Source organism: Streptomyces sp. NPDC059897 (assembly GCF_042730865.1).
In the GTDB taxonomy this organism is placed as follows: Bacteria; Actinomycetota; Actinomycetes; order Streptomycetales; family Streptomycetaceae; genus Streptomyces.
In genome coordinates, this window is the sequence record NZ_JBHWKQ010000061.1 from 1 (window position 1) to 43,783 (window position 43,783).

Here is a 43,783-nt window from a genome sequence, read left to right on the forward strand (position 1 = left end):
CCCCAACCGTGTCACCACGGCGCCCGCCCCCGACGCCCTGTGCGTGTGGGGCCCCGGCCACGGCGGGCCCGCCGTGGCCGGGAACTCCTGGCTGGAGGGGACGTACTCGCAGACGTACCCGGACGTCTCGCGGGACGCCGCCGGAATGGGGCGGCTGTTCAAGCAGTTCTCGTTCCCCGGCGGTGTGCCGAGCCATGTCGCGCCCGAGACACCCGGCTCGATCCACGAGGGCGGCGAACTCGGCTACTCCCTCGCGCACGCCTACGGCGCCGCCCTCGACAACCCCGAGCTGCTCGTCGCGTGCGTCATCGGCGACGGCGAGGCGGAGACCGGTCCGCTCGCGACCTCCTGGCACGCGAACAAGTTCCTCGACCCCGTGCACGACGGGGCGGTCCTGCCGATCCTGCACCTCAACGGCTACAAGATCGCCAACCCGACCGTGCTCGCCCGCATCCCCGACGCCGAGCTCGACGAGCTCCTTCGCGGGTACGGGCACGAGCCGCTGCACGTGACGGGCGACGACCCGCTGCGCATGCACCGCGACCTGGCCCGCACCATGGACCAGGCCCTCGACCGCATCGGCCGGATCCAGCGCGAGGCGCGGGACGGGAGGACGACGGAGCGCGCCCGCTGGCCGATGATCGTGCTGCGCACACCGAAGGGCTGGACGGGCCCGGCGAGCGTGGACGACGAGCCCGTCGAGGGCACGTGGCGCTCCCACCAGGTGCCGCTGCCCGGCGTCCGCGAGAACCCGGACCACCTGCGGCAACTGGAGGCATGGCTGCGCTCCTACCGCCCCGAGGAACTCTTCGACGCCGAGGGCCGCCCCACCGAACAGGTCCTCTCGTACGTGCCCGAGGGCACCCGGCGCCTCGGCGCCACGCCGCACGCCAACGGCGGCCTTCTCACGCGCAAGCTCCCGATCGCCCCGCTGGAGCGCTTCGCCGTCCCCGTCGACAAGCCGGGCACCGCGCTGCACGAGCCGACCCGGGTCCTCGGCGATCTGCTGGCCCAGGTCATGAAGGACACCGCCGACCGCCGCGACTTCCGCATCGTCGGCCCCGACGAGACGGCGTCCAACCGCCTCCAGGCCGTCTACGACGCCACCGGCAAGGCCTGGCAGGCGGGGACGCTCCCCACGGACGAGAACCTGGCGCACGACGGCCGGGTGATGGAGGTGCTGTCGGAGCACCTCTGCCAGGGCTGGCTGGAGGGCTACAACCTCACCGGCAGGCACGGCCTGTTCTCCTGCTACGAGGCGTTCGTGCACATCGTCGACTCGATGGTGAACCAGCACATCAAGTGGCTGAAGACCTCGCGGGAGCTGTCGTGGCGGGCCCCGCTGCCCTCCCTGAACTACCTGCTGACCTCGCACGTCTGGCGCCAGGACCACAACGGCTTCTCGCATCAGGACCCCGGCTTCGTCGACCACGTTCTCAACAAGAGCCCCGACGTCGTACGGGTCTATCTGCCGCCGGACGCCAACACACTGCTCTCGGTGGCCGAGCACGTGCTGCACAGCCGCGACTACGTCAACGTCGTGGTGGCCGGGAAGCAGCCCTGCTTCGACTGGCTGTCCCTGGACGACGCCCGCGCCCACTGCGCGCGCGGCGCCGGGGTGTGGGAGTGGGCGGGCACCGAGGACGGCAGCCGCGAGCCGGACGTCGTCCTCGCGTGCGCCGGTGACGTGCCGACGCAGGAGGTCCTCGCCGCGGCGGGCCTGTTGCGCGAGCACCTGCCGGAGCTCGCGGTGCGCGTCGTCAACGTCGTCGACATGACACGGCTGCTGCCCAAGGGCGAACACCCGCACGGCATGCCGGACTTCGAGTACGACGCGCTGTTCACGGCCGACAAGCCGGTGATCTTCGCGTACCACGGCTACCCGTGGCTGATCCACCGCCTCGCGTACCGCCGCACCGGCCATGCCCACCTGCACGTACGCGGGTACAAGGAGTCGGGCACCACGACCACGCCGTTCGACATGGTCGTGCGCAACGACCTCGACCGGTACCGCCTCGTCATGGATGTCATCGACCGGGTGCCGGGGCTCGGTGTGCGGGCCACGGCGGTGCGCCAGACGATGGCCGACGCCCGCACGCGGCACCACGCGTGGATCCGCGAGCACGGCACCGATCTGCCCGAGGTCGCGAACTGGTCGTGGACGGGGTGAGAGGCCCCGGTCCGGTCAGCTCTGGCTGTTCGTGAACCAGTCGGCGAGTTCCGGTGCGACCCGCCGCACCGTCACCGGCCGCCCGTCCGCCCGCAGCGACTCGGTGGCCGCGACGCCCGCGGCCACCGCCTCGCGGGCGGCGACGGGGCTGGTGTCGGTGGCGCCGCCCTCGCGCACGAAGCGCAGGAACTCGGCGACGAGCAGCGGGTCGGAGCCGCCGTGTCCGCCCTCGCCGGGCGAGGGCATGGGGACGACGAGGTCGGCGTCGGGGCGGTAGCCGCTGCGGTGCTTCCAGACGCGGACCTCGGCGCTCTCGCCGTGGTCGCCGAAGTTCTCCAGGCGGCCCTCGGTGCCGATGACGGTGTAGTTGCGCCAGTAGTCGGGTGTGTAGTGGCACTGCTGGTAGCTGGCGTGGATGCCGCCCTCCAACCGCATCACCATCATCGACAGGTCCTCGACGTCGACGACCGGGTTGAGTCCGGTCAGGGACAGCGGCGGCCAGTTGTTCTCGGGGTCGTACCAGTCGGGCATGGTGGCGCCGGGCGCCTGGCCCGAGCGGTCGGCGATGTCGCCGTAGACGGTGAGCCCGCCGAGCGCGCTGACCCGCTCCGTGTACGCCCCGGCGAGCCAGTGGATGACATCGAGGTCGTGGGCGCCCTTCTGGAGGAGCAGCCCGGTGGTGTTGCGGCGGTCGGCGTGCCAGTCCTTGAAGTAGAAGTCGCCGCCGTGCCCGACGAAGTGGCGGCACCACACGGCCTTGACCTCGCCGATCTCGCCGCGCTCGATGAGGTCGCGCATGACGCGGACGACCGGCATGTGGCGCATGTTGTGGCCGACGTAGAGCCGGGAGCCCGAGGTGCGGGCGGCCTCCAGGACGCGGTCGCAGCCCTCCGTGGTGATGGCCAGCGGCTTCTCGACGAAGACGGCGACACCGGCTTCGAGGAGGTCGACGGCGAGTTCCTCGTGGGTGTGGTCCGGGGTGATGACGAAGACGGCGTCGAGGTCCTCGGCGTCCAGCATGGCCTGGTGGCCCTCGTAGGTGTGCACGTCGTCGCCGAACCACTCGCGGGCCCGGCCGAACATGCCGGGCGCGGTGTCGGCGACGGCCACCACCTCGGAGCCCTCACCGGGGTGGTGGGCCTCGCGGGCGACGGTGGCGCGCAGGCCGAGACCGATGACACCGAGGCGCAGGTCGCGGGTGTGCGTGGGGGTGTGGTCCGGTGCTTGCGCACGGATCTCGGTGGTCATGTCTGGTCAGCCCTTCATTCCGGAGAAAGCGATGCCCTGGATGAACTGGCGCTGCATCGCGACGAACACCACGATCACCGGGAGCGTGGCGAGCAGGGACCCCGCCATCAGCACCGGGTACTCGGTGAGGTGGGCGCCCTGGAGCGAGGCGAGGCCCGCCGACAGCGGCATCTTGGCCGGGTCGGTGTTGACGATCAGCGGCCACATCAGGTCGTTCCAGGACCACAGGAACGTGAGGATGCCGAGCGCGAGAAGGCCGGGGCGGGCCAGCGGCAGCGCGATGCGCCAGAAGACGGTGAAGGGGTTGGCGCCGTCGAGCCGGGCCGCCTCCTCCACCTCCTCGGGCAGCCCCATGAAGAACTGGCGCAGCAGGAAGGTGCCGAACGCGGAGAACATGCCGGGGACGACGAGGGCCTGCATGGAGTCGAGCCAGCCGAGGTTCTGCATGATCTGGTACTGCGGCAGCAGGAAGAGCTGCCCCGGCACCATCAGGACGGCGAGGAACCCGAGGAAGATCGGCCCGCGGCCGGGGAAGCGGATACGGGCGAAGGCGTACGCGGCCATCGAGCAGAGCAGGATCTGCGCCGCGGTCCGCAGCAGCGCCATGACGAGGGTGTTCACGAACTGCTGCCCGAACGGGACCCCGTCAAAGACCTTCGCGTAGTTCGAGAAGTCCCAGTGCGCGGGCAGGATCGTCGGCGGTACGCGCACGGACTCGCCGAAGCTCTTGAAGGAGGTGAGGAGCTCCCACAACAGCGGGAACACGGTGATCACGGCGCCGAGCACGAGCAGGACGTGGGCGGGCCAGATCCGCCCCTGGCGCATGTCCGTCTTACGCATAGTGGACCCACTTCTTCTGCAGCCGGAACTGGACGGCGGTCAGCGCCATGATGAGGACGAACAGCACGCTCACGATCGCCGCGCCGTAGCCGCGCTGGTTGTCGAAGAACGCCTTCTGGAAGAAGAGCATCACCACTGTCTGTCCCTCGCCGTAGGCGGGGTTCTGCAGCGCGTTCTGCGTGTTGGCGCCGAGGATCAGATAGACGAGGTCGAAGACCTGGAGCGACTGGATCACCGAGAGCACCGTCGTGAAGAACAGGGTGGGGCTCAGCAGCGGCAGCGTCACCGAGAAGAACTGCCGCAGGCGGCCCGCGCCGTCGAGGGCGGCGGCCTCGTAGTAGTCGCCGGGGATGGACTGCAACCCGGCGAGCAGCAGGATCATGTTGTACCCGACGGTCATCCACACGCCCACCACGGCGACCGCGAAGCGGATGGTGCCCGGGTCGGAGACCCAGTGGGTGCCGTCGATGCCGACCGTGGACAGTGCGTGGTTGAGGATGCCGGCGTCGCCGTTGTAGAGCCAGCGCCAGACGACGGCGACCGCGGCGGGCATCGTGACGACGGGCAGGAAGTACAGGGTGCGGTAGATGCCGGTGCCGCGCAGGCCCTTCAGGTTGAGCAGGACGGCGATGACCATCGAGAGCGGGATGCCGAGGAGGACGAGTCCGGTGTAGACGGCGGTGTTGCCGAGGGACTGCCAGAACTCCGGGTCGCCCACGAGCGTGCGGTAGTTGGCGGCGCCGATCCAGGTCGTCCCGCCGAAGGGGCCCCATTCGGTGAGGCTGTAGTACAGCGTCTGCACCACGGGCCACAGATAGAAGACGGCAAGGCCGAGCCCGGCAGGGGCGATGAGGGCGTAGCCCCACCACTTGTCGCGGTGCGCGAACTTCCGCTCGCGGCGCCTCAGTTCCTTCTGGTCCAGGGGCTTTCGGTGACTTCGCTGCGCGGGTACGGCGGCTTTCGGCTGCGTGTCGACGCTCATCGGGCCTGGCCCTTCCTCTCCTGCGCGAGCAGCTGGTTCATGGCGTCCGTGAGGGAGTCGGCGGCCGAGTCGAGACTCTCGACGCCGCTCCACGCCTTGGCGAGCCACATCTGTTCCTTGTGCTGCCAGGCGGCGCTGTTGGCCGAGCCGGGGAAGGGCACCGCGTCGTCGAGCGCGTCGAGGTGCGCCTGCAGGTTGAACTGCGGCATTGCGGCGGCCCACGGCTTCGCGGTGCCGTTGCGGGCGGGGATCGCGGTGCCGTACTTGCCCTGGAGGAGGGAGATGCGTTCGGTGCCGAGGAACCGGACGAAGTCGCGGGCGAGTTCGGGGTTCGGGGTGCGGGCGTAGACGACGTTGGCGAGGCCGTGCAGCACGGTGGCGCGGTGCCTGCCCTTGGGCATCGGCGCGACGTCGATCTTGGCCCGCAGCTCGCGGTCGGCGTGGAAGGTCGCGGCGTTGTAGGACGCCTCGTAGGTCATGGCGAGCGTGCCCGACTGGAACATCTGCGTGGGGTCGGTGTCGGCCATCTGCTGGAGGGTGGGCGAGGCGCGGTACCGGTGGATCAGGTCGATCCACAGCCGCAGCCCCTCGCGGGTCCGCTCGTCGGCGTATCCGGAGGTCCGCTTGTCCTCGGAGATGACCCGGCCGCCGGCCTGCGGGATCGAGTTGTAGTAGTTCTCCTGTGCGCGGACCGGTGCCCCCACCCCGTAGATCCCTCGCTTGCGGTCGGTGAGCCGCTGGGAGTGCTCGATGAGGTCCTGCCAGGTCCAACCGGCGTCCGGATAGGGAACCTTGGCCCGGTCGAAGAGTTCCTTGTTGTACCAGAGGGCGACGGTGTCGAAGTCCTTCGGGGCGCCGTACTGGGTGCCCTTCCAGCGGTACAGGGAGACGAGGTCGTCGGGGAAGTCGGCGGTCCGCAGCACGGCATCGGAGCCGTCGGTGTCCAGCGAGAGCAGCTGCCCGGCGTCGGCGTACATGCCGAAGTTGGGCCCGTTCATCCAGAACACGTCGGGCGCGGAGCCGCCGGTGCAGGCGGTCCGCAGCTTGGTCCAGTACGTGCCGTTCGGGGTCAGCTGGACGTCGACGCTCACGCCGGGCCGCGCGCGCTCGAAGGCCCGGGCCGCGCGCTGCATGGCGGGCAGTTGGTAGACGTCCCAGACGCCGTACGTGAGATGGCCGCGCCGTGAGCCGCCGCCCGCTGCCGAGGCGTTCGACGAGGAGGGGCCGCAGCCGGACGCGAGCGGCGCCGCCGCGAGTGTCGTGGCGGCCGCGGCGAGGAGAGAGCGCCTGCGCACAGGGAGCCTTCCTGGTGAAGGGTCGACCGGAATGCAAGGACGCTATTTGCTCGAAGTTGACGGGTCAAGGCTTGTTTCGATCACCTTTATGCAAACCCGGGAGCGAACAGGGGGAATCCGGGCACGCGCAGGGCGCAAGCGGGCGGGGTGTCACCCGGCGCGGGCGACGTGCGGACCGGCGGCCTGGCCGACAGTGTCCGGCGGGAGCGTGTGTCCCCCGCCCCGGGAGGACGTTGTCATGACGATCACGGGTGCCGCCCGGCCCCTGACGGGCCGGATCGTGCAGCAACTGGTGCGCGTCGGGATCCTGGACATGGCGACGCGGCTCGCCGCACAGGCGTTCCTGGCCGCGCTGCCGATGCTGATCGCCCTCGCCTCGTTCTGTCCGCCGGTGGTGCGGCGCGAACTCCTGCGCTCGCTGCGTACGTTGATCGGGACGTCCGGGCCGGTCGTGCGGCAGGCCGAGGACCTGGCCGGGGGCGGCGGCGCCGCGCTGCACAGCTGGGGCGCGGCGGGCGTGCTCGTCGCGCTGCTCTCGGCCACCGCGTTCACCCGGGCCCTGCAACGGCTGTGCGAGCGGGCCTGGGACCTGCCGCGCTCCGGGGTGCGGCTCGTGGCCTGGCGGTGGGCGGTGTGGCTGCTGGTGTGGGTGGCCATGCTGATCGTGCAGGGCGCGCTGCACCGGGCGTTCGGCGCGGGCGCCGTCATCGGCTACCCCTTGCAGTTCGCGGCGGCCGCGCTGATGTGGTGGTGGACCCAGCACCTGCTGCTCGCCGGGCGGGTGCCGTGGCTGCCGCTGCTGCCGGGGGCTCTGCTGACCGCGGCGGGCGTGGTGGCGTTCTGCGGGGTGTCGGGGTTCTGGCTGCCGCGGGCGCTACGGATGAGCGTGGAGCGCTACGGGGCCCTGGGGTCGGTGTTCACGGTGCTGTCCTGGCTGATCGTGTTCTTCACCATCGTGGTGTTCGGTGTGGTCGCGGGCCGGGTCCTGGCGCAGGAGGAGTTCCTGCGCCGCCGGCTCGGCGCCGCGACGGCCGCCACCTCACGCTGACTCCACCGTCACCCTGCCGTTCCGGGCGGCCGCGGCCAGCGCCTCGTGGTCGCGCTCGTTCTGGTCGGCGTAGGCCTCCGCGAAACGGGCGAGCGCCCGGTCGAAGGGGTCGGAGCGGCCCAGATAGGCGGCGATGGCGACGCGGTCTCCTGAGCGGGCGTGTGCGCGGGCCAGGGTCGCGCCGCAGGCCCGGCCGAACAGGCCCATGACGCGCGGCGACATCAGGTCGGCCTGCGGGATCACCTTCCAGTCCCGCAACTGCCGTACGTAGAAGTCGCGTTGCCGCCCGTCGAGCCCTTCCACCCGTTCCCAGCCGAGGAACATGTCGCCGGCCGCCTGCATGAGGCGCTGGCCGACGACGACGCGTTCGCCCTGGTTGGTGTGGGCGCCGGGCCCCGCGAACTCCGCGAGCACCGAGGGGCCCGCCTCCTTCGCCTGGAGCAGCAGCGGGTCGTGGTCGTCGCGGCCGAGCAGCAGCACGATCCAGCAGCGGGTGCCCACGCTGCCGACCCCGACCACTTTGCGTGCCATGTCGACGACCCGGTACTGGGTGAGCAGGGCCCTGCGTTCGGCGGTGAGCGTGCGCGCGTACCGCTCGATCAGGTCGATCAACTGCGCTTCCAGCTGCTTGCGTTCGACGCCGGGAAGGAGTTGGTCGAGCGGGGTGATCAGGGGCGGGTCGGCGGCGATGCGCAGCTCGCCGTCCACGACGTGGGCGAGCTTGCCCAGGGCCTGGAGGTGGTCGCGGCCGCGGGCCTTGCTGAGCGCCTGCGACATGCGCTTCCTGGTGCGGCCGTCCAGCTTCCCCGACACCGCGGCGTACAGCTCGTCCGCCTCGATCCGCGAGTACCAGACGTCGAGGGTGCGCATCGCGGCGAACCGTTCCATGGACTGCCGGTACGAGGCCGCCGTGGCCCGCACCACGCGCTCCCGCTCGGAGCGGTCGAAGCCGTTGCCGCGGCCCGCGATGACGAGGCTGGCGGCGAGCCGCTTGACGTCCCACTCCCACGGCCCGCGCAGCGTCTCGTCGAAGTCGTTGACGTCGAACATCAGGCGCCGCTCCGGGGAGGCGAGCAGCCGGAAGTTCAACAGGTGGGCGTCTCCGCACAGTTGGGCGCGCAGGCCGCTGACCGGGGTGTTCGACAGATCGGATGCCATGATCGCGGCGGCGCCCCGGAAGAACCGGAACGGCGACTCCAGCATGCGTCCGTAGCGGATCGGGACGAGCTCGGGCAGCCGGGCCGCCGACTGCTTCTCCAGGATGCCGACCGGGTCGGGGCGGTCGGCGGCGGGTGCGTAGGCGGCGTGCCCGGAGCGCGGGACGCGGGACCTCGCGGACCTGCCCGTGCTCGCCCGCTCCCGCGCGGTGCGGCGGCGGCTCGTCATCTCGGTCATGGCGGGCTCCTTCCTGGCTGTGCCCACCGTGCGCCGGGCGGGGCGCCGCGGCGTCACCCCGCCGGTGTGAGGTCGCCTTCCGGGGGTGAGCCCTCGGGGGCTGTCCAGGTCGCAGACTGGTGGTCATGGAACCGACGACGCGGGAACACGGGCGGGGGCAACGGTGGCTGGCGCGTGCGTCGCTGGCCGCCGCGGCGGGCGCCGTGCTGGTCCTGGCCGCCTTCGCGGGGTTGCGGACCTTCGCGCTGGTCGGCGCGGGGCTCCTGGGCACAGCGGTCACGGCCGCCGCCGTGTGGTGGGTGCTCAGCAGGCGGGGACCCGCCCGGTATCTGGCGCTGGCCCTGGCGGTGGCCGCGCCGGTCTGGGTGCTGGTCGAGTACGCCCGTGCGCACCTCGTGTGGGTGGTGCTGGTGTCGGGCGGCCTGTGGCTGCTCGCCGCGGGGGCGGGCCGGGCTTCGCTGGGGCCGCGCTCGGCCCCGGCCCCGATGCCCGAGGCGGCGGCGCCCGCGGTCCACCGGCCGGTGCTGATCATGAATCCGCGGTCGGGCGGCGGCAAGGTCGAGCGCTTCGGGCTGCGCGCGAAGGCCGAGCGGCTGGGGGCGGACGTCGTGCTGTTGGACGGCCCCGAGCCGGTCGACGTGGCGGCCCTCGCGCGGGAGCGCGCCGCCGCCGGGGCGGACCTCCTCGGTGTCGCGGGCGGCGACGGGACGCAGGCCCTCGTCGCGGACGTCGCCGCCGAGCTCGGCCTGCCGTTCCTGGTGATCCCCGCCGGGACCCGCAACCACTTCGCCCTCGACCTGGGCCTGGACCGCGAGGACCCGTCGAAGGCCCTGGACGCGCTGGCCGACGGCGTGGAGCTGCGGGTCGACCTCGGCCGGGCGGGCGGTCACCCGTTCGTCAACAACGTCTCGTTCGGGGCCTACGCCGAGGTGGTGCAGAGCCCCGCCTACCGGGACGGCAAGACCCGGACCACCCTCGACCTGCTGCCCGATCTGCTCGCCCGGCACAAGGGCCCGGAGCTGACCGCACGGGTCGGCGGGCACGAAGTCACGGACCCGCAGGCCCTGTTGGTGAGCAACAACCCGTACGGCGCCCACGACATCGCGGGCCTCGGCCGCCGCACCCGCCTCGACGGCGGCATCCTCGGCTGCGTCGCCGTGCGGGTCACGAGCGCCGCGCAGGCCGCCGGGCTGCTGCGGGGCGGCCGGTCCACCGGTGTGACGACACGGACCGCCGGCTCGGTGGTCGTCGACGCCGACCGGGACTCGATCCCCGTCGGCCTCGACGGCGAGGCGGTGCGCATGGACGTGCCCGTACGCATCGAGGTGCGCCCCGGCGCGCTGCGCGTGCTCGTGCCGAGGCAGCGCCCGGGCACGTACCGGGAGCGCCCGCCGCTGGACTGGCGCGGCGTCACACGCCTCGCCCTGACGGTGCGGCGCCCCTGAGCTTCTAGAGCGGCGCCCCGTAGACCTTGTGCGCCTCGCGGTGTCCGTACATGGCGAGGGCCCAGATCACGAGGACGTCGAGGGCGATGAGGATCGCCGACCACACGGGCTGGTACGGGGTGAAGAAGAAGTTCTCCAGGGCGCTCGCCGCGGCGATGGTCATGACGACGATCCGCGCCCAGGTCCGGCCGCTGAAGAGGCTGACCGCCGCGGCGAAGACGATGACACCGGTGATCATCTGCACCCAGCCCCGGGCATTGGTGTCAAAGTCGTACGCGTAGTCGTTCTGCGCTTGGTAGTAGTTGTCGTTGAGCACCGCGGCGAGGCCTGCGATCGCGTGAAAGGCGCCGATGATGCCCATCACGATCGCGGCGAAGACGACTCCGCCGACGACACCCACGTTGACGCGGGGCGGCGGTTGGGGCGCGCCGGAAGGGTCGGAGCGCGCCGGGCCCGGCGACATCTGCTCGGTCATCTCGAACCTCCTTCTCGACGGCCGCGGCTCGACGCCGCGGAGCCGATGCACCCGGAGCATGCGGCCCGCGCCGCCGCGGCCGGTTCACCCGCGGCGGATGAGCCCGCCCCGCGGGCGGCTGTCACCCGTGCGAGGTGATGCCCCCGGCGGCACGGGCGCCGGGAGAATGGCGCGCGGGGTGACGCTCGCACTGGAGGTGACGTCATGGGCGGGTCACACACGGGGCCGGGCCGCGTGCCGGCGGGCACGCCCTCCGGCGGCGGCGACTTCGAGATCCACATCAGGGGCAGGCTCGGCGAGGCCTTCCGGTCGGCGTTCGGCGAGCTGACGGTCGTGCTGCGCCCCGCCGAGACCGTGCTGGTCGGCGCGGGACTCGACCAGGCCGCCCTGTACGGCATCCTCGACCGCATCCAGGGCCTCGGCCTCGAACTCCTCGAGGTCCGCCGCATCCCCGGCCCGCGCGACACGCGCGGCTAGGGGCCGTGCGGCCCTGGTAACGAAGTCGTACCGCCCCGAAAACGGCGCGGAAGGACCCTTTCGCCGCGCCCCCGCGCGCCCCACCGTGGTGGGGTGATGCCCTCCACATGGGGAGGTGAGGGGCATGCTCACAGCACTGTGCCCACGCACGGTGGACGATCCGGGAGACCTGGGGAAGGTGTCGGCGCTGCGCCTTCAGCTGTGCTCGCTCACACAGGAAAGCAGGGCGGCCGACGCCGCCCTGACGACCTGCCTGATGTGGGTCGCGGGTGTCCTGGTGGAGATCGCGGGGGACGTGGCCGATCCACGGGCGGCCGGTGCGCTGGTGCACCGGGCGTCGGCCGCGCTCGCCGCGGTGCCCGTCCCGCCGGGGAACGGCACGCGGCCGTCGCCGCAGCGGCTGACCAGCCGCGAACTCGCCGTACTGCGGCAGTTGCGGGAGGAGATCCCGCTGCGGCAGATCGCCGATGACCTCTACGTCTCGTACAACACGGTCAAGAGCCATACGCGGGCCGTGTACCGCAAGCTGGGCGCCCGCTCGCGCGCCGAAGCACTGGTCCGCGCAAGGGAGTTGGGGCTCGTGTGAGACGCGTCCAGGAGCGGCGCCATTACAGGATCTGGAGCTCGCGGGCCCTGCGGACCGCCGCCGAGCGGCGGGACACGGCCAGCTTGCGGTAGACGCTCTTGAGGTGCGTCTTCACCGTGTTGACCGAGAGGTACAGCTCGTCGGCGATCTCCTCGGTGGTCATCATCTGCGCGAGCCGGTCGAGGACATCGCGCTCGCGGGCGCTGAGCCGCTCGGCGGGCACCTCCGCGAGCGGGTCCCGCTCGGGCGGCGCGGCGTCACCGCCCCGGCGCGGCCCTGCCGGGTTCAGCAGCCGCGCGCAGGTCGGCGCGACCGTCCGCTGCACCGTCTGCGGCAGCCGGGACACCGTCACCGCGCTCGCGACGGCCTCGGTGCCCCGGACGCCGCGCTCCACCGTGGCCGCGATCCGGGCGACGACGCCGCCGAGTTCGGCGAGGAAGGTGTCGGCGGCGTGCCTCAACACGCTGTCCCCGAGGGCGAGTTCGCGCCGCGCCCGGCCGGGCTCACCGCGCGCCAGGGCGCCCCAGGCGCGTACGAGGTGCAGGGTGGCGCGCGAGGGCTCGCCCGCGGTCCACGGCGGCATCGGCGGCTGCACGGCCTGGGCCGTGAGCTCGTCGGCGGCCCGGAAGCGGCCGCGCAGCGCCTCCAGGAGCGCGAGTTCGACGAGGCAGTCGCGGCGCAGTGTGCCGTTTCCCGCGGCGCCCGCCGCCTTGAGCCCCCGGGTGAGGGAGCCCTGGGCGGCCTTGAGGCTGCCGGCCCGCAGCTCTCCGCTGCCCCGCACGGCCAGGGTGAGGGCCGGGATCTCGGGGCGTTCGGCCAGCAGGGCGTGCGGCACCTGCGGTCCTGCCGCCTCGGCGTCGGCCGCGGCGTCCCCGGCGCGGCGCGGTTCGCGGCAGCGCAGCCGTTCCATCCGGATCACGGCGTGGGCGAGGCGGCACCGCGCGACGCGGTCCTCCTCCCCCGGCGGCAGGCGGTCGAGGAGTTCGGCGGACCGCTCCAGGTTCCTGACGCACGCCTGGTCGTCCCGGCGGGTCCTGGCGACGGCCGCCGCGAGCAGCAAGGACTCCGGTTCGTCGGCGGACGGTTTGTCGGCGGACGGTCCGTCGGCCGGCAGCCGGCCCGCGTCGACGGGCAGCCGGGTCCTGGCGAGGCCGAGCACCTGCCCGATCGCCAGGCGGTGCACGATGAGCCGGGCCGCCTCGTCCCAGTCGCCCGCGGCCAGGAGGTGCCGCACGGCGTCGGCGAGCAGTCCGTGCCCGTCGAGCCACGCGGCGGCCGTGCGGTGCAGCGGCGCCACGAGTCCGGGCGTCTCGTGCCGCAGGCAGGTCCGCAGCACGTCGGCGAACATCTGGTGGCAGCGGTACCAGCCCTGTCCGACGGGCCGCAGGAAGGAGTTCTCCCGGACGAGCCCCGCGAACAGGACGCCGTCCGCGTCGCCGGCGAGTTCGGCGGCCAGCTCGGCGTTCACCCGGTCCAGGATGCTCGTCGTCAGGAGCAGTCTGCGCATGCCGGGCGTCTGCTGGTCGAGCACCTCCTCGACCAGATAGCTGGAGATCGCCTCGTCGTCCCCGGCGAGCTGCGCGACGAAGCGTTCGGGGTCGCCGCGCCGTTCCATGGACATCGCGGCGAGCCGCAGGCCCGCGGCCCAGCCGTCCGCGCGCCGCCGCAGCGTGCTGACCGTCTGCTTCGTGACGTCGATGCCGTGCTGGGCCAGGAGCGCCGCCGCCTCCCGGTCGTCGAAGGCGAGGTCCGCGGTGCGTACTTCGGCGACCTCGCTGGTCAGCCGCCCCCGGTACAGGTGCAGGGGCGGGTCGCGGCGCGCGAGCACCACGAGGCGCAGTTTGTCGGGGGCGTGCCTGAGCAGGTGGGTGACACCGCGGGCGATCGGCGAGTCGAGGGCGGGCTGGAAGTCGTCGAGGACGAGGACCGACGGTTCCTCCCGCCCGTTGAGGCAGGCGGCGAGCGTCGCGACGAGCAGCGGTCCATCCTCGCTCGCGGCGGGTTCGGGGACCTCGACGCCCGCGGCACTCAGCGCTCCGGACACCCGTTGCCAGAACACGCCGGGGTGCTCGGCGGGCCCGTCGCAGGTGACCCAGGCGAGCGGCCAGGGCGGGCGCCGGGTGTGCGCCCATTCCAGGGCGAGGGCCGTCTTGCCGGCGCCCACGGGGCCGACGACCACGGTGAGCGGTCCGCGTATGCCCCTGGCCAGTTGGCCGGTGAGCCGGGGGCGCGGCACGATCCAGTCGGGCAGCGCGGGGACGGCGTCGGCCTGCTCCGGGCCGTGCCCGCCGTCCGGTGTGCGGTGTGACCGCTCGGCCATGGTGCCCCTCGCTTTCGCGGCGCTGTGGACCCACACCCCCGTATGGGAGGCAAGTGTGGGGCCGGGAGCGCCGCGTCCGGCACATGCCAGACGCCATCTCACCCGGGTGAAGTTCCCGGGTGGGACGGCGCGTCGGAAGAGGGGGTGACCGTGGGCCGACCGGCGCCTACTTGGTCTGGAGTGCCTCCACCAGTTCCTCCTCGCGGTCCTTGGTGAGGGAGGTGTGGATCACGGTGGGGTTGAAGGGGCGCAGCGCGTCCCGCACCCGGTCCGGTGTGGTGCGCCGGACGAGCGCGAACACGGCGGCACGGCCGGGTTCGAGGGCGTGCGCCGTCTCCTTGACGAAGGCGTCGTTGATGCCGATGTCGGTGAGCTTGCCCGCGGCGGCTCCGGTGGCCGCGCCCACGGCGGCGCCGAAGACCGGCATCAGGAAGAGCATTCCGAACAGCGCGCCCCACAGGGCGCCGCCGGCCGCGCCCGCCCCGGTGGTGCTGTGCGTCTGGTGGACGTGCATCTTTCCGTCCATGGTGCGCCATGCCACCACGGCGTCCTCGAGCTCCAGCAGTTCCTGCCGGGACAGCTCGCCGGCCAGGCGCAGCACCGATTCGGCCTTTTCCTTGTCCGAGAATCCGAGTACGACGAGTTCGGCCATCAGGTCCTCCTGGGACGGTTGCCGGGTTTGGGTACGGGTGTGGGTTTCGGCGCGACCGGATCGCCCAGGCGCTGGGCCGCGGCGGCGAGTTCGACGGCGACGGGCTCCAGGGCCTCCTCGGTGAGGAACCCCTCGGCGACGGGCACCCCGCCCGCGTCCCTGACCGCCTTGCGCAGGTGCTTCGCCCAGACGTGTTCGAGCAGGATGTACGCCGCCGACGTGCCCGGGTCCTGGGAGTCGGCCATCTCCCGGATGTCGCTGGTGCTCAGCCCGAACGCGTTGCCCTCGGCCAGGCTCGGATATGTGTCCTGCACGGCGCGGATCCGCTCCTTGGAGATGCCGAGCAGGGCGGCGACGGTCGCGCCCATCCCCTCCTGCTGGAAGTCGAGGGAGAACAGGCCGCCGCCGGGTTCCTTGGCGACGAAGAGCAGGTCGAGGACGCGGATCTGTTCGTTGGCCTCGAGGATCGCCAGTTCCTCGACGATCCGGCCCTCGAACTTGGCCTCGGGCCCGAACTCGATGGTGAGCAGCTGCACCGGTCCGACGACCGCCATGGCGTCTCCCTCCGACTGCCTACGGGAATCTCCACCGGCATCACAGCGGTGCCGCCCGCGCCGCGCGTCACCCGCCGCAGGTGAGCACCGCGCCCCCGGCCGCGGCGACGCTGACCGCGGGAGGTGCCACGCCATGAGCGATGACCAGGCCCCCGGCCCCGCGCAGTCCCCGTCGGGCCCGCCGTCCGCCACCGACGCGGAACTGGAACGGCTGCGCGCCGAGGTCGCGATGCTGCGCGACAAGGCCGGCACCGAACACAGGCGCCGCGCCCGGACGTTCGTGGTCCGCCGCACGCTCGCCGCGATCCTCATCGCGCTGGTCGCGGTGCTCGCGGTCACCTCCGTGGTCGGCGTGTGGGGGTCGCGGACGACTCTGAACACGGACCGCTGGATCGCCACCGTGGGCACGCTGCCCGAGGACCCGAAGGTGAACGCCGCGGTCTCCAGGTATCTGGCGGACGAGATCTTCGATCAGCTCGACGTGGAGCAACGGCTGTCCGAGGCGCTGCCGCCGCGCGCCTCGTTCCTCGCGGGCCCTGTGACGGGGGCGGTGCACGACTTCATGCGCGAGAAGGTCTCGCAGCTGATCGCGGACGAGCGGTTCCAGGAGCTGTGGCGGACCACGAACCGGTTCGCGCACGAACGCATCGTCGCCCTCCTGGAGAAGCGCAACGAGAACGTCCAGGTGAAGGGCGACACGGTCACGCTCAATCTGCTGCCCGTGGTCAACAATCTGCTGGGCGCCCTGGAGAGCGAACTCCCGTCCGTCTTCGGCAAGAAGATCGACCTTCCTGCGCTGTCCTCCGGGGAGCTGCCGCCCGGTCTGCACCAGCGGATCGAGAAGGCCATCGGCAAGGACCTGCCCGAGGACTTCGCGCAGATCCGCCTCTACAACCGGAACACGCTCGGCCAGCTCCAGGACGCGGTCGTGCTGTTCAAGCAGGCTCTCGTGGGCCTGCTGATCGGCGTCCCCGTCCTGCTCGCGCTCTCGCTGTGGGTGTCGCCGAACCGCCGCCGCACCCTGCTCCAGCTCGGACTGTGGCTGGTGGTGACGGTCACCGTGCTGGCCGCCGTCCTACGGGGCGTGCGCGACCAGTTGCTCGGCCAGTTGCCGGAGGGTGTCTACCGCGAAGGGGCACGCTCGGCGCTGTGGACCGTCTTCACGACCCTGCGCGAACGGGGCGATCAGTTGCTGTGGCTCGGTATCGCCATCGCCGTGCTGTGCTATCTGGTCGGACCCGGGCGGCTGCCGTCCGCGCTGCGCCGGTGGACCGTGCAGGGCGCCCGCGCCACCGGCCACGGGTTCACGAGGGCGGGCCAACACCTCGTCAAGGACCGGCAGTTGCGGCCGTGGCTGGCCCGGCACGCGGACGTGCTGCGCGTCGGCGGCGCCGTCCTCGCGGCCCTGGTGTCGATCCTGCTGTCGTCGTGGACCGCGCTCCTCGTGATCGCCGTGCTGCTCGCCGCGTACGAGATCGCGGTCACGCTCGCCGCCCGCGGGGCCGGCTCACCCCCGGAAGGTGAGGCGCCCCCTCGGCCCCCTGCCGAGACTGGCGCCCCGGGCTGACCAAGGGGCAGCTGACCGAGGGGCACTGGAGGTCACATGAAGTCGCAGTCGCGCATCGGCCCGACCAATGACGGAGTCGGACGCTCCCGGCTGTGGGGCCCGTACCTGAGCGAGCGGCAATGGGGGACGGTGCGCGAGGACTACAGCCCGGGGGGCGACGCGTGGTCGTACTTCCCGCACGACCACGCGCGTTCGCGCGCCTACCGGTGGGGCGAGGACGGCCTCGGCGGCATCTGCGACGAGAAGCAGCGCCTGTGTCTCGCGGTCGCCCTGTGGAACGGCCGCGACCCGATCCTCAAGGAGCGCGCCTTCGGCCTGACCAACGCCGAGGGCAACCACGGCGAGGACGTCAAGGAGTACTACTTCTACCTCGACGCCACGCCCAGTCACTCGTACCTGAAATACCTGTACAAGTATCCGCAGGCCCCGTACCCGTACAACGACCTCGTCGCCGTCAACGGGTCCCGCTCCCGCCAGGAGTTCGAGTACGAGCTGCTCGACACCGGCGTCTTCGCCGAGCACCGGTACTTCGACGTGACGGTGGAGTACGCCAAGGCGGACCACGACGACATCCTGATGCGGATCACGGTCGACAACCGGGGCCCGGACGAGGCGGAGCTGCACGTGCTGCCCACGCTGTGGTTCCGCAACACCTGGTCGTGGGGCGAGGGCGCGAGCGAGGCGACGAAACCCGTGCTGCGGGCGGCCGAGGGGCCGCGGGGCACCCGCACGGTCCGCGCCGACCACCCGGAGCTCGGCAGCTACGACCTGCGCTGCGACGCCGCGGCCGAGCTGCTGTTCACGGAGAACGAGACCGACAAGGCGCGGCTGTTCGGCACGGCGAGCGACACCCCGTACGTCAAGGACGGCATCGGCCGCCACGTCGTCGAGGGCGAACCGCACACCGTGAACCCGGCGCAGGAGGGCACCAAGGCCGCCGCCCACCACACGCTCACCGTGCCCGCCGGCGGGTCCGAGACGTTGCGGCTGCGTCTCGGGCCCGCCGGTGCCCAGCTCACCCTGGCCCGCGGCTTCGACACGGTGTTCCGCGACCGGATCGCCGAAGCGGACGCGTTCTACAAGGAGCTGGCTCCGAAGGGCGCGGGCGAGGACGAGGCGCGGGTGTTCCGGCAGGCGCTCGCCGGGATGCTCTGGTCGAAGCAGTACTACGCGTTCGACCTGGAGACATGGCTCGCCGAGCACCATCTGACACCGTGGAGCCTGCCGCGGCCCGGGGTGCGCAACCGCGAGTGGTTCCACATGGTCAGCGACGACATCGTGTCCATGCCGGACAAGTGGGAGTACCCGTGGTTCGCGGCATGGGACCTCGCCTTCCACGCGGTGGCCCTGTCCGCCGTCGACCTCGCTTTCGCGAAGGAGCAGCTCGAACTCCTGCTGCGGGGCACCTTCCTGCACCCCAACGGGCAGATCCCGGCCTACGAGTGGAGCTTCGGCGACGTCAATCCGCCGGTGCACGCGTGGGCCGCGTACTTCGTCTACACGGTGGAGAAGGAGACGACAGGACACGCCGACCGGGCGTTCCTGGAGCGCACCTTCCAAAAGCTCCTGACGAACTTCACGTGGTGGGTCAACCGCAAGGACCCGAACGGCCGCAACGTCTTCCAGGGCGGCTTCCTCGGCCTCGACAACATCGGTGTCTTCGACCGCAGCGCTCCGCTGCCCACGGGCGGCTCCCTGGAGCAGGCCGACGGCACGGCGTGGATGGCCCTGTACTGCCAGTCGATGCTGCAGATCGCCCTCGAACTCGTCGAGCACAACGAGACGTACGACGAACTGGTCCTGAAGTTCGTCGAGCACTATCTGTGGATCTCCGCGTCCATGGACCGGCTCGGCGACCTCGGCGACGAACTGTGGGACGAGGAGGACGGGTTCTTCTACGACGTGCTGCGGCTGCCGGACGGCCAGGCGGTGCGCCTGAAGGTCCGCTCGATGGTCGGCCTGCTGCCGCTGTGCGCGTCCACCGTCTTCCAGCCGGAGCAACTGGAGCGGCTTTCCGGGCTCGGCGAGCGGCTCCAGCGGTTCGCCGCGCGCCACCCGTCGCTGTCGGTCACGCTGTCGCAGGCGCAGGCCGGGAAGCCGGGCGGGCCCCGGCTCCTGTCGGTCGTCGACGAGAAGAAGCTGGTCCGCGTACTGTCCCGGGTCCTGTCGGAGGACGAGTTCCTGAGCCCCTACGGCATCAGGGCGCTGTCCAAGTACCACGAGGAGCACCCGTACACGTTCTGGGTGCACGGCGAGGAGTACAAGGTCGGCTATCTGCCGGCCGAGTCCGACACCGGCATGTTCGGCGGCAATTCCAACTGGCGCGGCCCGGTATGGCTGCCGATGAACGTCCTGCTCATCCGGTCCCTGCTGCACCTGTACGGCTTCTACGGCGACGAACTCACCGTGGAGTGCCCGACGGGCTCCGGGGTGCGCAAGAACCTGTTCGAGGTCGCGGAGGAGATCTCCACGCGGCTCACCCGGATCTTCCTGCGCGACGAGGACGGCCACCGCCCGGTCCACGGCGGCCAGCCGCTCTTCCGCGACGACCCGCACTGGCGCGACCTCGTCTCCTTCTACGAGTACTTCCACGGCGACAACGGCGCGGGCATCGGCGCCTCGCACCAGACGGGGTGGACGGGTCTGGTCGCCGCCCTGATGAAGATCTTCGGCACGCTGGGCCCCGACGCCTTCCGGCCGCGGTCCACGAGGAGGTAGCAGCGATGGCCGCTTCACCGGCGCAGCCCGTGATCCACGAGGTCAACACCCGGGTGTGGCTGCGGGAGACGGGACGCAGGCTCGGCCGCGAGATCGGCCTCGCGGACGTGCCCAAGGACATCTGGGACGAGATCACTCCGTCCGGCGTCGATGCCGTGTGGCTGATGGGTGTGTGGGAGCGCAGCCCGCAGGGGCGCGCCATCGCCCTCCAGAACCCCAAGCTGCGGGCCGCGTTCGAGGCGGCCGTCCCCGGCATCGGCGAGCAGGACATCGCCGGCTCCCCGTACTGCGTCCGCCGCTACGAGGTCGACGCGGCGCTCGGCGGGGCCGTCGGCCTCACGGCGGCGCGCGCCGAACTCGACCGGCGGGGCGTCGGGCTGCTGCTCGACTACGTTCCGAACCATGTGGCCCCCGACAACCCGTGGGTCGGCGAGTACCCCGAGCTGTTCGTGCGCGGCGACGCCGAGGACCTGCGGCGGGACCCGGACGGCTTCCTCGACACGGGGCGCGCGGTGCTCGCGCGGGGCCGGGACCCGTTCTTCCCGCCGTGGCCGGACGTCGTCCAACTCAATGCGTTCGCCCCGGAGTTGCGCCGCTCGACCGTGGAGATCCTCGACCACATCGGCCGGTTCTGCGACGGCGTGCGCTGCGACATGGCGATGCTGATGACGAACGACGTCTTCGAGCGCACCTGGGGCGAGCGCGCCGGGAAGCGTCCCGCGCAGGAGTTCTGGGTCGAGGTCCTCGGTGCGGTGCGCCGTGACCGCCCGGACATGCTGTTCGCGGCGGAGGCGTACTGGGACCTCGAATGGGCGCTTCAGCAGCAGGGCTTCGACTTCTGCTACGACAAGCGGCTCTACGACCGGATCCTCACGCACGACGCCGCGTCGGTGCGCGCCCATCTGGGCGTCGACGAGACGTACCAGCGCGGCCTCGTCCGCTTCCTGGAGAACCACGACGAGCCGCGCGCCGCGCACACCATGGCCCCGGACAAGGAGCGCGCGGCGGCGACCCTGATCGCCGCGCTGCCCGGCGCGACGCTGTGGCACGAGGGCCAGTTCACCGGGCGCCGCGTGCAGCTCCCGGTGTTCCTCGACCGGCGCCCCGACGAGCCTTCCGACGACGAGCTGCGCTCCTTCCACGAGCGACTGCTGTCCGCCGTGCACCACAGCGGCATGCGCACGGGTACCTGGCGGCTCCTCGACTGCGCGGGCTGGCCGGACAACGCCTCGGCGGCGGCCCTGATCGCGTCGTGCTGGACGGGCCCGGCGGGCCGCTTCCTGTCGGTGGTCAACCTCTCCGACCACCGCGCCCAGGGCCGCATCCGCCTCCCGTGGCCCGAACTGGGCCCTGGAACCTGGCAGTTGACGAGCCTCCTGGGCACGGACCAGTACGAACGCTCGGGCGCGGAGCTCCTGGACACGGGTCTGTACGTGGACCTCCCGGCATGGGGCACACACCTGCTGGCCGCGTAGGCGTGACCGGCACCGGCGTTACGGCCTCGGGGCTCCGCCCCGCGACCGGAACCACTCCACCGCGCTCTCGACCGTAGGGAAGAACGCATCGGGCCCGAACGTACGAGCCAAGCCATACCGCTCCACCTTCCGCCGCACCGGATCCTTCAGCTCGGCGAACACCAGGTCCACACCCCGCCCGCGGAGCGCCTCGACCAACTCCTCCAGGACGTCCGCCGCCGTCGTGTCGACATCCGTGATCGGCTCCGCGGCGACGACCACGCACCGCGGCTCCGTCTCCCGCCGCACCGCGCGCAGCACCTCGTCGCGGAACGACTTCGCGTTGGCGAAGAACAGCGGCGCGTCGAAGCGCAGCAGCACGAGCCCCGGCAGGAGCGTCGCATCGGGGTGCGACCGCACATCGTGGTAGCCCTCAAGTCCCGCCACCCGCCCGAGCACCGCGCTGTACGGCCACCACGCGCGCCGGAAGACGTTCAGGATCGACAGGCCGACCGCGACGGCGATCCCCGGCAGCACCCCGAGCAGTGCGACGCCGAGGAACGCAGCCGTGCACAGCCAGAACTCGGCCTTGCGCTGCCGCCACAGCCGCCCCGCCCCCGCCAGGTCGGCCAGCGACAGGGACGCCGTGATGACGACGGCGGCGAGCGCGGGCTGCGGCAGGTTGCGGAAGAGGCCGGGCAGCAGGACGAGCATCAGCAGGATCAGCGCCGCGCCCACGAGCCCCGTCAACTGCGTCCTCGCGCCCGCCCGTTCGGCCACCGCCGTCCGCGACCCGCTCGTACTCACGGGAAAACCCTGGAAGAGACCGGCCGCCGCGTTCGCCGCGCCGATGGCGACCATCTCGTCGTTGCCGCGGACCTCCTCGCCGCTGCGGTTCGCGAACGCGGAGGCGTTGGAGATGGTGTCGGCGAGGGAGACCAGGGCGATGCCGAGAGCACCCACGAACAACGGGCCGAGATCGTCCCAGCGGACGTCGGGGACGGTGAACGGCGGCAGCCCCTCGGGAAGCCGGCCGACCAGTTTCACCCCGTGCTCCCCGAGGTCGAACGCGACGGTCGCGCCGATGGCGAGCACCACCATCACGAGCACGGCGGGCACCTTCGGCAGCAGCCGTTGCAACAGCAGGACGAGGATGATGCATCCGCCGCCCACGGCCACCGCCGCCGGGACCAGCGCACCGTCGGCCAACTCCCGTACCAGCGCTTCCAGTTCACCGATCAGGCCGTCCGCGTCCACCGAGAACCCGAACAGCTTCGGCAGCTGGCCGACCAGGATGGTCAGGGCGAGGCCGTTCATGTAGCCGATCATCGTGGGCTTGGAGATGAGGTCGGCGATGAAGCCCAGGCGTGCCACGCCCGCCAGGATCGTGATCGCGCCGACCATCAGGGCGAGCACCGAGGCCAGGGCGACCGCGCGCCCGCTGTCGCCGCCCGAGGCGACCAGCGGCAGGATCGTCGCCGCGATCATCGGGCCGAGCGAGGAGTCGGGCCCGAGGACGAGAATCCGGGAGGGACCCGCCACGGCGTACGCGAGCAGGCACATCACCGACGTGTAGAGCCCAGTGATCGCCGGAAGCCCGGCCAGCTCGGCGTAGGCCATGCCCTGAGGCACCAGGAGCGTGGTCAGGACGACGCCAGCCACCAGGTCCTTGACCAGCCAGGAACGCCGATAGGCGCGCAGCGTCCGGACACCCGGCGGCATCGGCAGACCCTTGGGCACCGCGGGGTCACCTCCGCCGGGCGACGAGCTTGCCCGGTATCGGCTTCTCCTCGGGCAAGGCGCCGGGGCCGGTCGTCGCGGCGGTCACCGGGACCGCCTCCCGGCCGTGTACGGGTCGGCCGCGGCCCCGGTGGGTGCCTCCTTCTCCAACTTCCGTTTCTCCAGCTCCAGTTCGTGGCGGGTCTCGTCGTCGATGACCGGGTACCGCGGATCGATCTCCATCAGGGTGTGCGCGAGCACGGCCGCCGCGCAGATCCGCGCGTACCACTTGCGGTCGGCGGGCACGACGTACCACGGGGCCCAGCGGGTGCTCGTGGCGGACAGCATGTCCTCGAAGGCCGCCTGGTAGTCGTCCCAGCGGGCCCGCTCGCGGGCGTCCGCCGCCGAGAACTTCCAGTTCCGCTCCGGTACGTCGATGCGCTTGAGGAAGCGGACCCGCTGCTCCTCCTTGGACAGGTTCAGGAACAGCTTCACGATCCGGAATCCGTTGTCCGTCAGATACCGCTCCCACTCGTTGATCTCGCGATAGCGCCTGCGCCACAGCGCCTTCCCGCTCCGCTCGCGGCCCGGGAGCCACTGGCGGTCGAGGAGTTCGGGGTGCACCCGCACCACGAGGACCTCCTCGTAGTGGGAGCGGTTGAAGACGCCGATCTCACCGCGGCGCGGCAGCGCGCGGGAGTAGCGCCAGAGATAGTCGTGGCTCAGCTCGTCGTGCGAGGGCACCTTGAACCCCGCCACGCGCACACCCTGCGGGTTCACGCCGCTCATGACATGACGGATCGTGCCGTCCTTGCCGCCGGCGTCGAGGGCCTGCAGACACAGCAGTACGCCGTGCGTGCCCTCGGCGGCCAGCCTGCGCTGGTGGTCGGCGAGCAGGGCGACGCCCTCGGCCAGCAGCGCCTTGCCCTGCCGCTTGTTCTTCAGGCCCGACTTGCTGGTCGGATCGAAGTCCTCGGACAGGTGCACCTTCGCTCCGGGCTCGACCCGCAGGGGCGCGATGAACTCGGCGATCCGCTCGGCCCGCTCGTCCCCCGTGCGCGCCCGGCCGTCCTTCATGAGCCACCTCGGTCCGTGTCCGCCGCGGTCCCACCGGTCAGTACAGCGTGTCCCGCTTCACCACGCACAGGCCCCAGATCACCAGCGCGTTGAGCGCGATCAGGGTCAACGACCAGAACGGGTAGTAGGGGATGGAGAGGAAGTTGCCGATCAGGATCAGCGCGGCGAGGAGCACGCCGACGACCCTCGCCCATTTCATCGCGACGAACAGGCCGAAGCTGACGATCACGGCGACCGCGCCGAGGAGCATGTGGATCCAGCCCCAGGCCGTGAGGTCGAACTCGAAGGTGTAGTCGGGCGTCCGGAGGAAGACGTTGTCCTTCAGAACCGCCATCAGGCCGCGGCAGAAGCCCATGGACCCCGAGATGAAGAGCATCACCGCCGCGAAGACGGTCAGCCCGCCGGCGGCCGCTTCCTTCGCGCTGCCCATGCCGTGCTGCGAAGTGGTCGAGGTGGCCATCGCAGGACCCCCAAGGGTTGAGGAGGGTGCCGATTGCACCGCTGTGCCGCCGAGTGTCAGGGCCGTGCGGGGCCGGGTCGTCACCCTCCGGGGGTGACGACCTCGCGGGGCCCCGCACGGAGGCTGTCGGGGGTCAGGGCCGCGAGCTGAAGCGAGGCGATGAGCGTGGCGAGCACTCCCGAGGCGGCCGACGGCCGAAAGCCGCCGGCAGGACCCGACGACGGCCGCGGCCAGGACCGCGGCAGGCAGCGCCGCATCCTCGCGCCGCTCGCGCTGGCCCAGTTCATCTGCAGTTTCGCCGGGTCGAACATGAACGTGATGATCCACGACATCAGCAAGGACCTGGACACCAGCGTGCAGGGCGTCCAGACCGCGATCACCGTCTTCCTGCTGGTCATGGCCGCGCTGATGATCCCCGGCGGGATCCTCGCCGACCGCTACGGCCGCAAGCGCTGCCTCGTCCTCGGTCTCGCGATCTACGGGGTCGGGGCGCTGCTCAGCGCGGCGGCGCCCGGCCTCGGCGTGCTGATCCTCGGCAACTCGATCCTGGAGGGCGTCGGCACCGCCCTGCTGATCCCGCCGGTCTACATCCTCACCACGCTCCTCTTCACCGAAGTGACGAGCCGGGCGAAGGCGTTCGGCACGATCATGGCCTTCGCAGGCATCGGCGCCGCCACGGGCCCGCTGCTCGGCGGCCTGATCACGTCGGCGGTCAGCTGGCGGGCGGCGTTCGTGTTCCAGGCGGTGGTGATCGCGGCGATCATCGTGCTGAGCCGGGGCCTGGACGACCCGCTCCCCGCGGACCGCGAACGCCACTTCGACACGGTGGGCGCGATCCTGTCGGCGACCGGGCTCGTCCTCGTGGTCCTCGGCATCCTCGCGGCGGACGACAACGCGTGGCTCATGGGCGCGCTGCTGCTGGTCGGCACCCTGGTCCTGGTGGCGTTCTTCCGCTGGGTCCGGGGGCGGGAACGGGCCGGCGCCCAGCCCCTGCTGCCCACCCAGCTGTTCCGCGTCCGGACGTCGAACCTCGGCCTGATCACCCAGCACACCCAGTGGCTGATGCTCATGGGGGTGTCGTTCGTGGTCGCCGCGTATCTCCAGGTCGTACGCGGTTACAACGCCATCGAGACCGGAGTCATCTTCACCGCGTCGACCGTCGGCCTGCTCATCAGCTCGCTCGGCGCGGAACGGTTCGCCAAGCGCCGTGAACAGCGCACCCTCATCATGGCCGGCTTCGCCCTCACGGTGTGCGGCATCGGCGTCCTGCTGGCCGTGGCGAACAGCTCCCCGAAGGCGTGGGCCTCCACGCCCGGTCTCCTTCTGATCGGCCTGGGGCTCGGCCTCATGCTCACACCGTCGGTCAACGTGGTGCAGTCCAGCTTCCCCGAGGACCTTCAGGGCGAGATCTCCGGCCTGTCCCGCAGCGTGTCCAACCTGGGCTCCTCCGTGGGCACCGCGCTCGCCGGCACGATCCTGGTCGCCGATCCGGCCGTCGGCCCCTACGCCGTCGCGCTGGCGGTCCTCGCGGCGGTCGGGCTCGGCGGCCTCTGGGCGGCGGCACTGCTGCCACGGACACCGATGGCACCGCCGGCACCGGAGCGTCATGCGTAGGGCCTGTCGTACGACACCGTGGACCGCACCACGAGGTCCGGCAACGCCGCCCGGCGCCCGCTGAACGGGATCCAGAGCAGCCCCAGCGGGAAGCTCACGGACAGCGCGGCCCGCGCGAGGGCCCGGGGAGCCCGCAGCCGCCGCCCCGCCCGGTCCGTCACGCACACGCCCATCAGCCGGCCGCCGGGCGTGGCCCCGACCACCGACCACGAGCCACCGAGATAGCAGACCGCGAAGGCCCACGCGACGGGCCCCGCGATCCAGTTGGGAACATCCGGAAACTGGAACGGCGGCCCGAGGACCACCAACCGCGCACATCCCGCGCCCACTTCGACGGCCAGCCCGATCAGGGCGAGGACGAGCGCGTCGACCAGGGCGGCGAGCCCACGCGAGACGATCCCGGCGGCCTCCCGCCCGCCGGTCATGGGGTTCGCTCGTCCCTGCTCCCGGCCCGCCGCAACATCCTGTCGGCGAACCGGCTGACGCTCCGGTCCCCCCGCTGCCCGAGCACCCGGACCGCGTCAACCGCCTCCACGGTGAGCCCTCCCCCGGTGTCCCGCACGATCCTGCCGAGATCGATCTCCCGCAGCACCCCACGGGTGATCCCCACCAGATCGAACCGCACGAGCACGGCATCGACGTCGAGCCTGGCGGCGATCCGGTCGACGTCCACGCGGCTCGCGACGCGGTCGACATCCACGCGGGCGGCAATCCGGTCGACGTCGACACGACTCGCGATGCGGTCGACATCGACGCGGGCGGCGATCCGGTCGACATCCACACGGCCCGCGACACGGTCGACGTCTACGCGATCGGCGACACGGTCCACGTCCACGCGGTCGGCCACCGCGTCCGCATCCACGCGCGCCGCGACACCATTCACGTCAACGCGCGCCGCGACGCGATCCACATCCACGCGATCGGCGACCCGGTCCACATCCACCCGATCCGCCACACCGTCCACGTCCACACGCCGGGCCACCCGGTCCACATCCACCCGATCCGCGACGGCGTTCACGTCCACCCGGTCGGTCACCGCCGACACGTCGATCCGCGCGGCGATCGCGTTCACGTCCACCCGCGCGACGACCGCCGCCACATCCAGCCGCGCCGCGATCCCGTCCACGTCCACGCGCGCGGCGACCCGTCCGACGTCCACCCGGTCGGCGACCCGGTTCACGTCCACCCGCTCGACCAGCTCGTCCAGGTCCAGGCAGTCGAGCAGCGCCCCGACCGACCGCCGGACGACCGCCCGCGGCACCTCCCCCAGCACACCGAGCGCGCCCCGCGCCATCCGGCCGACCACCGACACCACGCCGTCCGTACTCGCCTCGCCCATGCCGCGACCGAAGCAGGCGGTCACGTTCCCGGCATCCTCCGCGACGGGTGAGCCTCACCCGCCCCTGGGGACGTATCACCCCAACACCCCTCAGCCCGGCGGTAGTTCGAGCACCGGGCGGGTCTCACCGGCGAACCCGAACGCCACTCCGCGCTGCGCCGCCAGCAGCCGGGCGAGCCGCAGCACGCTGAGCCCGCTGACGCCGAGGTCCCGCACCTGCCGCAGGTCGACCACGACACCCGCGCCGCCCGGCCGGATGGCCCCGTGCAGCACCCGCCCGATCCGCGCCTCCGCGGCGGGACCGATGGCCGCGCGCACCTCGATCACCACACAGCCCGCGACGCGCCGCACCACAACGGGCGCCGCCTCCGTCCGGGACGTCACGGCCTTCGGCCGACGGACCACGAGCGGAACGTTCCATGCCATGAGTGAGTCCCCCCGACCGCTCCGGACTTGGGAGAACAGCATCGTCACGGCGCCGCGGACCCGCATCGCTCCGCGAGGGTGAGCGCGGGCGGGGCAGCCGGCAACGACCGGTCCCGTACGCACTGTTGATCATCGCCCGGGAGGTTCTTAGTCTCGACCCCGTCGCACCGTGGACAGTTCCCCACCCCCCGCACGGCCCTGACGAAGGTGGAGCACCGCATGAGTCACGCAGAACAGGCACCGCACAACGGCCCGAGCCGCCGCCGGGTGATCGGCGGGGCGGCCACCCTCGCCGTCGCCGCGACAACGTTGCCAGCCGGCCCCGCGTCCGCCGCCCCCGCCCAGTCCTCCCCCGCGGACCTCGCCCGCTGGAAGAGACAAGCGGCCCGGGTGACGATCACCCGCGACGACTGGGGCATCCCGCACGTGGTCGGAAAGTCGGACGCCGACGCGGTGTTCGGGATGATGTACACGCAGGCCGAGGACGACTTCAACCGCATCGAGCGCAACTACCTGGTCAGCCTCGGCCGCCTCGCCGAGTCCGAGGGCGAGAGCGCGCTCTGGCAGGACCTGCGCCAGCGCCTGTTCATCGACCCGGAGGACCTCAAGAAGCAGTACACGAAGTGTCCTTCCTGGCTGCGCGCCCTGATGCGCGGCTGGGCCGACGGCCTGAACTACTACTTGGCGACCCACCCCGACGTACGCCCGCGGGTGCTCACGCACTTCGAGCCGTGGATGCCGCTGAGCTTCTCCGAGGGCAGCATCGGAGGCGACATCGAGTCGGTGGCGCTGAGTCAGCTGGAGGCGTTCTACGCGCAGCGCGAGGTCCCCCTGACGGAGGAGGAACGCGGCCTCAAGTTCCGCGAACCGTCCGGCTCCAACGGCATCTCCATCGCCCCGTCCCACACCCGCGACGGCAACGCGCTCCTCCTCATCAACCCGCACACCAGCTTCTTCTTCCGCGCGGAACAGCATGTGACGAGCGAGGAGGGCCTCGACGTCTACGGCGCCGCGACCTGGGGCCAGTTCTTCATCTACCAGGGGTTCAACGAGAACACCGGCTGGATGCACACGTCGAGCGGCGTCGACAACATCGACGAGTTCGCGGAGACCGTCGACCGCGCGCCGGACGGCACGTACACCTACCGCTACGGCAAGGAGCACCGACCGGTCACGGCGCGGGACATCACCCTGGCCGTCCGTACGGAGAGCGGCGGCAAGGAGCACCACACCTTCACGACGTACGCGACCCACCACGGCCCGGTCGTCCGCGAGGCGGACGGCAAGTGGATCGCGTGCGCGCTGATGAACAAGCCGGTGGAGGCGCTGAAGCAGAGCTTCCTGCGCACGACGACCCGGGACTACGCCGAGTACCGAGCGGTGGCGGAGCTGAAGGCGAACAGCTCCAACAACACGCTCTTCGCGGACTCGAAGGGTGCCATCGCCTTCCTGATGCCGCAGTTCATGCCGGTCCGCGACGACCGCTTCGACTACATGAAGCCGGTGGACGGCAGCGACCCGGCCACCGACTGGCACGGCCTGCACACCCTCGCCAGCATGCCGCAGGCGGTGAACCCGAAGAGCGGCTGGGCGTTCAACAGCAACAACTGGCCCTGGACGGCGGCCGGTGCGGACAGCCCGCACGCGTCCGACTACCCCCGCTACTTCGACAAGGCGGGCGAGAACCCGCGCGGCCCGCACGCGATCCGCGTCCTGACCTCGCGCGACGACTTCACCCCGCAGACCCTCATCGAGGGCGCCTTCGACCCGTACCTGACGGCGTTCGCCCGCCTTCTGCCCGGCCTGGTGAAGGCGGCGGACAGGCTGCCCGCGGGCAGCGCACGCAAGAGGAAGCTCGCTGCGCCGACCGACCTGCTGCGCGAATGGGACTACCGCTGGTCGGCCAAGTCGACGGCTACCTCACTGGCCGTCTTCTGGGGCGAGGCGCTCTGGGCCCTGGTCTCCAAGGCCGCGGCGGACGCGCGCCTCTCCGTCTGGGACTACATGGCCGACCGTGCCACGGACGCGCAGCGCGTCGACGCGCTCGAATCGGCGGTCGACCGCCTGACGCAGGACTTCGGCGGCTGGCGGGTCCCGTGGTCGGAGATCAACCGCTACCAGCGCAACGACGGCGCGATCACCCAGACCTTCGACGACAGCAAGCCCAGCTACCCGGTCCCCTTCACCTCCGCCCAGTGGGGCTCCCTCGCCTCCTTCGGCGCGAAGCGCTACCCGGGCACGAAGCGCTACTACGGCACGAGCGGCAACAGCTTCGTGGCCGTCGTCGAGTTCGGCCCGAAGCTGCGGGCCTGGGCGATCACGGCGGGCGGCGCCAGCGGCCACCCGGAGTCCCCGCACTTCGGCGACCAGGTGAAGCGGTACGCGAGCGGTGACCTGCGGCCGGTGTACTTCTATCCGGAGGACCTGAAGGGACACGTGGAGCGGAGGTACCACCCGGGGGTATGAGTCGCGGGTGATCCCAGGTCGACACACACTCCCGGCGGTCCGACGATGTGGGATATGCAGGCATCCCCCGGCGGCACGCGAGGACGGGCGCTGCCGCTGCTCCTGGTGGCGGCGGCGCCCGATGCCCCCCTGGACTGGCTGGACGAGCTCGAGGACCCCCGCTTCTCCTACCACCTCGCGCACAGCGGACACGACACTCTGCGCGACCTGTACCGCTACCGGCCCGACCTGCTGGTCCTCGGCCTCCACGTACAGGATCCGGGCCCCTGGGAGGTGCTCCGGCGGGTCCGGGACATGTCCGAGGACCTCCGGGTGATGGTGGCCGCCCGGCGCTTCAACGAGGCTGACGCCCTGCGGGCCCTCGATTCCGGCGCCGACGACGTGCTCTGGCGCGACATGCCCGAGGGACTCGCCAAGGCCCTGATCATGGCCCGGCTGCGCCGCGCGACGCCCGTGTCGCCGCCCGACCAGCTCCTGGAGGACGGCTGCCTCCGGATCGACCTCGCCACCCGCGAGGTGACCATGGGGTGCCAGTACGTGCCACTGACCCCGCTGGAGTTCGACCTGCTGCACTTCCTCGCCCGCAACGCGGGACAGGTCCTCTCCCCCGAGCAGCTGCTGCACCATGCCTGGCGCGGCCGTCCCGAGGGCGACGCGGGCAAGGTCAAGCACGCCGTCCTGCGCCTGCGCCGCAGCATCGAGCGCGCCACCGGCGCCAAGGCCCCCATCGAGACCGTGCGGGGAGTCGGCTACCGGTACGTTCCGCCCGCCTCGCACCTGGCGTAGGTCCCGGGCCCAAAGTCCCCTTCTGTCGCTCCGGAGCCGCTGCAACCGTCGCGCAACCTTCGTACGACCTCGCTGCTCCCCTGCGCGCTCAGAGTCGAAGACGTCGCCAGGCGATCCGCCTGTGACAGTCCTCGACAGAGCAAGGGACAGCTCGTCAATGACACTCGTCGCACTCATCCCCGCACACAATGAGCAGGACCGCATCGTCGCCACGCTGGCGGGCCTGTACCGCCAGACGGTCCGCCCGGACCGCATCGTCGTCGTCGCCGACAACTGCACGGACCGCACCGCGCGCATCGCCGAGTACTGCGGTGCCGAGGTCTTCGTGCCCACGGACAACAGGGACAAGAAGGCCGGCGCCCTCAACCAGGCCATGGCTCCCCTGATCGCGGACCTGGCCGACGAGGACCTCGTGCTCGTGCAGGACGCCGACACCGTCCTCAACCCGGAGTTCGTGGGCTGCGCGGTCCAGGCCATGGAGGACGAGACGGTCGGCGCGGTCGGCGGCATCTTCTACGGCGAACCCGGCGGCGGCGTGCTCGGCCAGCTGCAGCGCATGGAGTACCAGCGCTACGCCCTGGAGATCCGCCGCAAGAACAACGAGGCCGTCGTCCTCACCGGCACCGGCAGTCTGTTCCGCGCGGGTGTCCTGCGCGAGGTGCGCCGGGCCCGCCTCGACGGGGTCATCGGCGGCGGCGAGAGCTACTACTCGCTCGCGTCCCTCACCGAGGACGACGAGATCACCAAGGCCGTCAAGACGCTCGGGTACCGCACCGTCTCCCCCGACGGCTGCTGGCTGGTCACCGAGGTGATGCCCTCGGTCGGCAAGCTGTGGCACCAGCGGCTGCGCTGGCAGCGCGGCGCCCTGGAGAACCTGCGCGACTACGGCTGGACGTCGGTCACCAGGAAGTACTTCGGGCAGCAGATCATGCTCGGCGTCGGCGCCCTCGCACTCGGCCTCTTCTTCCTGTACGCGGTCTTGAACCTCGCCGTCGTGGGCTGGGGCGGCATGTCCTTGTTCTGGTCCTCGATCATGCTGATCTTCGTCGTCGAGCGGACCCTGACCGTGCGCCGCCTCGGCTGGCGGGCCACCCTCCTCGCGCTGCCCCTCATACCCGAGCTGCTCTACGACATCTTCCGGCAAGCGGTGTTCGTCCGCTCGCTCGTCGACCTGGTGCTGCGCCGCGAGGCCCACTGGGTCGCCACCTGAACCACCTGAACCACCTGAGCCACTGCTCCGAACCGTCCACTCACCCACCCCTGCCAAGGAGTTGAGCACCATGTACGGAAACCCCACCAGCACCGCCGCACTCGGCGGAGCGGGCACCGGCGCCCTCGCCATGACCGGCACCCTCAGCCCGCTCGCGCTGCTCGGCCTCGTCGTCGGCTGCCTCACGCTGATCGCCGCCGGCCTCGCCCTGCGCACCCTCAGCCCGGTCATCGCGGGCAAGGACCGCGGCCCCGGCCCGTACTGATCCGACAGGTCTTCGCAACAGCCACCAGGGAGGACCCTTCCATGCCACCGCGGCTCAGCATCGTCGTACCGTTCCAGAACGTCGAGCGGTACCTGGAGGAGTGCCTGCGGTCCGTCTCGCGGCAGACCTTCGAGGACTTCGAGGCGATCCTCGTCGACGACGGCTCCACCGACGGCTCGACCGAGCTGGCCGCCGAACACTGCCGCAGGGACCCGCGCTTCCGGCTCGTCCGGCAGGAGGCGCACGGCCCCGGGCACGCCCGGAACACGGCGATCCGCGCGGCCGACCCCGAGGCCGAGTTCCTCGCCTTCGTGGACGGCGACGACGTCATCCCCGACTACGCGCACGAGTTGCTGATCAGCACGCTGGAGAACAGCGGCTCCGACTTCGTGTCGGGCAATGTGCGGATGATGAACTCGCAGGCGGTGTGGCCCTCCAACCTCCACCACGAGCACCTCAAGCGGGACCGCCGGCGCACCCACATCACCCGCGACCAGGACCTGATGTACGACCGGACGGTGTGGAACAAGGTCTTCCGCCGCTCGTTCTGGGACCGCGCGCGGATCACGTACCCCGAAGGCGTGCTCTACGAGGACATCTGGGTCAACCTCTACGCCCACTACAGCGCCGCGGCCGTCGACGTGGTCGGCACGCCCGTGTACTTCTGGCGCCGCCGCGACGGGGGCGCCGCCCCGTCGATCACGCAGGCCAACCACGCGCTGACCAACGTGCGCGACCGCATCGCCGCCGTGCGGGAAGTGAGCGGGTACCTCGGCAGCCGCCCGGAGCCGGAGTTCGCGGAGCACAAGCGCCGCTACGACGAGGCCGCGATCGGCGTCGATCTCATGCACCACCTCAACGCGATGCCCGAGGCCGACGAGGAGTGCCGCGCCTACTTCCTGGAGCACGCCAACGCGTACCTGGCGACCACGGACCCCACCGTCATCGACGGGCTTCCCGCGGCCACCCGCGTCAAATGGCATCTGGTGCGGGCCCGCAAGATGGACGAGCTCCTTGAGGTGCTGGAGTTCGAGCGCCGGGGCGGCCCCATCCCGGTCCGCCGCCGTTTCCGCCGGTACCTCGACTACCCGTTCCTCGGCGACCGTTCCGTGGGCGTGCCCCGCGCCGCGTACCGCCTCGGCCGGGAGTTCACGATGCGCTCCTCGCTCGCCTCGGCCCACTGGGAGGACGGGAAGCTGAAGCTCACCGGGCGCGCGTACGTCCGCAACCTCAACATCCACAAGCGCCGCCACACCGTCAAGGTCCTCGCGCTGCGGAACAAGAAGCTGGGCCGGCGCCCCCAACTGGTGCGGGCCCGCACGACGTACGCCCCGGAGGCCACCGAGTACTCGAACCAGAGCCGCTACAACTACGACTGGGCGGGGTTCGCGGCGACGGTCGACCCCCAGCGCCTCAAGCGCGGCGGCAAGTGGGTCGAGGGAGTCTGGGACGTGGGCGTCGGGACGGTGAGCCGCGGCCTTTACCGCCGCAAGGGCATCATCGCGGGCGACAACTGCACGGCCTCGCACCCGGCGCCGTTCTACGTGGAGAAGAACACCCGCGTCGTACCGCTCTTCGTCGACGGCTCGCTCAAGATCCGCGTCGAGCGGGTCCGCTGCCGGATCGAGGCCCACAGCCTGCGCGGCGACCATGTGGAACTGCGCGGTGTGGCGCTGCTCGACGAGACCCCCGAGGGCGGCACGCTGCGCCTGAGCGGGCTCGGCGGCACGGGCCGGCACGAGGTACCGGCCGTCTTCACCCCCGGCGGCAAGGGCTGGTGCCACTTCCGGGTGCGCGTGCCGCTGCCCGAGCTCGTCCCGTCGACCGTCCGCCGCGAGGACGGCTCCGAACCCGCGTCCTCGACGTCGGGCGCCACCGGCTGGAAGACCACCCTGCACATCCCGGGCCGGAAGCGCCCCCTGCACCCCGTCGTCAATCCCGACGTGCCCGACGGCACCTATCCCGCTCCGGACAGGGACGGCGCGGGCGCCGTGGACCGCGAGGCCGTGGTGCACCGCAACGCCCAGGGCTTCCTGGTGTTCTTCGAGCGCGCCGCGGCCCCGGTGGCGGACTCCTGCGTCTGGGACGAGGACGGCACCCTCACCGTGGAGGGCCACTTCCCCGGCTACGAGGGACTGTCCGAGCGGCAGCGCGAGCGACTTCGCCTGGTGGTCTGCCCGCGTTCCAAGCGCGAGGAACTCCGCTTCCCCGTGCGCTGCGTGGCGGGCCGCTTCCGGGTACGGCTCGACCCGGCCCACGTGGAGAGCGTCAACGGCGTGGCGGCCCTCGCCACGGGACGCTGGGACTTCGGCTTCCGGCTGGTGCAGCCGGGCGACGCCGCCCCGCTCGACGTGCCGATGAAGGTGCACCGCGACCTCATCGCCCGGATGCCCGTGTCGGCGGACGTGGACGGCCGCGAGTACATCGTGCAGACGCAGTGGCATGACCGGTTCACCCTCCTCGCCCGCACGGGAATGCCGGTGGAGGGCCGCGGCCCGTACCGCCAGAAGCTGCTGCGCAGGAAGCACTATCCGGCCTGCGCGGAGCGGCCGCTCCGCGAGGCCGTGCTCTTCGACAGCTTCCGCGGCACCCAGATATCGGGCAGCCCGCGCGCCGTCTTCGACGAACTCGTCCGGCGCGGCACCGATCTGGACCTGCTGTGGGTCGTGCGCGACGACCAGCTCGAAGTACCGGCGGGCGCCAAGGCCGTCCGCATGTGGTCGCCGCAGTGGCACGAGGCGCTGGCCCGCAGCCGCTTCCTCGTCTACAACAACCATCTGCCCCGGTTCTTCCGCCGCCGCGAGGAGCAGATCGTGGTGCAGACGTGGCACGGCACCCCGTTGAAGAAGATCGCCCACGACATCGACACCCTGCACTTCGCGGACAACGGCTATCTGGAGCGGCTGCCCACCGAGGTCGCGCAGTGGTCGATGCTGGTCTCCCCGAACTCCTTCTCCACACCGATCATGCGGCGCGCCTTCCGCTTCGAGGGCGAGCTGCTCGAGACCGGGTATCCGCGCAACGACATCCACCACCGCCCCGAGAGCGCCGAGCGCGCGGAACAGGTGCGGCGCCGGCTCGGGCTGCCGGAGGGCAAGCGCGTCGTGCTGTACGCACCCACCTGGCGCGACCATCTCGCCTACGGTCCGGGGAAGTACCGGCTCGACTTCCGTGTCGACCTGGACGACGCCCGCCGCCGACTCGGCGACGACCACGTCCTGTTGGTCCGCCGGCACCCCAATGTGATCGACCCGGTGCCCGGCGCGGGAGACGGCTTCGTCTGGGACGTCACCGACTACTCGGACATGGCCGACCTGATGCTGATCACCGATGTGATGGTCACGGACTACTCCTCGCTGATGTTCGACTTCGCGAACACCGGCCGCCCCATGCTGTTCTTCACCTACGACCTCGACCACTACCGGGACACGCTGCGCGGCTTCTACTTCGACTTCGAACAGCATGCGCCGGGCCCGCTGCTTCCGACGTCCGAGCAGCTCATCGACGCCATCCGCGACGCCGACGGACTGCGCGAGCGGTACTCCCTCGCGTACCGGCGGTTCCAGCGCCAGTTCTGCGACCTGGACGACGGCGACGCGGCCGCCCGCGTGACGGACCGGATGCTGTCCGCCGCCGGTCTCGAGACCGGACGCCCGGCCCCGCACGACCACGACCACGGCCACCTCGCGGCCTGAGAGGACCCCACCCATGGCAACCATGTCCACCAAGGGCCGGCGCCTGCACACCGGCACCGACACCTCAGGCGAGCTGCCCGTCGAGTACCGGTTCTATCCGGCCAGGCGGGGCAACCGTCATCTGGTCGTCGTCTTCGCCAACTTCTCGGCGCCGGAGGACTACGGCTGGTCCAACGGCGTCCTCGACAACGTGCGCGCCAACGTCCTGTGGATCCGCGACCGCTTCGACGGCCACAACAGCTACTACCTGTGCAAGGGCATGGACTTCTCCGTCGAGCGGTCCGTCCTCGCCGTCGTCGACCGGTTCCTTGACGCCCTGAGCCTCACCCGCCGGGACTGCACCCTGGTCGGCAGTTCCAAGGGCGCCAGCGCCGCGCTCCACTACGGGCTGAGCCATGACTTCGGCAACATCGTGGCCGTCGTGCCCCAGTTCTCGATCGGCTCCTACGTCCGGCACGTGAAGCCGGAGACCGCGCGCTTCATGGCCGGCGAGCAGGTGTCCGACGAGGCCGTGGCGGCGCTGGACGCCTGCCTGCCCGACCTCGTCCGGCAGGAGCGCAACCGCGAGGCCAACATCTACCTGTTCTCATCGGCCGGGGACGAGCAGTACGAGACCCAGATCAAGCCCCATCTGCTCTCCTTCCACGGCTACGACAACTTCAACTTCATCCTGACCGACTCCCCCTACGTGTCCGACCACACCCAGGTCGCCGGCCGGAACGTCCCCGTCATCATGGGCATCGTCAACCTCCTCGTCGACGGCATCGCCCCGCGCATGGGGTTCGTACGCAACGGCTACGAGGACCCGGCCGCCGACCGCCCGGCCCTCGACACGTACCTCGAAGCCACCGCCGCCCCCGGCACCTGGGTGTCGCCACCGCTGGTGCACGTCCACGGCGGCACCGGGGACTTCACCGGCACCGCCCGCGGAGCCGTCACCGTGCAGTTCTGGGAGAACGGCCGCTACGTCGGCAAGACCGGCGTCGGCGCCGACGGCGCCTGGGCCTGGACGCGTGAGACGGCCTGGCCCGCGGGCCCGCACACGCTGAGGATCTTCGCTACGAACGCCCGCGGCGTCGAGTCCGAACGCACGACGGTCACCTTCACCGCCGAGCCCGCGGGCGCCCTCGTGTGACGAGCCCGCGCTCAGCGCCCCGCCACGAACCCCACGAACCGCCCCCATCCGTCGGCCCCCACGGCGAAGGCGGGGCGGCGCACATCCTTGGAGTCCCGTACGTGGACGGCCCGTTCGGCGATCGCGACCTCCACGCAGTCGTCGCCCTGACTGCCGCTGTAACTGGACTTGAACCAGGCGAGTCCCGTCGTGACGCTGCTCATAGCTCTCCTCGCAGTCGCTCCAGCAGGGCCCTCGATTCCTTGGGGTTCAGGGCCTGCGAGCGCAGTGTGTCATAGCGCTGGCAGAGCACACTCACCTCTTTCGGGCCAGAGATCAACCGCCCGTTCTCCTGCCCCTCCGAGTACCCGAGCCGCCGCCCCTCGACCGTCTCCAGAATCCGCACCGGCCCGTCCAGGCAGGCATGCAATCCGCCCTCTATCGGCACCACTTGGAGCGTCACATTGCGCGGCGCGCTCAGCTCAAGGACGTGATCGAAGGACTCCCGCATCGCGTCCGCGTCACCGAACCGTCGCCGGAACACATGCTCCTCGACGATGAAGCCGAACGGCACGGTCGGCCGCTCCCGCATCATCGTCTGCCGCTCCATCCGGGCGGCGAACTGGGCCTCCAACTCCTCGTCGGTGCGCAGCGGAATGGTGCCCTCGAAGACCGCCCGCGCGTACGACCTGGACTGCAGCAGCCCCGGCACCAGCCGGCACTCGTACATGCACAGGCTCGCCGCCTCCCGCTCCAGGCGCGCCCACCGCCGGAACCACGCCGCGAGCCCCGCATCGCCGCGCGTGAGGTGCCGGGCCGCCTTGCACAGGGCGCCCGTGTTGCCGAGCGCCTCCTCGGCGCGCCGCACGAACGCCTCGTCCGGCATCCGGCGCCCCAACTCCACCGATTCCACGGTGTGTTTCGAGTACCGGACCCGCGTCCCCAGCTCGTCCCTGCTCAGCCCCGCGTGCTCCCGCAGGGCCTGGACGACCGCGCCGAACGTGCGCAGACTGTCCGACGGCTGGGGCTCCCGCTCGACCTCGACCTCTTCGACGCCGCTCATGCGCCGCCCCTTCCTCCGCGCCGCATCACGACGGCTCCCCGCGTTGAATGCACTCAGAGTGACGAGTCACCCTGCGTACTGTCCACCCCGCGTGCCCGTACGCTGACTCCCCGTACGGCCCTCACCCCTCGCACCCACCGCCACCCGGGCACCACGCTGCCCTCATGACCCACCCCTCGTCACCCCAACTCACGTCACCGGCCCACATGTTCACCACGCTCCTGCCCTCGACACCCCGGGGCGCGCGCCTCGCCCGTCACCTCTGCGTCACCACACTGCGCTCCTGGGGCGCCTCCTCCGACCTCACGGAGCGTGCCGAACTCGTCGTCGCGGAACTCGCCGCCAACGCCGTCACACATGGCCGCCTTCCCGGCCGCGGCTTCCGCATGGCACTCATGTACGCCGCGGTGGCCGGCCACCTCCGCATCGAGCTCACCGACGCCCGCGGCGACCGCCTCCCCCACCGCCGCCCGACGGGCACCCCGCTCCCCACGCACGGCCGCGGCCTGCTGCTCGTATCGGCCCTGTGCACCCACTGGGAAACGGTCGCCCACCCGCCCGGCGGCAAGACGGTGGTGGCGGTACTGCCGGTCGTCGCGCCGGACGGGTAGCCGGGCGCCGCCCTCCGTGTCAGCCCTCCAGCAGCCCCCGGACCAGCTCCGCCGCCCGCCCCGCCCCTCCCTCCGACCGAAACCTCCGCCCCATCCCAGCGGCGGCATCCGCCATACCCCGGTCCCCCAGCACCCGCTCGACGGACGCGCGCAGTGCGGAGGGCGGGACGGGGCGGTGGGACAGGGGGTGGCGGAGTACCACCGCCGCGCCGCGTTCCGCGAGCGCGCGGCCGATCAGGAACTGCTCCACCTGTTGCGGTACGACGACCAGCGGCACCCCGCAACTCAGCGCCTCCAGCGCGCTGTTCATGCCGCCGTGGGTGATGAACGCCGACGCCTCGCGCAGGAGGGCGAGTTGGGGGACAGAGCGGCGGGCGAGGGTGTTCGCCGGTGTGGCTCCCAGGTCGGCGGGGTCGACTCCGCTGCCGGTGGCGAGGACGACGCGGACCGGAAGGTCGCCGAGCGCCGTGCAGCAGGCGCGGAAGAAGTCGGCGCCGCCGTCGTGCAGCGTGCCGAGCGAGACCAGGACGACCGGGTCCCCGCCCGCCACGTGCGCGGCGAGTTCCGGGTCGAGCGGTGCGGGGACGGCGTCCGGGGAGACGGTCGGGCCGGTGAAGCGGCAGCCGGCGTCCAGGCGCGGGTCGGGCGACTGGAGTTCCTCGGGGATCGGGAAGAGCGTCAGGTCGCCGCGCAGCGGGAGCATCGGGGTGGGCGGGACGGCGTCCGTCCCGAACTCGTTGATCAGGGCGCGCTTGGCCCGCAGCGCGGCCGGCATGTCCCGCAGGGCCGGGCCGACGACGGCCAGGTTCTCGCGCACCGTGAGGGCCTTCACCGCGCCGCTCCCGACGAGGAAGGTCGTCATGAAGGAGATCGTGGGCAGGTTCAGGGCGGTCGCGGCCAGCCGTCCCCACAGTGCGTTCGAGTCGTGCATCAACGCCGCCGGGCCCAGCGCCCTGGCCTGCTCGACGACGAACGGTACGAGCGCCGAACACGCCCGCAGCACCTTCACGACCACGTCCACGCTGCTCCCGCCCCGCGTCGCCTCCGCGATGTCACGGGCCGTCAGCACACCCTCGGGATACGGCACGAACCGCGCGCCCGCGCCCCGGATGCGGTCCCCGAACTCGGCGTCGCACAGGTAGACGACCTCGACGCCCGCGTGGACGAGTTCGGTGACGACGGGGAGGGTGGGGTTGACGTGTCCCGCGGCCGGCATGCCCGCGATCAGCAGAGTGGTCATGGGGCGACGATAGGCCCGCCGCCCGGAATCCCGTTGAGGTGTCGGGGCCGCGCGGGGACCATGGAGCCATGGAGCTGAACGGGGACAAGGTCCTCCTGCGACCGGTGGCGAGCGGCGACGTCGCGATCCTCGCCGAGATCGTGCGCGAACCGGAGGTCGCCGCGTGGTGGTCGCCCCCGGACGACTTCGAGGGCGACCTCGCCATCGTCTTCGAGGGCGAGGTCATCGGCATGATCCAGTTCGACGAGGAGGACGACCCGGAGTTCCGCAGGGCCGGCATCGACGTCTTCCTGACGGCGCGGCGGCACGGGCAGGGGCTCGGGACCGACGCGGTGCGCACGCTCGCCCGGTGGCTGGTGCGCGAGCGCGGTCACCACCGGCTCACCATCGATCCCGCCGCCGCCAACACCGTCGCGATCCGCAGCTACGCCAAGGTCGGCTTCAAGCCCGTGGGAGTCATGCGGGCGTACTGGCGCAACCACCGGACGGGGGCCTGGGAGGACGGGCTGCTGATGGATCTGCTCGCGGAGGAGCTGACCTGACCGGCCGCGGCGGCCCGGGAAGGCCGAACCGGCCCCGGCGGCCCGGGAAGGCCGAACCGGCCCCGGCGGCCCGTGAGGGTCGAATCCGTCACGCCGGGAACAGGCGGTGCGTCCCGCACGGTTGCATCAGCCGAGGGACCGGCGCCCGGCCGATGCGGCCGTGCGGCCGGACCAGACATGTTTCCGCAGGAGGACGCTTTCATGACCGACCGACCCTTGACGCTCATGGCCGTGCACGCCCACCCCGACGACGAGGCCACCAGCACGGGAGGGGTCCTCGCGCGGTATGCGGCGGAAGGCATCCGCACGGTGCTCGTGACCTGTACCGACGGCGGTTGCGGTGACGGGCCGGGAGGCGTCAAGCCCGGCGAACCCGGGCACGATCCGGCGGCCGTCGCCAAGATGCGCCGCCAGGAGCTGGAGCAGAGCTGCGAGGTCCTGAAGATCAGCGACCTGGAGACGCTGGACTACGCCGACTCCGGAATGATCGGCTGGCCGAGCAACGAAGCCCCCGATTCCTTCTGGCAGACCCCCGTCGAGGTCGGCGCCGCCCGGCTCGCGGAGCTGATGCGCCACTACCGCCCCGATGTGGTCGTCACCTACGACGAGAACGGCTTCTACGGCCACCCCGACCACATCCAGGCCAACCGCATCACCATGGCGGCGCTGGAGATGATCGACTTCACGCCGAAGGTGTACTGGACGACGATGCCCCGCTCGGGGATGCAGCGCTTCGGCGAGATCATGCGCGAGTTCAACGAGGACATGCCGGAGCCGGACCCCGCCGAGGCCGCCGCGCTGGCCGAGATCGGCCTGCCCGACGACGAGATCACCACATGGGTGGACACCACCGCGTTCAGCGACCAGAAGTTCGACTCGCTGGCCGCGCACGCCAGCCAGGGCGAGAACATCTTCTTCCTCAAGATGGGCAAGGAACGGTTCGGCGACTTCATGGGCCTGGAGACCTTCGTCCGCGTCAAGGACACCACGGATGCGGAACTGCCCGAGAACGACCTTTTCGCCGGATTGCGCTGATCCGGATCCCGGCGTCCGGCCGAGCCGGGCCGCGCTGAATTCCGGGGGATGATTCCGTGCGGCATTGTGAGCGTTCGGGGATGGATGTGGACATCGGGAGTGGGAACTCCGCGTCCCGCTGTCGGAATTGAGGCGTGAACCCCGATTTCCGTGGACGGCTTGTAGCTCGGCGCCCCTTTTGCGCCGCCACCTTCCGCGACTTGCCCCGGAGGGCGGTCCGGAATGCACACTGCCCCGCATGAATCAGAGGCGCGGCGTCCAGAACGTCGATTTCCAAGATCGGTACGAGCGCGATTACGCCGCTCCTCGCCCGGACGGCATGCGGGGCCCTGGACCACAGGGACCGACGCCGCCACCGCGACAAGGTGGCGGCGTTCCCTATGATTCCGGCCCGGTCCGCCCCCGGCGTGGTCGCAGATTCAGAAGGCTCCTGATATCGCTCCTCGTCCTTCTCCTGCTCATTGTGGGCGGCACCTATTTCTGGATCGATTCCAACCTTCGAAAAGAAGTCGATCTCGGCAAGGTCGTCGACCGCCCGGGCGAGGGTGAGGGCACGAACTACCTCATCGTCGGCTCGGACAGCCGCGAGGGCATGTCCAAGCAGGAGGAGAAGGACCTGCACACGGGCGCGGCCGAAGGCAGGCGCACCGACTCGATGATGATCCTGCACGTCGGCGCGGGCGATCCGACGCTGATCTCCCTGCCGCGCGACTCGAACGTGAACATCCCGTCGTTCCGCGGCTCCGAGTCCGGGCAGCTGCGGCCCGCCATGGGCGCCAACAAGCTCAACGCCGCGTACGCCTTCGACGGCCCGCAGCTGCTGACGCGGACCGTCGAGTACAACACCGGCCTGCACATCGACCACTACGCGGAGATCGGGTTCGCCGGTTTCGCGAACGTCGTCGACGCCATGGGCGGCGTCGACATGAAGCTCGACAAGGGCTTCCAGGACAAGTGGTCGGGGGCCGACTTCCAGGCCGGCGAGCAGACCCTGGACGGCAAGCAGGCCCTCGCCTACGTCCGTACCCGGCACGCCTTCAGCGGCAGTGACCTGGACCGCACCAAGAACCAGCAGAAGTTCCTCTCCACCCTCTCGAACCAGGCCGCGTCGCCGAGCACGGCCCTCAACCCGTTCAAGCTCTACCCCCTCATGAACGCCGGCCTCGACACGCTCGTTGTCGACAAGGAAATGAATCCCTACCAGCTCGGCCGGATGTTCCTCGCCATGAAGGGCGTCAACGGCGGGCAGGGCAAGTCCATGAACATGCCGATCTCAGGCAGCGTCGGCGGCAATCTGGCGTGGGACATGCCGAAGGTCAAACAGCTCGTGAAGGAATTGCGGAGCGACGAACCCGTCACGGTCTCCGACGAGCGATAGGGATTGCGTGCCCGACGACCCCGCCCGGCAGCGGTGTAACACTTTCCGGCCGTCGCGGCGCAGAAGCACAGAGAAGTCGACGTACAACTCCTCGGAACGGAATTCTCGTGAGCAACATGGACCCGGCCTCGGGATACCCCGCGCAGCATCAGCCCATGGATTCTGAGCGCATGGTGCGCCGTCAGAACGGCACGCGGCGCACGGCTTTGACCATCAGCACCATCGCGGATGTCGCGGCAGGGTTCCTGGTCCTGTGGATCGTGCTCTTTCTGCTCGGCGCCAACCAGGCGAACGTATTCGTCGAATTCGTTCAGGGCACGGCCGACTGGCTCGGCTGGTGGGCCCAGGACATATTCACCATGGACACGGAAGGCATACGCGTCGTCCTGAACTACGGTCTCCCGGCCGTGATCTACCTGCTGATCGGCCACGGAATCGCCGCCCGGCTCAATCGGGCGGCCTGATTCCCGAAGCCGCGAGCACGCACGGGACGGCGGCCCGGCGACGACTCTGTCGC

The 43,783-nt window shown here is 71.3% G+C and carries 38 protein-coding genes; 20 read left to right on the forward strand and 18 right to left on the reverse strand.

What is annotated here, in order from left to right:
- Positions 1–2,170 (forward strand): phosphoketolase (locus ACFV9W_RS36615; RefSeq protein WP_385769943.1); only part of this gene is annotated, 2,170 nt, incomplete at its 5' end.
- 15 nt (positions 2,171–2,185) lie between these two features.
- Here the strand turns inward: ACFV9W_RS36615 and ACFV9W_RS36620 are convergent.
- From ACFV9W_RS36620 to ACFV9W_RS36635, 4 genes are read right to left on the reverse strand one after another with little or no spacing between them, the layout of a single operon-like run.
- The gene (locus ACFV9W_RS36620) at positions 2,186–3,418 is read right to left on the reverse strand and encodes a Gfo/Idh/MocA family protein (protein WP_385769945.1); all 1,233 of its coding nucleotides are present in this window, start codon (positions 3,416–3,418) and stop codon (positions 2,186–2,188) included.
- A 6-nt stretch (positions 3,419–3,424) separates the two neighbouring features.
- Positions 3,425–4,258 carry a carbohydrate ABC transporter permease gene (locus tag ACFV9W_RS36625; protein ID WP_385769947.1) on the reverse strand — a complete coding sequence of 278 codons (834 nt, stop codon included), beginning with the start codon at positions 4,256–4,258 and terminating at the stop codon, positions 3,425–3,427.
- The gene (locus ACFV9W_RS36630) at positions 4,251–5,240 is read right to left on the reverse strand and encodes a carbohydrate ABC transporter permease (protein WP_385769949.1); all 990 of its coding nucleotides are present in this window, start codon (positions 5,238–5,240) and stop codon (positions 4,251–4,253) included. Before ACFV9W_RS36630 ends, ACFV9W_RS36625 begins: the two co-directional genes overlap by 8 nt.
- Positions 5,237–6,535 carry an ABC transporter substrate-binding protein gene (locus ACFV9W_RS36635; protein WP_385769951.1) on the reverse strand — a complete coding sequence of 433 codons (1,299 nt, stop codon included), beginning with the start codon at positions 6,533–6,535 and terminating at the stop codon, positions 5,237–5,239. The genes ACFV9W_RS36630 and ACFV9W_RS36635 overlap by 4 nt, the downstream gene beginning before the upstream one ends.
- Before the next feature lie 238 nt (positions 6,536–6,773).
- Here ACFV9W_RS36635 and ACFV9W_RS36640 point away from each other — a divergent pair, with 238 nt between their 5' ends.
- On the forward strand, positions 6,774–7,583 hold the full coding sequence (locus tag ACFV9W_RS36640) for a YhjD/YihY/BrkB family envelope integrity protein (RefSeq protein WP_385769953.1): 810 nt from the start codon (positions 6,774–6,776) through the stop codon (positions 7,581–7,583).
- Here ACFV9W_RS36640 and ACFV9W_RS36645 read toward each other — a convergent pair.
- Positions 7,575–8,978: a DUF2252 domain-containing protein gene (locus ACFV9W_RS36645; RefSeq protein WP_385769955.1), complete on the reverse strand. Its 1,404-nt coding sequence runs from the start codon at positions 8,976–8,978 to the stop codon at positions 7,575–7,577. The genes ACFV9W_RS36640 and ACFV9W_RS36645 overlap by 9 nt on opposite strands.
- A 125-nt stretch (positions 8,979–9,103) precedes the next feature.
- Between ACFV9W_RS36645 and ACFV9W_RS36650 the strand changes: the two genes are divergently transcribed.
- Positions 9,104–10,423, forward strand: a complete 1,320-nt coding sequence (locus ACFV9W_RS36650) for a diacylglycerol/lipid kinase family protein (protein WP_385769957.1) — start codon at positions 9,104–9,106, stop codon at positions 10,421–10,423.
- Between the two features lie 4 nt (positions 10,424–10,427).
- Here ACFV9W_RS36650 and ACFV9W_RS36655 read toward each other — a convergent pair whose 3' ends face one another.
- On the reverse strand, positions 10,428–10,898 hold the full coding sequence (locus ACFV9W_RS36655) for a hypothetical protein (protein ID WP_385769959.1): 471 nt from the start codon (positions 10,896–10,898) through the stop codon (positions 10,428–10,430).
- 204 nt (positions 10,899–11,102) lie between these two features.
- Here ACFV9W_RS36655 and ACFV9W_RS36660 point away from each other — a divergent pair, with 204 nt between their 5' ends.
- Together ACFV9W_RS36660 and ACFV9W_RS36665 are read left to right on the forward strand one after the other, a co-directional pair.
- The gene (locus ACFV9W_RS36660; protein WP_385769961.1) at positions 11,103–11,375 is read left to right on the forward strand and encodes a hypothetical protein; all 273 of its coding nucleotides are present in this window, start codon (positions 11,103–11,105) and stop codon (positions 11,373–11,375) included.
- 124 nt (positions 11,376–11,499) lie between these two features.
- Positions 11,500–11,961 (forward strand): response regulator transcription factor, encoded by a 462-nt coding sequence (locus ACFV9W_RS36665; protein ID WP_385769963.1) that lies wholly within the window; start codon positions 11,500–11,502, stop codon positions 11,959–11,961.
- Between the two features lie 22 nt (positions 11,962–11,983).
- On the opposite strand, the gene ACFV9W_RS36670 is transcribed toward ACFV9W_RS36665, so the two are convergent.
- From ACFV9W_RS36670 to ACFV9W_RS36680, 3 genes are all read right to left on the reverse strand, one after another.
- Complete coding sequence (locus ACFV9W_RS36670) at positions 11,984–14,281, reverse strand: LuxR C-terminal-related transcriptional regulator (protein ID WP_385769965.1); 2,298 nt, start codon at positions 14,279–14,281, stop codon at positions 11,984–11,986.
- Between the two features lie 166 nt (positions 14,282–14,447).
- Positions 14,448–14,933 carry a DUF1269 domain-containing protein gene (locus ACFV9W_RS36675; protein WP_385769967.1) on the reverse strand — a complete coding sequence of 162 codons (486 nt, stop codon included), beginning with the start codon at positions 14,931–14,933 and terminating at the stop codon, positions 14,448–14,450.
- A complete protein-coding gene (locus ACFV9W_RS36680; protein WP_385769969.1) occupies positions 14,933–15,487 on the reverse strand; it encodes a DUF1269 domain-containing protein in 555 nt (184 codons plus the stop codon). Before ACFV9W_RS36680 ends, ACFV9W_RS36675 begins: the two co-directional genes overlap by 1 nt.
- A 133-nt stretch (positions 15,488–15,620) precedes the next feature.
- Between ACFV9W_RS36680 and ACFV9W_RS36685 the strand changes: the two genes are divergently transcribed.
- The 3 genes from ACFV9W_RS36685 to ACFV9W_RS36695 are packed head-to-tail and all read left to right on the forward strand — an operon-like array spanning position 15,621 to position 21,247.
- A complete protein-coding gene (locus tag ACFV9W_RS36685; protein WP_385769971.1) occupies positions 15,621–17,054 on the forward strand; it encodes a hypothetical protein in 1,434 nt (477 codons plus the stop codon).
- Between the two features lie 36 nt (positions 17,055–17,090).
- Positions 17,091–19,772 (forward strand): glucosidase, encoded by a 2,682-nt coding sequence (locus tag ACFV9W_RS36690; protein ID WP_385769973.1) that lies wholly within the window; start codon positions 17,091–17,093, stop codon positions 19,770–19,772.
- A 5-nt stretch (positions 19,773–19,777) separates the two neighbouring features.
- Complete coding sequence (locus tag ACFV9W_RS36695) at positions 19,778–21,247, forward strand: alpha-amylase (protein WP_385769975.1); 1,470 nt, start codon at positions 19,778–19,780, stop codon at positions 21,245–21,247.
- Positions 21,248–21,265: 18 nt separating this feature from the next.
- Here the strand turns inward: ACFV9W_RS36695 and ACFV9W_RS36700 are convergent, their stop codons facing one another.
- The 3 genes from ACFV9W_RS36700 to ACFV9W_RS36710 form a co-directional block, all read right to left on the reverse strand.
- Positions 21,266–22,948: a SulP family inorganic anion transporter gene (locus ACFV9W_RS36700; protein ID WP_385770015.1), complete on the reverse strand. Its 1,683-nt coding sequence runs from the start codon at positions 22,946–22,948 to the stop codon at positions 21,266–21,268.
- 102 nt (positions 22,949–23,050) lie between these two features.
- Positions 23,051–24,022: a polyphosphate kinase 2 family protein gene (locus ACFV9W_RS36705; RefSeq protein ID WP_385769977.1), complete on the reverse strand. Its 972-nt coding sequence runs from the start codon at positions 24,020–24,022 to the stop codon at positions 23,051–23,053.
- A gap of 37 nt (positions 24,023–24,059) precedes the next feature.
- The gene (locus ACFV9W_RS36710) at positions 24,060–24,482 is read right to left on the reverse strand and encodes a hypothetical protein (protein WP_385769979.1); all 423 of its coding nucleotides are present in this window, start codon (positions 24,480–24,482) and stop codon (positions 24,060–24,062) included.
- 165 nt (positions 24,483–24,647) lie between these two features.
- Between ACFV9W_RS36710 and ACFV9W_RS36715 the strand changes: the two genes are divergently transcribed.
- Positions 24,648–26,096, forward strand: a complete 1,449-nt coding sequence (locus ACFV9W_RS36715; protein WP_385769981.1) for an MFS transporter — start codon at positions 24,648–24,650, stop codon at positions 26,094–26,096.
- Here ACFV9W_RS36715 and ACFV9W_RS36720 read toward each other — a convergent pair.
- From ACFV9W_RS36720 to ACFV9W_RS36730, 3 genes are all read right to left on the reverse strand, one after another.
- The gene (locus ACFV9W_RS36720; protein ID WP_385769983.1) at positions 26,087–26,521 is read right to left on the reverse strand and encodes an RDD family protein; all 435 of its coding nucleotides are present in this window, start codon (positions 26,519–26,521) and stop codon (positions 26,087–26,089) included. The genes ACFV9W_RS36715 and ACFV9W_RS36720 overlap by 10 nt on opposite strands.
- Entirely contained in the window at positions 26,518–27,459 is a 942-nt protein-coding gene (locus ACFV9W_RS36725) for a hypothetical protein (RefSeq protein ID WP_385769985.1), read from the reverse strand. The genes ACFV9W_RS36720 and ACFV9W_RS36725 overlap by 4 nt, the downstream gene beginning before the upstream one ends.
- Positions 27,460–27,525: 66 nt before the next feature.
- On the reverse strand, positions 27,526–27,861 hold the full coding sequence (locus ACFV9W_RS36730; protein ID WP_385769987.1) for an STAS domain-containing protein: 336 nt from the start codon (positions 27,859–27,861) through the stop codon (positions 27,526–27,528).
- Between the two features lie 219 nt (positions 27,862–28,080).
- Here ACFV9W_RS36730 and ACFV9W_RS36735 point away from each other — a divergent pair, with 219 nt between their 5' ends.
- The 6 genes from ACFV9W_RS36735 to ACFV9W_RS36760 all read left to right on the forward strand — a co-directional run bounded on the left by ACFV9W_RS36735 (position 28,081) and on the right by ACFV9W_RS36760 (position 37,418).
- A complete protein-coding gene (locus tag ACFV9W_RS36735) occupies positions 28,081–30,327 on the forward strand; it encodes a penicillin acylase family protein (RefSeq protein ID WP_385769989.1) in 2,247 nt (748 codons plus the stop codon).
- Positions 30,328–30,381: 54 nt separating this feature from the next.
- Complete coding sequence (locus ACFV9W_RS36740) at positions 30,382–31,113, forward strand: response regulator transcription factor (RefSeq protein WP_385769991.1); 732 nt, start codon at positions 30,382–30,384, stop codon at positions 31,111–31,113.
- Positions 31,114–31,270: 157 nt separating this feature from the next.
- Positions 31,271–32,323 carry a glycosyltransferase family 2 protein gene (locus ACFV9W_RS36745; protein WP_385769993.1) on the forward strand — a complete coding sequence of 351 codons (1,053 nt, stop codon included), beginning with the start codon at positions 31,271–31,273 and terminating at the stop codon, positions 32,321–32,323.
- Between the two features lie 70 nt (positions 32,324–32,393).
- Positions 32,394–32,588, forward strand: a complete 195-nt coding sequence (locus tag ACFV9W_RS36750) for a hypothetical protein (protein ID WP_385769995.1) — start codon at positions 32,394–32,396, stop codon at positions 32,586–32,588.
- Positions 32,589–32,629: 41 nt separating this feature from the next.
- Complete coding sequence (locus ACFV9W_RS36755) at positions 32,630–36,283, forward strand: CDP-glycerol glycerophosphotransferase family protein (protein WP_385769997.1); 3,654 nt, start codon at positions 32,630–32,632, stop codon at positions 36,281–36,283.
- A gap of 13 nt (positions 36,284–36,296) precedes the next feature.
- The gene (locus ACFV9W_RS36760) at positions 36,297–37,418 is read left to right on the forward strand and encodes a hypothetical protein (RefSeq protein WP_385769999.1); all 1,122 of its coding nucleotides are present in this window, start codon (positions 36,297–36,299) and stop codon (positions 37,416–37,418) included.
- 11 nt (positions 37,419–37,429) lie between these two features.
- Here ACFV9W_RS36760 and ACFV9W_RS36765 read toward each other — a convergent pair whose 3' ends face one another.
- A complete protein-coding gene (locus ACFV9W_RS36765; RefSeq protein ID WP_385770001.1) occupies positions 37,430–37,621 on the reverse strand; it encodes a DUF397 domain-containing protein in 192 nt (63 codons plus the stop codon).
- The gene (locus tag ACFV9W_RS36770; RefSeq protein ID WP_385770003.1) at positions 37,618–38,460 is read right to left on the reverse strand and encodes a Scr1 family TA system antitoxin-like transcriptional regulator; all 843 of its coding nucleotides are present in this window, start codon (positions 38,458–38,460) and stop codon (positions 37,618–37,620) included. The genes ACFV9W_RS36765 and ACFV9W_RS36770 overlap by 4 nt, the downstream gene beginning before the upstream one ends.
- Positions 38,461–38,624: 164 nt before the next feature.
- Here ACFV9W_RS36770 and ACFV9W_RS36775 point away from each other — a divergent pair, with 164 nt between their 5' ends.
- The gene (locus tag ACFV9W_RS36775) at positions 38,625–39,071 is read left to right on the forward strand and encodes an ATP-binding protein (RefSeq protein ID WP_385770005.1); all 447 of its coding nucleotides are present in this window, start codon (positions 38,625–38,627) and stop codon (positions 39,069–39,071) included.
- A gap of 19 nt (positions 39,072–39,090) precedes the next feature.
- On the opposite strand, the gene ACFV9W_RS36780 is transcribed toward ACFV9W_RS36775, so the two are convergent.
- Positions 39,091–40,311 carry a macrolide family glycosyltransferase gene (locus tag ACFV9W_RS36780; protein ID WP_385770007.1) on the reverse strand — a complete coding sequence of 407 codons (1,221 nt, stop codon included), beginning with the start codon at positions 40,309–40,311 and terminating at the stop codon, positions 39,091–39,093.
- 68 nt (positions 40,312–40,379) lie between these two features.
- Here ACFV9W_RS36780 and aac(6') point away from each other — a divergent pair, with 68 nt between their 5' ends.
- From aac(6') to ACFV9W_RS36800, 4 genes are all read left to right on the forward strand, one after another.
- Positions 40,380–40,853 carry an aminoglycoside 6'-N-acetyltransferase gene (aac(6'), locus tag ACFV9W_RS36785; RefSeq protein WP_385770009.1) on the forward strand — a complete coding sequence of 158 codons (474 nt, stop codon included), beginning with the start codon at positions 40,380–40,382 and terminating at the stop codon, positions 40,851–40,853.
- Between the two features lie 201 nt (positions 40,854–41,054).
- Positions 41,055–41,888, forward strand: coding sequence for a PIG-L family deacetylase (locus tag ACFV9W_RS36790; RefSeq protein ID WP_385770011.1), 834 nt, complete (start codon positions 41,055–41,057; stop codon positions 41,886–41,888).
- Between the two features lie 178 nt (positions 41,889–42,066).
- Positions 42,067–43,266 (forward strand): LCP family protein, encoded by a 1,200-nt coding sequence (locus tag ACFV9W_RS36795; RefSeq protein ID WP_385770013.1) that lies wholly within the window; start codon positions 42,067–42,069, stop codon positions 43,264–43,266.
- Positions 43,267–43,421: 155 nt separating this feature from the next.
- The gene (locus tag ACFV9W_RS36800; protein ID WP_385770017.1) at positions 43,422–43,730 is read left to right on the forward strand and encodes a hypothetical protein; all 309 of its coding nucleotides are present in this window, start codon (positions 43,422–43,424) and stop codon (positions 43,728–43,730) included.
- Positions 43,731–43,783: the final 53 nt, after the last annotated feature.

What these genes read in the sequence shown, in the direction of transcription:
- ACFV9W_RS36620 (WP_385769945.1), bottom strand. Translation starts at nt 3,418, where the DNA reads ATGACCACCGAGATCCGTGCGCAAGCACCGGACCACACCCCCACGCAC.
- ACFV9W_RS36625 (WP_385769947.1), bottom strand. Translation starts at nt 4,258, where the DNA reads ATGCGTAAGACGGACATGCGCCAGGGGCGGATCTGGCCCGCCCACGTC.
- ACFV9W_RS36630 (WP_385769949.1), bottom strand. Translation starts at nt 5,240, where the DNA reads ATGAGCGTCGACACGCAGCCGAAAGCCGCCGTACCCGCGCAGCGAAGT.
- ACFV9W_RS36640 (WP_385769953.1), top strand. Translation starts at nt 6,774, where the DNA reads ATGACGATCACGGGTGCCGCCCGGCCCCTGACGGGCCGGATCGTGCAG.
- ACFV9W_RS36645 (WP_385769955.1), bottom strand. Translation starts at nt 8,978, where the DNA reads ATGACCGAGATGACGAGCCGCCGCCGCACCGCGCGGGAGCGGGCGAGC.
- ACFV9W_RS36650 (WP_385769957.1), top strand. Translation starts at nt 9,104, where the DNA reads ATGGAACCGACGACGCGGGAACACGGGCGGGGGCAACGGTGGCTGGCG.
- ACFV9W_RS36655 (WP_385769959.1), bottom strand. Translation starts at nt 10,898, where the DNA reads ATGACCGAGCAGATGTCGCCGGGCCCGGCGCGCTCCGACCCTTCCGGC.
- ACFV9W_RS36660 (WP_385769961.1), top strand. Translation starts at nt 11,103, where the DNA reads ATGGGCGGGTCACACACGGGGCCGGGCCGCGTGCCGGCGGGCACGCCC.
- ACFV9W_RS36665 (WP_385769963.1), top strand. Translation starts at nt 11,500, where the DNA reads ATGCTCACAGCACTGTGCCCACGCACGGTGGACGATCCGGGAGACCTG.
- ACFV9W_RS36670 (WP_385769965.1), bottom strand. Translation starts at nt 14,281, where the DNA reads ATGGCCGAGCGGTCACACCGCACACCGGACGGCGGGCACGGCCCGGAG.
- ACFV9W_RS36675 (WP_385769967.1), bottom strand. Translation starts at nt 14,933, where the DNA reads ATGGCCGAACTCGTCGTACTCGGATTCTCGGACAAGGAAAAGGCCGAA.
- ACFV9W_RS36680 (WP_385769969.1), bottom strand. Translation starts at nt 15,487, where the DNA reads ATGGCGGTCGTCGGACCGGTGCAGCTGCTCACCATCGAGTTCGGGCCC.
- ACFV9W_RS36685 (WP_385769971.1), top strand. Translation starts at nt 15,621, where the DNA reads ATGAGCGATGACCAGGCCCCCGGCCCCGCGCAGTCCCCGTCGGGCCCG.
- ACFV9W_RS36690 (WP_385769973.1), top strand. Translation starts at nt 17,091, where the DNA reads ATGAAGTCGCAGTCGCGCATCGGCCCGACCAATGACGGAGTCGGACGC.
- ACFV9W_RS36695 (WP_385769975.1), top strand. Translation starts at nt 19,778, where the DNA reads ATGGCCGCTTCACCGGCGCAGCCCGTGATCCACGAGGTCAACACCCGG.
- ACFV9W_RS36700 (WP_385770015.1), bottom strand. Translation starts at nt 22,948, where the DNA reads ATGCCGCCGGGTGTCCGGACGCTGCGCGCCTATCGGCGTTCCTGGCTG.
- ACFV9W_RS36705 (WP_385769977.1), bottom strand. Translation starts at nt 24,022, where the DNA reads ATGAAGGACGGCCGGGCGCGCACGGGGGACGAGCGGGCCGAGCGGATC.
- ACFV9W_RS36710 (WP_385769979.1), bottom strand. Translation starts at nt 24,482, where the DNA reads ATGGCCACCTCGACCACTTCGCAGCACGGCATGGGCAGCGCGAAGGAA.
- ACFV9W_RS36720 (WP_385769983.1), bottom strand. Translation starts at nt 26,521, where the DNA reads ATGACCGGCGGGCGGGAGGCCGCCGGGATCGTCTCGCGTGGGCTCGCC.
- ACFV9W_RS36730 (WP_385769987.1), bottom strand. Translation starts at nt 27,861, where the DNA reads ATGGCATGGAACGTTCCGCTCGTGGTCCGTCGGCCGAAGGCCGTGACG.
- ACFV9W_RS36735 (WP_385769989.1), top strand. Translation starts at nt 28,081, where the DNA reads ATGAGTCACGCAGAACAGGCACCGCACAACGGCCCGAGCCGCCGCCGG.
- ACFV9W_RS36740 (WP_385769991.1), top strand. Translation starts at nt 30,382, where the DNA reads ATGCAGGCATCCCCCGGCGGCACGCGAGGACGGGCGCTGCCGCTGCTC.
- ACFV9W_RS36745 (WP_385769993.1), top strand. Translation starts at nt 31,271, where the DNA reads ATGACACTCGTCGCACTCATCCCCGCACACAATGAGCAGGACCGCATC.
- ACFV9W_RS36750 (WP_385769995.1), top strand. Translation starts at nt 32,394, where the DNA reads ATGTACGGAAACCCCACCAGCACCGCCGCACTCGGCGGAGCGGGCACC.
- ACFV9W_RS36755 (WP_385769997.1), top strand. Translation starts at nt 32,630, where the DNA reads ATGCCACCGCGGCTCAGCATCGTCGTACCGTTCCAGAACGTCGAGCGG.
- ACFV9W_RS36760 (WP_385769999.1), top strand. Translation starts at nt 36,297, where the DNA reads ATGGCAACCATGTCCACCAAGGGCCGGCGCCTGCACACCGGCACCGAC.
- ACFV9W_RS36765 (WP_385770001.1), bottom strand. Translation starts at nt 37,621, where the DNA reads ATGAGCAGCGTCACGACGGGACTCGCCTGGTTCAAGTCCAGTTACAGC.
- ACFV9W_RS36770 (WP_385770003.1), bottom strand. Translation starts at nt 38,460, where the DNA reads ATGAGCGGCGTCGAAGAGGTCGAGGTCGAGCGGGAGCCCCAGCCGTCG.
- ACFV9W_RS36775 (WP_385770005.1), top strand. Translation starts at nt 38,625, where the DNA reads ATGACCCACCCCTCGTCACCCCAACTCACGTCACCGGCCCACATGTTC.
- ACFV9W_RS36780 (WP_385770007.1), bottom strand. Translation starts at nt 40,311, where the DNA reads ATGACCACTCTGCTGATCGCGGGCATGCCGGCCGCGGGACACGTCAAC.
- ACFV9W_RS36790 (WP_385770011.1), top strand. Translation starts at nt 41,055, where the DNA reads ATGACCGACCGACCCTTGACGCTCATGGCCGTGCACGCCCACCCCGAC.
- ACFV9W_RS36800 (WP_385770017.1), top strand. Translation starts at nt 43,422, where the DNA reads ATGGATTCTGAGCGCATGGTGCGCCGTCAGAACGGCACGCGGCGCACG.